General features: G+C 39.7%; 43 protein-coding genes and 3 pseudogenes. 35 read left to right on the top strand and 11 right to left on the bottom strand.

Translation table 11 applies throughout. The features are described 5' to 3' along the window. From SCALIN_RS13435 to cobM, 6 genes and pseudogenes are all read left to right on the top strand, one after another. The coding region (locus SCALIN_RS13435; protein WP_162532314.1) for a precorrin-8X methylmutase at nt 1-291 on the top strand (291 nt) is incomplete at its 5' end. Next, nucleotides 288-1,565 carry a precorrin-6y C5,15-methyltransferase (decarboxylating) subunit CbiE gene (gene cbiE / locus SCALIN_RS13430; RefSeq protein ID WP_096894981.1) on the top strand — a complete coding sequence of 426 codons (1,278 nt, stop codon included), beginning with the start codon at nt 288-290 and terminating at the stop codon, nt 1,563-1,565. The genes SCALIN_RS13435 and cbiE, both read left to right, overlap by 4 nt. After that, nucleotides 1,566-2,321 (top strand): precorrin-2 C(20)-methyltransferase, encoded by a 756-nt coding sequence (gene cobI / locus SCALIN_RS13425; RefSeq protein WP_203415497.1) that lies wholly within the window; start codon nt 1,566-1,568, stop codon nt 2,319-2,321. Then, nucleotides 2,302-3,465, top strand: coding sequence for a cobalt-precorrin 5A hydrolase (locus tag SCALIN_RS13420; protein ID WP_096894980.1), 1,164 nt, complete (start codon nt 2,302-2,304; stop codon nt 3,463-3,465). Before cobI ends, SCALIN_RS13420 begins: the two co-directional genes overlap by 20 nt. A gap of 7 nt (nt 3,466-3,472) precedes the next feature. Then, nucleotides 3,473-4,306: a precorrin-3B C(17)-methyltransferase gene (cobJ, locus tag SCALIN_RS13415; protein ID WP_230406619.1), complete on the top strand. Its 834-nt coding sequence runs from the start codon at nt 3,473-3,475 to the stop codon at nt 4,304-4,306. Beyond that, nucleotides 4,303-5,053, top strand: a pseudogene (gene cobM, locus SCALIN_RS13410) (precorrin-4 C(11)-methyltransferase). The gene cobJ and the pseudogene cobM overlap by 4 nt, the downstream one beginning before the upstream one ends. A 70-nt stretch (nt 5,054-5,123) precedes the next feature. Here the strand turns inward: cobM and SCALIN_RS13405 are convergent. The 4 genes from SCALIN_RS13405 to SCALIN_RS13390 form a co-directional block, all read right to left on the bottom strand. Further along, the gene (locus SCALIN_RS13405) at nt 5,124-5,654 is read right to left on the bottom strand and encodes a hypothetical protein (RefSeq protein WP_096894978.1); all 531 of its coding nucleotides are present in this window, start codon (nt 5,652-5,654) and stop codon (nt 5,124-5,126) included. 90 nt (nt 5,655-5,744) lie between these two features. Next, complete coding sequence (locus tag SCALIN_RS23410; RefSeq protein ID WP_096894977.1) at nt 5,745-6,092, bottom strand: energy-coupling factor ABC transporter permease; 348 nt, start codon at nt 6,090-6,092, stop codon at nt 5,745-5,747. Then, a complete protein-coding gene (locus SCALIN_RS23405; RefSeq protein WP_096894976.1) occupies nt 5,996-6,577 on the bottom strand; it encodes an energy-coupling factor ABC transporter permease in 582 nt (193 codons plus the stop codon). Before SCALIN_RS23405 ends, SCALIN_RS23410 begins: the two co-directional genes overlap by 97 nt. Nucleotides 6,578-6,756: 179 nt before the next feature. Further along, nucleotides 6,757-7,602 (bottom strand): sensor histidine kinase, encoded by an 846-nt coding sequence (locus SCALIN_RS13390; protein WP_133111906.1) that lies wholly within the window; start codon nt 7,600-7,602, stop codon nt 6,757-6,759. A gap of 889 nt (nt 7,603-8,491) precedes the next feature. Between SCALIN_RS13390 and SCALIN_RS13385 the strand changes: the two genes are divergently transcribed. The 6 genes and pseudogenes from SCALIN_RS13385 (at nt 8,492) to SCALIN_RS13355 (ending at nt 11,044) form a co-directional block, all read left to right on the top strand. Next, entirely contained in the window at nt 8,492-8,785 is a 294-nt protein-coding gene (locus SCALIN_RS13385; protein WP_096894974.1) for a type II toxin-antitoxin system RelE/ParE family toxin, read from the top strand. 32 nt (nt 8,786-8,817) lie between these two features. Then, on the top strand, nt 8,818-9,117 hold the full coding sequence (locus tag SCALIN_RS13380; protein ID WP_096894973.1) for a HigA family addiction module antitoxin: 300 nt from the start codon (nt 8,818-8,820) through the stop codon (nt 9,115-9,117). 153 nt (nt 9,118-9,270) lie between these two features. Continuing rightward, on the top strand, nt 9,271-9,708 hold the full coding sequence (locus SCALIN_RS13375) for a transposase (RefSeq protein WP_203415499.1): 438 nt from the start codon (nt 9,271-9,273) through the stop codon (nt 9,706-9,708). A 34-nt stretch (nt 9,709-9,742) separates the two neighbouring features. Further along, a complete protein-coding gene (locus SCALIN_RS13370) occupies nt 9,743-10,036 on the top strand; it encodes a type II toxin-antitoxin system RelE/ParE family toxin (RefSeq protein ID WP_096894971.1) in 294 nt (97 codons plus the stop codon). A 481-nt stretch (nt 10,037-10,517) separates the two neighbouring features. Beyond that, nucleotides 10,518-10,787 (top strand): annotated as a pseudogene (locus tag SCALIN_RS13360) (DUF4160 domain-containing protein). A gap of 14 nt (nt 10,788-10,801) precedes the next feature. Further along, nucleotides 10,802-11,044, top strand: a complete 243-nt coding sequence (locus SCALIN_RS13355; RefSeq protein WP_096894983.1) for a DUF2442 domain-containing protein — start codon at nt 10,802-10,804, stop codon at nt 11,042-11,044. Nucleotides 11,045-11,820: 776 nt separating this feature from the next. Here the strand turns inward: SCALIN_RS13355 and SCALIN_RS13350 are convergent. After that, nucleotides 11,821-15,144 (bottom strand): TM0106 family RecB-like putative nuclease, encoded by a 3,324-nt coding sequence (locus SCALIN_RS13350; RefSeq protein WP_162532313.1) that lies wholly within the window; start codon nt 15,142-15,144, stop codon nt 11,821-11,823. Nucleotides 15,145-15,672: 528 nt separating this feature from the next. Here SCALIN_RS13350 and SCALIN_RS13345 point away from each other — a divergent pair. The 14 genes and pseudogenes from SCALIN_RS13345 (at nt 15,673) to SCALIN_RS13290 (ending at nt 28,086) form a co-directional block, all read left to right on the top strand. Beyond that, the gene (locus SCALIN_RS13345; protein WP_096894968.1) at nt 15,673-17,469 is read left to right on the top strand and encodes a GmrSD restriction endonuclease domain-containing protein; all 1,797 of its coding nucleotides are present in this window, start codon (nt 15,673-15,675) and stop codon (nt 17,467-17,469) included. Between the two features lie 30 nt (nt 17,470-17,499). Continuing rightward, a complete protein-coding gene (locus SCALIN_RS22275) occupies nt 17,500-17,637 on the top strand; it encodes a hypothetical protein (RefSeq protein WP_162532309.1) in 138 nt (45 codons plus the stop codon). Nucleotides 17,638-17,689: 52 nt separating this feature from the next. Beyond that, on the top strand, nt 17,690-18,652 hold the full coding sequence (locus SCALIN_RS13340) for an REP-associated tyrosine transposase (protein WP_096894967.1): 963 nt from the start codon (nt 17,690-17,692) through the stop codon (nt 18,650-18,652). A gap of 86 nt (nt 18,653-18,738) precedes the next feature. After that, entirely contained in the window at nt 18,739-19,056 is a 318-nt protein-coding gene (locus tag SCALIN_RS13335) for an N-6 DNA methylase (RefSeq protein WP_230406620.1), read from the top strand. Next, entirely contained in the window at nt 19,053-20,252 is a 1,200-nt protein-coding gene (locus tag SCALIN_RS13330; RefSeq protein WP_096894965.1) for a PDDEXK nuclease domain-containing protein, read from the top strand. The genes SCALIN_RS13335 and SCALIN_RS13330 overlap by 4 nt, the downstream gene beginning before the upstream one ends. Continuing rightward, a complete protein-coding gene (locus SCALIN_RS13325; RefSeq protein WP_096894964.1) occupies nt 20,249-21,511 on the top strand; it encodes a restriction endonuclease subunit S in 1,263 nt (420 codons plus the stop codon). Before SCALIN_RS13330 ends, SCALIN_RS13325 begins: the two co-directional genes overlap by 4 nt. 24 nt (nt 21,512-21,535) lie before the next feature. Next, entirely contained in the window at nt 21,536-21,874 is a 339-nt protein-coding gene (locus tag SCALIN_RS13320; protein ID WP_096894963.1) for a restriction endonuclease subunit S, read from the top strand. Between the two features lie 71 nt (nt 21,875-21,945). Next, entirely contained in the window at nt 21,946-22,122 is a 177-nt protein-coding gene (locus tag SCALIN_RS21730; RefSeq protein ID WP_133111904.1) for a DUF3800 domain-containing protein, read from the top strand. Nucleotides 22,123-22,124: 2 nt separating this feature from the next. Next, a pseudogene (locus SCALIN_RS13315) lies at nt 22,125-23,591 on the top strand (ATP-binding protein). Nucleotides 23,592-23,778: 187 nt separating this feature from the next. After that, nucleotides 23,779-25,437: an RNA-binding domain-containing protein gene (locus SCALIN_RS13310; RefSeq protein WP_096894982.1), complete on the top strand. Its 1,659-nt coding sequence runs from the start codon at nt 23,779-23,781 to the stop codon at nt 25,435-25,437. A gap of 252 nt (nt 25,438-25,689) precedes the next feature. Beyond that, nucleotides 25,690-26,961, top strand: a complete 1,272-nt coding sequence (locus SCALIN_RS13305; RefSeq protein WP_096894962.1) for a hypothetical protein — start codon at nt 25,690-25,692, stop codon at nt 26,959-26,961. A gap of 426 nt (nt 26,962-27,387) precedes the next feature. After that, complete coding sequence (locus tag SCALIN_RS13300) at nt 27,388-27,657, top strand: hypothetical protein (RefSeq protein WP_096894961.1); 270 nt, start codon at nt 27,388-27,390, stop codon at nt 27,655-27,657. Next, nucleotides 27,650-27,859 (top strand): type II toxin-antitoxin system HicB family antitoxin, encoded by a 210-nt coding sequence (locus SCALIN_RS13295; protein ID WP_096894960.1) that lies wholly within the window; start codon nt 27,650-27,652, stop codon nt 27,857-27,859. The genes SCALIN_RS13300 and SCALIN_RS13295 overlap by 8 nt, the downstream gene beginning before the upstream one ends. Before the next feature lie 2 nt (nt 27,860-27,861). Beyond that, nucleotides 27,862-28,086 (top strand): type II toxin-antitoxin system HicA family toxin, encoded by a 225-nt coding sequence (locus tag SCALIN_RS13290; protein ID WP_096894959.1) that lies wholly within the window; start codon nt 27,862-27,864, stop codon nt 28,084-28,086. 426 nt (nt 28,087-28,512) lie between these two features. Here SCALIN_RS13290 and SCALIN_RS13285 read toward each other — a convergent pair whose 3' ends face one another. Then, nucleotides 28,513-28,779, bottom strand: coding sequence for a DUF2442 domain-containing protein (locus SCALIN_RS13285; protein WP_096894958.1), 267 nt, complete (start codon nt 28,777-28,779; stop codon nt 28,513-28,515). After that, on the bottom strand, nt 28,760-29,005 hold the full coding sequence (locus tag SCALIN_RS13280; RefSeq protein ID WP_096894957.1) for a DUF4160 domain-containing protein: 246 nt from the start codon (nt 29,003-29,005) through the stop codon (nt 28,760-28,762). The genes SCALIN_RS13285 and SCALIN_RS13280 overlap by 20 nt, the downstream gene beginning before the upstream one ends. Before the next feature lie 728 nt (nt 29,006-29,733). On the opposite strand from SCALIN_RS13280, the gene SCALIN_RS13275 reads away from it, so the two are divergent. The 5 genes from SCALIN_RS13275 to SCALIN_RS13255 all read left to right on the top strand — a co-directional run bounded on the left by SCALIN_RS13275 (nt 29,734) and on the right by SCALIN_RS13255 (nt 43,742). Continuing rightward, entirely contained in the window at nt 29,734-29,964 is a 231-nt protein-coding gene (locus SCALIN_RS13275; RefSeq protein WP_096894956.1) for a hypothetical protein, read from the top strand. Between the two features lie 586 nt (nt 29,965-30,550). After that, nucleotides 30,551-36,289, top strand: coding sequence for a SpvB/TcaC N-terminal domain-containing protein (locus tag SCALIN_RS13270; protein ID WP_096894955.1), 5,739 nt, complete (start codon nt 30,551-30,553; stop codon nt 36,287-36,289). A gap of 20 nt (nt 36,290-36,309) precedes the next feature. Then, entirely contained in the window at nt 36,310-37,587 is a 1,278-nt protein-coding gene (locus SCALIN_RS13265) for an RHS repeat domain-containing protein (protein ID WP_096894954.1), read from the top strand. A 178-nt stretch (nt 37,588-37,765) separates the two neighbouring features. Continuing rightward, entirely contained in the window at nt 37,766-38,452 is a 687-nt protein-coding gene (locus SCALIN_RS13260; RefSeq protein WP_096894953.1) for a hypothetical protein, read from the top strand. Further along, entirely contained in the window at nt 38,370-43,742 is a 5,373-nt protein-coding gene (locus SCALIN_RS13255; protein WP_162532312.1) for a Tc toxin subunit A-related protein, read from the top strand. Before SCALIN_RS13260 ends, SCALIN_RS13255 begins: the two co-directional genes overlap by 83 nt. Nucleotides 43,743-43,904: 162 nt before the next feature. Here SCALIN_RS13255 and SCALIN_RS13250 read toward each other — a convergent pair whose 3' ends face one another. Both SCALIN_RS13250 and SCALIN_RS22270 read right to left on the bottom strand, forming a co-directional pair. Continuing rightward, on the bottom strand, nt 43,905-44,477 hold the full coding sequence (locus SCALIN_RS13250) for a hypothetical protein (RefSeq protein WP_096894951.1): 573 nt from the start codon (nt 44,475-44,477) through the stop codon (nt 43,905-43,907). 107 nt (nt 44,478-44,584) lie between these two features. After that, a complete protein-coding gene (locus SCALIN_RS22270) occupies nt 44,585-44,740 on the bottom strand; it encodes a hypothetical protein (protein ID WP_162532311.1) in 156 nt (51 codons plus the stop codon). A gap of 666 nt (nt 44,741-45,406) precedes the next feature. Here SCALIN_RS22270 and SCALIN_RS13245 point away from each other — a divergent pair. Continuing rightward, entirely contained in the window at nt 45,407-46,933 is a 1,527-nt protein-coding gene (locus SCALIN_RS13245) for a transposase (RefSeq protein WP_162532310.1), read from the top strand. 246 nt (nt 46,934-47,179) lie between these two features. On the opposite strand, the gene SCALIN_RS13240 is transcribed toward SCALIN_RS13245, so the two are convergent. Together SCALIN_RS13240 and SCALIN_RS13235 are read right to left on the bottom strand one after the other, a co-directional pair. Further along, entirely contained in the window at nt 47,180-48,163 is a 984-nt protein-coding gene (locus SCALIN_RS13240) for an IS66 family transposase (RefSeq protein WP_096894949.1), read from the bottom strand. A gap of 69 nt (nt 48,164-48,232) precedes the next feature. Next, nucleotides 48,233-48,904, bottom strand: a complete 672-nt coding sequence (locus SCALIN_RS13235; protein ID WP_096894948.1) for a DNA adenine methylase — start codon at nt 48,902-48,904, stop codon at nt 48,233-48,235. Nucleotides 48,905-49,653: 749 nt separating this feature from the next. Between SCALIN_RS13235 and SCALIN_RS13225 the strand changes: the two genes are divergently transcribed. From SCALIN_RS13225 to SCALIN_RS13215, 3 genes are all read left to right on the top strand, one after another. Continuing rightward, nucleotides 49,654-50,415: a PEP-CTERM sorting domain-containing protein gene (locus tag SCALIN_RS13225; RefSeq protein ID WP_096894946.1), complete on the top strand. Its 762-nt coding sequence runs from the start codon at nt 49,654-49,656 to the stop codon at nt 50,413-50,415. 142 nt (nt 50,416-50,557) lie between these two features. Then, nucleotides 50,558-50,827: a hypothetical protein gene (locus SCALIN_RS13220; RefSeq protein ID WP_096894945.1), complete on the top strand. Its 270-nt coding sequence runs from the start codon at nt 50,558-50,560 to the stop codon at nt 50,825-50,827. Between the two features lie 39 nt (nt 50,828-50,866). Next, nucleotides 50,867-51,433: vWA domain-containing protein (locus tag SCALIN_RS13215; protein WP_133111902.1), on the top strand; the 567-nt coding region annotated here is incomplete at its 3' end.

The raw sequence follows: 51,433 nt of genomic DNA, 5'->3' as shown, positions 1-51,433 counted from the left end.
CAAAAAGCGATGCGTTTAGGAAAGCTTGATGGATCAGTGGTTGCCATTGGTAATGCACCTACGGCACTTATTGAAATTGTAAGATTGATCAAAGAAGAAGGTGTAAAACCGGCATTGATCATCGGCGTTCCTGTCGGATTTGTTAAGGCAGTTGAATCTAAAGAGCAAGTATTGTCTCAGGATGTCCCTTATATTGTCAGTCAGGGACGTAAGGGAGGGTCGACTATTGTCGTCTCTATAATCCACGCACTTCTTTTGTTATCACGCAAAAAGAAAGAAACTTGTTCATGAACCCACTAGTAAAGAAAAATCAACCGGTATTGAAGCATACCAAAACGGTCACGGTTATCGGCATGAGTGATGACGGGTGCTTGAGTTTAACATCAAAAGCAATGCATGCGATCAGCAAGGGACAGGTCCTTGCCGGAGGTGCACGACATCTTGAATTCTTTGCCGAATTTGAAGGTCTGAAAATACCGTTTCAAGGTAAGCTCTCTGATGTAATAGATCGGTTAGAGGAACTTTCTTATGAAAATAATATTGTCGTCCTGGCATCTGGAGATCCCATGTTTTATGGAATCGGCGGATTGATTGTTAAAAGATTTGGCTTGGATCACGTTGATGTAATTACTCATCCCAGTTCCATCCAGATAGCCTTTTCCCGCATTGGTATCACCTGGAATGACGCTATGATGATCAGCCTGCATGAACGTTCCAGGACAGGGTTTATAACGAAAATACAGACATCATCAAAGGTAGGGATTTTAACGGATCCGGAACGATCGCCTCAAGAAATAGCGAGACACATGATTGCCTATAACGAAACCGGCTGGCAAGCCTGGGTTTGTGAGAATTTAGGTGGTGTGGATGAACGGATCCGTTGTTTTACGATTGAGGAATTATCTCGGGTGGAAAATACCGCTCCACTTAACGTTTTAATTCTACTTCGGAAAGATGAAGACAAGTCACTACCTCCCACGATTGCAAATCTACACGAAGATGCATTTGCAAAACGAATACCGCACAAAGGGCTGATTACCAAACGCGAAATACGCACACTATCCATTGTCTCTCTAGGCTTGAATAGAAAATCTATCGTCTGGGATATCGGTACGGCATCTGGTTCGGTGGCTATTGAGGCAGCTAAAATCGCTTATGATGGACACGTCTATGCTGTTGATGTTGACACTGAGTGTGTTAAAATTGCCAGAGAGAATGCAGTCAACCATAAAGTAGACAATATTGATATTGTCGAAGGATTGGCACCTGCTGCTATTATGGACTGGACAGTGCCAGATGCTGTTTTTATCGGAGGCAGCAAGGGAAACATGAAAGAAATTCTGGATGTAAGTTTAGAGAAATTAACACCGAATGGTAAATGCGTTGTTACTGCAATTGCTATAGAAACCGTACAAGAGACATACCAATACTTTAAAGATCGTGAATGGAATGCTGAGATGATTGTCGTAAATATTGCAAGAAGCATACCGCTGGCACAATACCACCGTTATGAAGCCTTAAGTCCGATTCATATATTTACCGTTACTAAAGTTGAGAGGAACTGAATGATGCGTGGGATTTTATATGGTGTTGGTCTTGGACCTGGAGCTGCGGATTTAATGACGTTGAGGGCATTAGATTGTTTAAGAAAAGTAGACTGCATTATTCTTCCACGAAAGGATGAAAAAAGTTTGTCTGTCTCATGGCACATCGCCAGGGAAACAGTTGGTCCGATACCGGGACAAGAAAGGCTATCTCTCAATTTCCCAATGTCCCGTGATCCGAAGGTCACATCTCACGCATGGAATATCGCTATCAAAGAAATCAAAGATAGGATTTTTGCGGGAAAAAGTGTTGCCTTTATATCATTAGGAGATCCATTTATTTACAGCTCGTTTATTTACCTTTATGAACACGCACAAAAATCATGGCCAGAAATTGAGATCAAGGTAATCCCCGGAGTTTCATCCATTACAGCGGCACCTATTGCAGCCGGCATCCCTATTGCTGATGGACAGGAAAGAATAGCTATAATACCTGCGGTTTATAACAAGGATGATTTACGCACGATCATCCGCATGTTTGATACCATACTATTGATGAAGGCTTCTTCCGTAATGTCAGAGATTATCGAGATCCTTGAATCCGAGGGACTCCTGGACAAATCTGTTTATGTGGCCAGTGCTACCATGGACAAGGAACAGATTGTTACAGATATTCGCGACATAAAGGGTAAACGCGGAATGTATTTTTCCATGGTTGTGATTGCTAAAAAAAATCATAGTGGAGTACTATTTGGAAATGGCGAGAAAAAAGAATAAAGCAAACCGCAAATCCTGGGCGATTTATGTTATTACTAAACACGGTGTTGCGATTGCCCGTAAGCTGCGAGACCAACTGGATGATGCTGACATCTATGTGACGCATAAGTTTGAAAATCAACTACAGATGGATCGCGTTTATCTTTTAAGTATGCCCATGGGAGAAACAATTCACGCTACATTTAATCAATATAATGCACATATTCATATCATGAGTATTGGCGTTGTAGTGCGTATGATTGCACCTTTATTAAGAAACAAAAAAAATGATCCTGCAATTATTTGCGTGGATGATAAAGCACAATTTACCATACCTGTTCTATCAGGCCATGTCGGTCGTGGGAATGAATTTGCAAATAAGATATCACAAATTCTAGAAAATACACCTGTTATTACCACTGCATCCGATGTGGGCCAGACATTTACTGTGGACATTCTCGGCCGCGAGTTGGGTTGGATATTAGATGACACGGACCGAAATGTGACCAGAGCATGTGCGGCAGTTGTCAACCAGGAGAATGTTTTATTTGTTCAAGAGACAGGAGAGAAAAATTTCTGGCCGGATGAAAAAAAATTACCCAGTGGAGTTGAATATGCAACAAGCTTAGACGGTATTTCCGTTGGGGATTTTTCTGTTTTCCTGATAGCTACCGATCGGGACATAAAAAGGCTCTTTCCGGATATTTATGAACATGCGGTTATTTACCGCCCTAAAAGCTTGGTCCTCGGTATGGGATGCGATCGGGATACACCGTTGGAGATAGTAGAACACGGTATTAGGAAGGTGTTGGAAGAGAATCATCTGGAGTTTAGATGTATTAAGGGATTTTCGACAATCGATATCAAAGCTGACGAAGAAGCCTTTTTGCGGTTAAAAGAAAAATATGCATGGGACTTTACTTCTTACCGTGCGGATGAATTGGATGCTGTTAAAAACATCCCCACGCCGTCAGTTACTGTAAAAAATTATGTGGGCACACACGGAGTAGCTGAACCAAGTGCAATGTTATCGGCCGGTACCAATGAGTTAATTGTACCAAAGCAGATTTATAAAGAAGAAGGCTGCAAAAAAAATGTAACAATCGCAATCGCACGGATACCTTTTCCTTTAAGGATATCTCGTGAGATACAGACGGTTGTATAGGGGAAAAATGATGAAAAGAAAAAAAGGACAATTATTTCTTGTCGGCATCGGACCGGGGCATGAGGACATTATGACACCTGCCGCGTTGGATGCTATCAAACAATCTGACCTGGTGATCGGTTATAAGACGTATATCAAGCTGGTTAAAAATCTGCTTGAAGGTAAAGAGGTTATCAGTGCAGATATGACTGAAGAAATAGACAGAGCCAGAAAAGCGATTGAACTGGCTAAACAGGGACAATCCGTTACACTTATCTCTTCCGGTGATGTAGGTGTCTACGGTATGTCAGGGCTCGTATTTGAAATTCTTAAAGAAACAGGGTGGAAGAATGGAGACGCTCCTGATATCCATTTGGTTCCGGGTATTACCGCTATGAACGCGTGCGCGTCGCTCGTTGGAGCACCGCTGACACACGATTACTGCTGTATTTCTCTCTCAGACTTATTGACACCCTGGGAAGTAATCGAAAAACGTATAAATGCGGCAGCTATGGCAGACTTTGTTATTGGACTTTATAATCCTAAAAGCAAACACCGTACAGAGCAAATCACGAAGGTACAGAAAATTATCAGTGAATACCGAACCCCCCATACACCGGTCGCCCTTGTCAAGAATGCTTACCGGAAAAAAGAACATATAGTGATCACCGATTTAGCACATTTTCTTGAGGAAGAGGTTGGGATGTTAACCACCGTGATAATCGGGAACAGTCACACATTTATATTTGAAAATTATATGGTTACCCCGCGCGGGTATACCAATAAATATCAATGGGACGGCCAGATTATTAAAGGACAAACAAGGGCCCGTTCATTGGTTGTTGATGAGGTAACGTCATGAAAGTATATATTATAGGTGCTGGCCCGGGAGACCCTAAACTAATTACCGTGCGTGGTGCGGAACTTATTGAACAATGTCCGGTTGTGTTGTATACCGGCTCTTTAGTCTCCAAAGCCGTAATTGCGCGTGCCGATAAAAACGCCCTGGTTCTGGATTCAGCGTCCATGGATTTAAATGAAATTATGGACGTTTTTATAAAAGCAAAGGCTGATAACCATGATGTGGCACGCGTCCACACAGGAGACCCGTCTATATTCGGTTCGACGGCAGAACAAATGCGCCGTATGCGGAAAGAGAACATTGATTATGAAATAATTCCGGGGGTATCATCATTTGTGGCCAGTGCAGCTGCTTTGGGTATGGAGTTAACTTTACCGGAATTATCACAAACTGTCATTATCTCCCGATGTGAAGGCCGTACTCCCGTGCCGGATAAAGAGAAATTAAGCATGCTGGCAAAACATCAATCTACACTGGTTTTATTCTTAAGTGCAGCCCTTGATACATAAGGTCGTTGATGAGTTATCTCCGCATTATGGGAAGGACTGTCCGGTGGCAGTTGTGCAGCGAGCCACATGGCCGAACCAATTGATTGTACGCGGAACGTTAGATGATATTGCCGATAAGATAAAACAAGCAAAAATAAAATCAACGGCCATTATTATCGTGGGTCGTGTATTAACATCCACAGATTTTGCTGATTCCAAGCTTTACTCCCCAGAATTCTCACACGGTTTTAGAAGCTAAGAGGCTGTCTTATTAACTGCTTGTACAATTATGACTTAGTATCGTGGTGAGATATAATATTCAGATTTATTTAAACCTTGAATACAAGGCGCTGTATTCTTGTGCTGTCACCGCGTTTCAAATCTATTGTAAATTCAGAACCTACTCCACGGAACTCATAGACTAATTTCCCACCTCCGTTTTCAGAGTGAGTACAATGCAAAACCTTCCCTGATACGGTACCATCGTCTTGCTTAGCAGCAACGACTCTCAGAGGCAAACAGCAGGCAGCCTGAAAGATCATTTTGTTGTCTAACGCGTAAAGACGTGTATAATGGGGTTTTCTCAAACCTCCCTGTCTCGTACTTCCAGCTTTAGAAGATTTTCCCGGCATAGTATCAATCATATATTTTTCATTTGCTTCAATTTTATCTTCACCCCTCACAGGTACCCCAAAGTCTATTTGATTCAGTATCTTTTCGGCATCTTCGTTGTCCTGTTTCATGGACTCATCTGACGGAGTTATTGTTACTCTACTTCTATGGCTCTCAACCTTTAGGGCTTCTGTGTTTACTAAAGGCAGCTTTTCATAAGACAAATTCACGTCAATTATTTGCTGCATGGGCACATTTCCATTTTATATTAATCTATTTAACAATTTAAATATTTTTTTTAATCCACTTACCATTTATTAATAAAACGAATTTAAGAATTATTGTGTCTTAACAACCCTCAGGTTATATAAAATACTCGGACGAACTTTATATACATAGGTTAGAGCAAATCCAACCACAATACCTTCAGCGATACATAATGATCCCTGAGAAGTAGCCATAAACACAATGAAAATCTCCAGCATTGCCTTCGCACTGTGCATTATAGCAACAGAAAATGTCTCCCCCTCTTTAAATACCAGGAGTCCTAATCCTATAGAAGTCTCCATATAAGTACATATATCAGAAATTACTCCGGCCAGGAAACCACACCAGAACAGCTTAAACCCCATCCTCTGCGCCAGTCTGAATGCAAAATACCCTGAAAATGAACCGAGTACACCCATTGAAAAGATATTAACACCCAGAGTCTAAGTCCTCCATGCGCTAGAAAAAGTGCCTGTATGAAAAGAGCAATGCCTGCGATAACAACACTCACAAAAGGCCCTAATAAAATCGCACTCATTCCCGTTCGCGCCGGATGCGCAGTTGCCATCCCGTTCAAACCTACCACCGGAATTGGAAAACATGAAAAAACGAATACGGCGACCCCAACTAATCCTACTAATGGCAGGAAGCCCGGTACTTCTTTTTTCATACCACAGCCTGTATCTTGAAGGAAAATTTCGACTAAATCTTCTTTAAGTCTGGAGATTTTTCCTTCTGCTGTCCGAACGACCAGCGTCTTCACGGTAAGCGTACCACCTTCCGGCATGGAACGTACTGCATTTGACGCTAGATTGGTAAAGACCTGTTTAAACTGGAGACAATCAAGCATTATATCAGGTAATTCCCTGTCAAATTCGGTTACGAGTTTTATGTGTTCCGGCAATGGGAACTCTGAGAAATATTCCCCTATGAATTTATTGATATTGGTCTTGTTCTGTTCAGGTTTCTTTGCTTTTGACAGGCGAGTGATACCAGTGATGATATCATTAGCATGGATAATTTGACTATCGATAAGCTTAAGGTGCTTCTTTGTCTTTTCATCCGAATTCTTTAATGTTTCATTTAAAAAAAGGATGAGTTCTTAATCGTTGTCAGCGGTTGCCTGATGTCGTGGGCAATGGAGCCTGATATCCGGCCTATAACGGCAAAGCTCTCTTTCCTTATAAGTTTTATATTTGCCTCTTCAATTTCTGTCGTGCGGTCTTTGACTTCTGAGTTAAGCACGCTTACCACGCCTGTATGATATTGTTTTGATATCCTCATCAAAAAGGCTACTGTACATAAAAGCAATATGAAAGTAGAAATTTGACTATACAGAAGTATTCGAAGGTGAGAAGCTTGATTAACAAACTCCGTGGATGTACGGTTCTCCAGTTCCTCAAGAAACATATTTATATGTCGCATAATCTCTATTTTAGCTTGGTGGTATCTTTCTCCAAATAAGATTCTTATCGCCACTTGTTGTCCAGAAGTATTTGGAAGTTCTTCAGACTCATCTGTAGTTATTCTATTTATAGCATTCATGGCAGTCTGCTCAAGTTCCACTAATTGATCAGAATTCTTTTGAGCTTCAGCTAGTAGTGGAAATTCTCTCGCAGTAAAGCCTGCTTCCTTCATCAATCCCTTCAAAGGTACCGCTTTCCCTGACGGGTAGGGAGGTTTTCCATTCTCTACAGATAAGAAATCCCAATAGATCATATTATAATGAATAGGTCTTGGTTTTTCCCCATCACGAATGGCGAGCACATCCCAAAATTGCTGCTCAAATTTTTTGTTACCCGTAGCGGCATAAGTACGAACTAGACGGGTTAGGTCATCTGAACTCTGGCGCAATTGATCTGCCAACAAATTAGACTGGAATCTGATCTCTCCTAAAGCAACTAACTTCTGCTGAGCTATGTATAACAAAACAAATATACTGACTGATATTCCGATTAACACTAGAAGAGCATATAATCAGAAATAAATCAGCTTTGTATTTTTATTCTTTTTCTCAAAGCTCCCCGTGGTTTGTTCCATAATTGATTATATTAATCTAAAAATGGGTGTAATGATCGATTATAGACATATCAGTCGATTAGACAAGGAGTTTTTGGGGTTAAATTATCACCTGATTATGCTTGATATATGAATGAAGTTTAATGGGAATGATATAAACTTTGCAACTGTCAAGTAATTGTCAAGTAAACAAATCAAAACAGACCAAAACAGGGAGAAAATCAAACTCCCCATTCTGGCCTTAAACCTAAGTAAACCAAAACAGTTATAACTAAACCGTAAAACTTTACCTCTTCTTTCGCTTGCTCGACAAGCAAGGGGTCACTGGTTCGAGTCCAGTATCGCCCATATTATCATACAAGGACTAATGGCAAGTGGTAGATGGTGAAATCCGAGAAGTTGTGACCATTTTGTGACTAAATTATTGAGGGGTATTGGTAATCAAATTACCGTGCCCCTTTTTTTATGAATAATTCTTTTACTACCCAAAACCACATTTTACCTGCATCCATGTGTAGCCTGATGTTTAAGTCTCATTATTTTTTACTTAGTGCCTACTTTATCTTTTGTGAATATTCTACTCAAAACTTCAGGCTAGGAATATTCTATAGATAACTTGAGGAAGACGATTTGTGATTGATAATTTTATATTTAAAAACACATAAGTTCTGATTAAAGAGTTAAATAGGAAGTTGTGTCAAGTGGTGAGCTTGTCCGCCAGTTTTTAGGTTGAATGCGACACTCATTTCCAAAATATTTTGATATTGAAATAGCATGAATACCGTGCTATTGTGTACCTGTGATTAAGTCATTCAAAGGCCAGGGAACGGAAGATATATTCAACGGTAAGAACACAAAAAGCGCCAGAAAGATATGTACACGAGCTTTATGGCATATTGCATCAAGAAAATTTGATCAACTTGATTCCATCAAATCCCTGAAAGAACTCCGCATTCCTCCTGGAAATAGTTTTGAGACTCTTACCGGAAACAGGAAAGGGCAGTATAGTATAAGAATAAATGATCAGTATCGTATATGTTTTGAATGGAATGAATCCGAGCCGGAGAAAGTAGAAATCACTGACTATCATTGATATAAGATAAACATTTATAAGTGGAGATAAAAATGATTCGTGTACCAACACATCGTGAACCGACACATCCCGGAGAGATGCTTCTCGAAGAATTTCTAATCCCTATGGATATTACTCAGAGGGAGTTATCAAAAGAGATTCATGTTCCATACCAGAGAATAAACGAAATTGTTAATAAACGGCGGGGAGTAACTCCCAGTACAGCCCTGCGGCTCTCAAAGTTCTTTGGAGTTTCAGAGGACTTCTGGATGAACCTACAGCTTCGTTGGGATTTGTATAAAGCGAAGCGTTTAGAGATCAATGAATTAAAAACAATCAGACAATTCTGCTGAAAACAGATAAGTTTTGATTAAAGAGTTATATGGGAAAATTTGTCAAGTGGCGAGCCTATCCGCCAATCCTTTAGGAGGGCTTGCCAGCCAGTTTTTTAGGTGAGATGCGACACTCATTGCCTTTTGCATTCACAACATTTTTATTAATAATGAATCTTCGACAATTCATTTTTTCTTGATACATTTAAAAAAGTAATTGAGAAATATAATTTCCTTTGCCATGCATATTACCTTATGAATAATCATTACCATCTACTTATTGAAACTCCAGATGGTAATCTCTCAAAAGGAATGAGACAGTTAAACGGTGTTTACACACAAAGATATAATAGACGAAACAAAAAGACCGGTCATGTATTTCAGGGGAGATATAAAGCCATATTAATACAGAAGGAGAATCATCTTCTAGAAGTTTGTCGATATATTGTTTTGAACCCTGTGAGAGCAAGAGCAGTAAAGTTTCCTAAAGAATGGAAATGGAGTAGTTATAAAGCTACAGCCGGGTTTGAAAGGCCACACAACTGCCTTACAACAGACTGTATCTTAGGACAATTTTGGAGAAAAAAAGAGGGATGCGAAAAAAGAGTATAGGGGTTTTGTACGATCGGGAATAGGAGAGAAAACGTTGTGGGAGAAATTAAAAGGCCAGGGAACGGAAGATATATTCAACGGTAAGAACACAAAAAGTGCCAGAAAGATATGTACACGAGCTTTATGGCATATTGCATCAAGAAAATTTGAGCAACTTGATTCCATCAAATCTCTGAAAGAACTCCGCATTCCTCCTGGAAATAGTTTTGAGACTCTTACCGGAAACAGGAAAGGGCAGTATAGTATAAGAATAAATGATCAGTATCGTATATGTTTTGAATGGAATGAATCCGAGCCGGAGAAAGTAGAAATCACTGACTATCATTGATATAAGATAAACATTTATAAGTGGAGATAAAAATGATTCGTGTACCAACACATCGGGTGTTTAACATGCACATGCAACTAAACCAACAAAAATTAAAATATGCTTAAACGGAATACTTTTAATCTTTTCACCTTCACCTATTATCATTGAACGGTACATTCCAAAGACCTTTTGATCTTGTTTTATTCTTTTTGTTTTAAAACATTCATCACCAGAATAAAACTTATAGGTAAAACTCTTCCCAATAGAACCCTTATAGATCTTTATGAAAAACTCAAAAATGAAGAAGATAGAATTCAATCTTTAGGAAGTTAGCTTGACGGCAGAAAGAATAAATGATTTGAAGGAAAGTTTTTATATCCAATGAAATGTCCGGTTTTAGACAACCAGTAGTTTTTCATGTTATTTGTTAGCTTATCAATCATTTACTATTAAATTATGATGGATGTAGAATAGACGAAGCAATGGAATAAGGAGTGAAATGCCTGTAATATCAATGTTTTATGGAATTGTGGTCGCAATTTACTACGAAGATACAGGGCGGCATAATAAGCCACATATTCATGTTCGTTATCAAGGGAAAAAAGCTTCCATTTCTATCGAAGACGGAGCTGTGCTTGCTGGAAAATTTCCACCAAAACAACTACGAATGGTTTTGGCATAGATTGATATACATCAAGATGAACTTATGGCTGACTGGGAATTAGCGGTGGCTGGAGAAGAACCTTTTCGCATTGCCCCTTTACCGTAATTATGGAGGATTATATGGAAATGTTATTGGATGTTATCAGCGTTGAACCACAAAAGGATAATACGTTACTGCTTGTTTTTGAAAATCATGAAAAACGATTGTTTGATATGAATCCATATCTAGAAAAAAAACCGTTTATAAAGCTTAAACATACACCATTATTTATGAAAGCAACAGTTGCATACGGTACAGTTGTATGGCCGGGGAACATTGATATAGCACCCGAAACACTTTGGGATTTTTCAAAACATGTTTAACGAGAGCAATGGAGTAGACAGCAAAACAAACAGAAGAATATAACCTTTCAATCCTTACTGTCAAGTAATTGTAAAGTAAGCAAATCAAAACAGGCCAAAATAGGGAGTAAATAAGACTCCCCATTCTGGCCTTAAACCTAAGTAAACCAAACCAGTTAGAACTAAACCGAAAAACTCTACCTATTCTTTTCCTTGCTCGACAAGCAAGGGGTCACTGGTTCGAGTCCAGTATCGCCCATATTATCATACAAGGACTTAGGGCAACTGGTTAATATTGTGAAAATGAAATTGTGACATTTAATAAGAAAAGATATGACAATGTGACTACTTTTTTCAGATGTGAGGAATTATTTTCAATATTGAAAATAATAAACAAATAGCCTCTCTCCTCATTTAGAGCGTGGAGTTTCCTTCGAAAAAACAAGAACAGGGATCAGTGTATGAAGTATGACCTTTTAAATGCCATTCAGAAAAAGGGTATTTTTAATAAATTTCATAACTGCCTGATTTAGTGCCTGTTGTGTCGCTATCACATTAACTGACAATGGTTTATAAATTTATTCGTTTCATGTTGGTTCCTGTGGAGTTCTGCCTGTTACGCTGGAGTTGACTGCAACATGACTGCAGTGAATTATTACATTTTGGTTACTCACACGATCTTGTAAACCCTTACCGCACATAGCAGTGGTAAAAAGCGCCCAAAACTACTCGTATTGTAACCTATTAACGCTATAAAGTATTCAATGCCACGTACACAAGGTAAACATCCTGAAAGCCTAATTGCATATATCCTGTAGCCTGCAATACATGTTGAGACGTTCCATGTTGCTGACGGATGAACAGTCTGTTTCAACAAGCCGTGGATCTCCAACAACAATGGCAAGTGACTGCGCCCTCGAAATCGCTACATTTAACCTGTTCATATCAAGTACGAACGCCATGCCGCGGCTGCCGAATTCACCCGGGCTTGCACACATGGATATGATCACGATAGGCGCCTCCTGTCCCTGGAACTTGTCAACGGATGCGGCCCTGACTCCTTCAGGCAGTGAATGGATAAGCTTGCGTACCTGTAAATTATAAGGAGTTACAAATAGAATATCACGGCCTATAGTCACTTGTCTGCAGGTATTACCGTTTTTATCTGTTATATCTCTGCCTGTCAATTCGTCTACAATTTTTCTGATAACCTCAGCCTCTTCATCACTACCCTGTACGTTACCTTCATGCTTAACAGGAACAAAAAGAATTCCAGCTTCAACAGTAACAATACTACCACCATCCTCAGGAAGTCTTACAATCCTATTCTTTGTGTGCGGTTCCGGCAGAAGCCTGCCTTCATAGAACGTATCTGATATAAATTCACAGATATCAGGGTGCATCCGCCATGTGGTTTCCAGAAAGATTCCCTGTTCCGGAGGAATGGTTGCATGTCCTTTGAGATAATATTCCAGGACAGACTGCCCGCTTTCACCGGGGTGTGTTCCCTGAATCGGCTGTCCTAATTGCATCTGGTCGCCCAGCAAAATAAGATTTTTTGTTGATCGTGCCATACCGATAAGTTTTGCAACAGATACTTGCCCTGCTTCATCTATAAATAAATAGTCAAGACTCTCTACCATATCTTCACGTGCAAAAAACCAGGCAGACCCACCGATCAACCCACCTCTATAAGCTGCAGCGGCAGTACTTGAAGTGCTAATGTATTTAATACCAGTAAATTCACTGAAAAACGAATAATCCTCTTCTCCGCCTACTTTGATGCCCGAAGCAGTACCCTTTGTCTCTTTGCAAACGGCTCTCATCAAATTCATGATTGCTTTATGACTGTTTGAAGTAATGCCGATTTGCTTACCTTCAGACAGAAGTTGGACAATAACGTGAGCAGAAGTATATGTCTTTCCTGTTCCGGGAGGACCCTGTATACACAGACAACTGCTGTCCATATCTCTTGCTGATCGAATTGCTGCTTTGATATTGTTCTCTCCAGCACGGACAAGGAACCCCTTATGCCCTGATTTTAATCGTGGATGCCTGCGATATAAAAAGTCATTTAAAGCCGCCGGAAGATGCCCTGTTTCATGATAATCGTTTATCACCGCATAAATAGAATCATCGATAACACCGGTACTGACAAAATTGTATGGAATAAGCGACATGCGTTCAGGAAGGCATTCCAGTTGGTTCTTTTTTAGTGTCCTCTGGCCGATCTTGATAGTTATTTCACCTTCAGGATTGAAATCTGATATTTTGGTAGTGATACCAATATCCGGTACAATCTTTACCGTCGATCCTTCGGTTATCTTTGTTTCCTGGTCCGGGTCAAATTTATAGTGAAATGCCAAGAACGGTTTCTCCTGTGTATAGTGGCCGACTTGCTCAAGGCCGGCCAGGCAATCCATATCATCTGACAACTCATGCTCTGCCTTTTCAAGGCGTTCAAACATCTCCCACCACATCGGTTTGTCACAGCGCCTGTGAAACTCAAGGGTCCATGCCAGAAGTTCCTGTATTCTCCATAGCTCTGAGTCTTTTTCACGTTCAGTCGGTTCGTCTGGTATTTCGGCTAAAAGTAAATCAGCAAGTTGCTGACGTAAAACTACAGCATCACTGACGGAGGGTCGTTCGTCCTCTTCCTTATGCTCATTCCGTGCGGTTCCTGTCCAGGAGATACCGCTCTCTGCCTGCCGCTCTCTCAGCCAGTTTGCCAGGAGCCAGGTTGAGCGGCAGTCGTCCTCGTTGTAATCTCGTATTTTCTTCAATAAATCAGATTCCTTCCAGTTTTTAGACTGGCCGCTTTCAATCCACGCATCGTAATAAACAATTGATGCCCCTGCATCAGTGACTTCTCCTTCACGGGATTCCATGTAAAGGTGTTCAAGGTTCTTTATTGAATAGCGAGGCTCACCAACACGCACACCGTGACGGACAACCTCGTAAAGGTCTACGAAGACACCGTCTCTCAGCAGGTCGTCAACGTGCTGTTCCCTGGTTCCGTATTTTCCCATCAGTCGTTTTAATGCTGTTTTTTCATATGCGGCATAGTGGTAAACATGCATGGTCGGATCTGCCTGCCGGCGTTCTACAACCCAATCAATAAATGCCTCAAATCCTGCCTTCTCTTCCGGTTCATTATGTGCCCACCAATCTCGAAACTCCGGTTTCCCATTCTCTATATAAACCGCCCCGAACAGATATTCCAGCAAGTCGTCCCCGAGCGGATACCCCTCCATATCGAAAAAGACGTCCATTGAAGACCCTGGCGGTAATGCGGCCAGGCCAGGGGAATGATTATCCGGTGGAGGCTGCAGCACCTTATAGTCTGGGCGCTTCTGGTTTGTTGAACTTACCTGCAAATCAGCCTGCTCCTTCAGACGGATAAAGACATCGTCATTAATTCCCTTAATATGTTTGGCCTTAGAGGTAGACAGTTTCTCCATCGTATCAATCCCTGCAGCATTAAGCTTTACTATTTGCTTTTTAGATATATTTGCAACACGGGAGAGGTGATCCATATCCTCAAGAATTTTTTTTGCATGTGATGACCAGACTCCATGGTCTGCTGCAGGGTCAGGTTGTGGGGGGGTCTCAGGAGAGAAACTATCCATGAACGTGAAGAATGCAGACTTTATTCGTTTATAGTAATAGAAAACATCATTTGTTCGAAAACAGCTCTCCTCACCATTCCCGAGTACTATTCCAATAATTTCAGACCGCTGCCCTGTCATTTCCTCCAGCATATCAGCGTAGCAGCACAGTTGGACCATGAAATAGGGTTTTACATGCCGAGACAGCTTAGTGTCTATGATGGTGTATGTGTTGTTCTCTGCGCTTTCCAGTCGAAGAAAGTCCGCATTCCCGGCCATACCGGCACCTTCCAGTCGGGCCTGGAAGATGATCTGGCGGCCTTCATTTATAGCCTTCAGAGTCTGCTGTAGTTTATTGCCGGAAGAGATTTCACAAATATCGAACTCTGCTTCACGTAACTTCTCAAGATATGCTTTCTCATGCAAATCGCCTTTATTCTGGAGAACCTTCAGTTGCGGGTCTTCTTCGTCAGGCTGCACAGAATCAGGTTCTTCAAATAATTTGCGTTGCATCCAGCACGCAAACGGTGAATTCACAAATTGGACTATGTCAGAGGGTGAAAAAATGAGCTTATTGTTGTTGTAATGCATTTTGTAAAGAATCGTGTATTTTACGAAAAATGACTCTCTTATTATTTTTGAAATCTATTGGTAGACTTGATATCTATACAGGGTGGATTTTAGCAATATAGGAGGCAGAATGCATCTGAATAAAACATCTTGTTTAATCTTAAGAGGAAACGGGATGAAATTTCTCATTAGTCATTTATCAATCTTCTGGTTTTTTTTCTCTATGCATAGAGCTTCTTCTTATCAGATAGGTTTCTGACGGGTGTAGTAAACAATATTTTATATTGCAAAACAAACCCACTCACTTATAATATTCACTCAGTAAAGCAGTTACAAATAATTTTTCTCACATTCTAATTATCATCAACAATATATTTTTCTTGTCTATACAAGAAAAAGTTTCACATGCCGTTATGATTAACAATATTCCTTATTTTTGTAATCTTTCATTTGTAGAAAAGAGGGAATTAGATGTCAATTCAACAATACTCTGTTAACCAGCATCCGATTCAAACATTATTTACATGGATTACGTCTGGTGAAATTGCAATTCCTGAAATCCAGCGTCCATTTGTATGGGATGCAACAAAAGTCAGAGATTTGATAGATTCTTTGTATGAGGGTTATCCGATAGGCTACTTAATTGCCTGGCGAAATCCCACGGTAAAATTAAAAGACGGGACTTCGTCAGAAGGTAAGAGAGTATTAATTGACGGTCAACAAAGAGTAACTGCGCTTATGGCATCATTGCTAGGCGAAAGAGTTATTAACAAAGACTATAACAGAGTCAATATTACTATTGCCTTTAATCCTAAAGAGAAGAAATTTGAGGTTACCAATCCCGCCATAAAGAAAGATAAAACATGGATCGGGAATATAGCAGATATCCTTTCACCAGATGTCAAGATTCTCAAACTTGTAGATACTTATTGTGAAGCAAATGTTGGAAGTGATAAGGACAAAATTTACGAAAGTATTGAGTTGTTACGAGGTATTGTTAATAACCATATTGGACTTATTGAATTAAATTCAGATTTAGATATTGAAACTGTCACAGAAATATTTATTAGGATAAACTCTCAAGGTGCAGTTCTCAGTCAGGCAGACTTTGCCATGTCTAAAATTGCAGCTAATGAAACATACAATGGTAATAAAATACGGAAATGCATTGACTATTTTTGTCATTTGGCTATTGCACCAGAGTTCTATCAGCAACTTGCTGATATAGATAAAGAGTTCTCTTCAACTGAATATTTCAAAAAGATGGCATGGTTAAAAACAGAGAATGACGATTTATATGATCCCTCATATACTGATATGTTACGTGTAGCATTTACTTCTGAGTTTAAGCGTGGCCGCCTTCAGGATTTAGTTGCATTGCTTTCAGGTAGAAACTTTGAGACTAGGGTATATGAAGAAAGAATTGCAGAACAATCGTTTAAACAACTTGAAGAAGGTCTTTTTAAATTTATGAATGAAACAGACTTTAAACGGTTTGTCATGATTCTGAGATCTGCTGGTTTCGTTGACTCAACTATGATTCGATCTCAAAATGCTATAAATTTTGCTTACATAGTATATTTGGTTCAAAGGGCAAATAAGGTAGAGCCAAGTAAAATCGAATCTTGTGTTCGTAAGTGGTTGGTAATGTCAATACTGACAGGTCGTTATTCTTCATCTCCAGAATCATCATTTGACTTTGACATGAAGCAGATTGGAGAAATTGGTGTTTCAAAATATCTGGAAAATATAGAAGCCGCTGAATTATCTGATGCTTTCTGGGGAGCAGGTTTGCCCCAACAGATGAATACCTCAGTTGCGAGTAGTCCTTATTTTAAGGTTTATCTAGCTTCTCAGGTACATGATAATGATAAGGGTTTCTTGTCAAAAGAAATAACCGTTCGAGACCTGATTACTCATCGAGGTGATGTACATCATCTATTCCCTAAGAACTATCTCAAAAAGAATGGTCTTGTACGAGGCAGATATAACCAAATAGCAAACTATGTCATGATGCAAAGTGAAATAAATATTGCAATAGGAGACAAAGCGCCTGCTGAATATTTCTCAAAACTCATAGAACACTGCAATAATGGCTCAACAGCCTTTGGTGCAATAACAGATATAGATGAAATGAAAGAAAATTTCAAGACTCACTGTGTACCAGATGAGATGCAAAACAAAACTATAGAACACTATGATGAGTTCCTGCAAGAGAGAAGGAGATTGATGGCATTAAAGACCAAGAATTACTATTGGAAACTGTAAAAAAGCGGTATCTAACCCCAAAAACTTGCTATGAATAAGAAAGATTTATCTGAAAGAGATATCTGCACTAAATATATCACACCAGCTATTGAAAAAGCTGGATGGGATATTCAATTACAAGTTCGTGAAGAAGTTTCTCTGACCAAAGGTAGAATCATTGTTAGGTAAGGGGGTCAAGTCTGCTATTGACTTAACTACTATACAATGATATATTTCTCCTATGTCAAGGCCACTAAGAATACAATACCCGGGAGCCTGGTATCATATTATGAACAGAGGAAGGAGAAGAGAAGATATATTCTCAACTGATCAAGACTATATTGCTTTTATAGAGGTTTTAAAGGAGGCTGTGTCTTTATGGAATATTAATATAACCGCGTATTGTTTAATGCCCAACCACTATCATCTTTTACTTCATACACCTGAAGGAAATCTTTCACGATCTATGAGACATATAAACGGTATTTATACACAGAGATACAATCGTAAAAACAGGCATGACGGTCAGCTTTTCAGAGGGCGATATAAGTCTATACTATTAGATAGCGACAGTTATCTTACCGTACTGGTAAGGTACATTCACCGGAATCCATTACGGGCTGGAATGGTTGATAGATTAGAGGATTATGCATGGAGCAGCCACAATGGATATCTTTCAAAATCATCAAAATGGAATTGGTTAAACAAGGAGGCTTTTTTTGGATTACTGACTGATGTTAAATCGAAACGATTGGCAGAATATAGAGAATTTATAAGAGAAGAAGATTCAGATGATATTGTTGGTGTTTTTTCAAAGAAGAAAATGCCTATTATACTTGGAGCTGAAAAATTTATAGAATGGGCAAAAGAGAAATATACTGGTTGTTCGATTCAGGAAGAAATTCCTGAAACAAAGGTATTAGTTCCCAGCAGGAAAAAAATCAAAGATTCAGTTTGCAAGGTATATAATGTTGACATTGGATCGTTATATGGTATCCATCGAGGGGTAACCAATGAAGCAAGGAATGTGGCAATTTATTTAACAAGGTTGCTTAGACGTGATTCTTTGAAGGAAATAGGGAAAGAGTTTAAAGTTTCTAGTTATAGTAGCGTAAGTAGTATAATTGAGAAGACGAAGGTTGATGTGGTGAGAAGTAAAAAATTAAAAAAACAAGTTAATAAAGCTAGAAAAATATTAAGCTAAGTCATCGGCAGACTTGACCCCTTTGTCCGTACACCGGCATAAAAACCAACCTGCTCTTCTTTACCAAAGGCGAGCCAACCAGAAACATCTGGTATTACGAACATCCCTATCCGGAAGGCGTTAAGTCCTACAACAAGGGTAAGCCAATGCGGATAGAAGAATTTGAACCCGAAAAGAGGTGGTGGAAAAAGCGTAAAGAGAGTGAATATGCCTGGAAGGTATCGGTAAAAGATGTTATTGCCAATAACTATAACCTTGATATTAAAAACCCCCATATTGTTGATGAAAACCATGGCGACCCGAAAGATATTCTGAAAGAGTACCATGAGATAGAGAAAAAAATTGAAAAGGTTCGAAACACCCTGAAAAAAGAGCTTATGGATGCGCTTGGGGAAACCAAATGAAGGCAAAGAAAAGTGTTCTTTTCAAATCTGAATACACCTCTATACTGAGTGAATTGCGTACGCTCATCGAAAATTCACGCAATATTGCGGCGCGAACAATTAACGCCGTCTTAACAGCTACAAACTGGGAAATCGGGCGGAAAATTGTCCTGTTTGAACAAAAAGGCCGCAAGCGTGCAGGCTATGGTGAGCAATTGCTTATTTCGCTGTCTGCCGACCTTTCTGTACTGGGAAGAGGATACAGCGTAGACAATCTTCAACGGATGCGGCAGTTTTTTCTAACCTATCCGCTCAACATAAAATACGCGACAGCGTCGCGTAAATCTACAGGCAAGACAAAATATGCGACAGTGTCGCGTAAATCCTGCCCGACAGACCGGGATACCGAAACATATCTAACTGAGATATCAGGACATTTCTCCCTTTCCTGGTCACATTATGTGCAGCTTCTCACTCTTGATACAAATGAAGCGCGTACATTTTATCACAAGGAAGCTATGCGGGGTGGATGGTCGGTGCGTGATCTTAAACGGCAAATCGACTCGCAATTTTATAAACGGATACTTCTGTCTAAAAACAGAGCCGGACTTCTTAAAAAAACAACAAACAGTGACGAACCGGTATCACCGGAAGCCATGATAAAAGATCCATATATTCTTGAATTTCTAAATTTAAGGGACGAATACTCGGAACAGAATCTCGAAGAAACACTCATACATCATCTTGAAGCATTTCTGCTTGAACTTGGTAATGATTTCGCCTTTGTCGCACGCCAGAAAAGGCTGCGTATTGATGATGAATGGTTCAGGGTTGACCTTGTTTTCTACCACAGGCAACTACGGTGTCTTGTGCTTATAGATCTTAAGTTAGGACGTTTCACACATGCCGACGCCGGACAGATGCACCTCTATTGTAATTACACAAAGGAACACTGGACTAATACCGATGAAAATCCACCGGTTGGGCTGATATTATGCGCACAAAAGCGTCATGCCCTTGCCAGGTATGCACTTGATGGGTTGCCCAACAAGATAATGGTAAGTGAATACAAACTGCACCTGCCAAACGAGAAATTGCTTGCGCTGGAATTAGAGAAGGCACAAGATGAAATCATGGGACAGGGTCATCTAACAATGCCGGTAGAGGTTCCCAAAGAGCCAGTGAAAACAAAAAGAAACAGAGGTAAAACGAAATGAATTTACTGTTCTACCATTTTGATAAACTGGCGGAGGCACCGGGTGGGGTTAAGAAACTGCGCGACCTGATTCTTCAACTCGCCGTTCAGGGAAAACTTGTGCCACAAGACTCGAAGGATGAACCTGCCAGTGCCTTGCTTGAGAAGATTCAGAGAGAAAAAGAGAATTTAGTAAAGGATGGTTTAGTCAACAAACAACAACCATTAAAGATTAAAAATATTGAAGAATATAAAAGCAGAATACCTACCGGTTGGGTGCAATGTAAGTTAGGAAACATTATATTCCTAAACTATGGTAAGGCTGTAGAAAAAAGTAAAATCGGAGGGAAAATACCCGCCTATGGTGCAAACGGAATATTAAAATATGTACAAGAGCCTTATGTTTCACAAAAGAGTATTATTGTTGGAAGAAAGGGTTCCGCTGGAGCATTAAATATTGTTGAAAAACCATTCTGGCCCACAGATGTAACATATTACGTGTTGGAAATGGAAAATTTAAATTTTAGATATTTATACTACCTTCTTCTTAGCTTGAATTTGACTAGTCTTTCTTTTGGAATAAAGCCAGGACTGAACAGAAACAATGTCTATGAATTATCCATTTCTGTCCCACCCCTTGCAGAACAAAAGCGCATCGTAGAAAAAGTCGATTCCTTAATGACATTATGTGATGACCTTGAAAAGCAACAGCAGGAAAAAGCAGAGAAGAAGGTCTTGCTCAATAAATCTTCTCTTAATGCACTCAGCACTTCTGCCACCAAACACGATTTTAATAAGAATTGGAATCATATTGAAAAGAACTTTGACCTGCTTTACAGCACCTCGAAAAACATTGACGAGTTAAAACAGACCATTCTTCAACTTGCCGTTCAGGGCAAACTTGTACCACAAGACCCGAAGGATGAACCAGCGAGTGCCTTGCTTGAGAAGATACGGGCTGAGAAGGAACGGTTGATTGAAGAGGGGAAGATTAAGAGACAGAAGCCGCTGGAGCAGATTAAGGAGAGCGAGATTCCGTTTGATGTGCCGGATGGGTGGGAGTGGACGATCGTAGGAAGAATTTGTGATTTATATACAGGTGCTACACCTAGTAGAAGTAGAAAAGATTATTTTGGTGGAAAAATAAAGTGGTTGGTATCAGGAGACATCCATAAAGGAGAAATATTTGATTGTGACGGTAGAATTACAGAAAAAGGACTTGATGCCAGCAATTGCAAAATTCTTCCAATAAACTCAGTCATGATTGCATTAAATGGTTAGGGAAAAACAAGAGCAACCGTTGCTTTGTTGCGTGTTGAAGCGGCATGTAATCAATCTTTGGTTGCTATGAAGCCTGTAATTGATTCTGTTTGCTTACCTGAATACTTGTTTTGGAATTTAAGAGGAAGGTATTATAGGATACGCGATATCACTGGGCAAAACCAAAGGCGTGGGTTAAATATGAAAATTGTGTCAAGTTTAGTTTTTTCACTCCCCCCACTTGCTGAACAAAAGCGCATCGTCGCTAAAGTCGATTCCTTAATGGCATTAAGTGATGATTTGAACCGGAATATCGAAAGCAAAATGGAATGTTCAAGTAAATTACTGGATGCAGTATTGAATTTTATATCAAAGGGTAGATAGAGGAAATTGAAATATCTTTGGGTAAGTAACTTTAAAAATCTAAGTTATGAAAAGAGAGGGGCAGATGATTGATGAATTTTGATATTTACTGTGATGAAAGTCGTCTGGATCTTCTTTCGTCGGAGAATCCAGCATCTAAATTTATGGTAATTGGCAGCCTTTGGTTGAAAACTGACAGCCGGGTTGCATACAAAGGTGATATTCATGATTTACGCAATAAACACCTGATTGGCGGGGAGTTTAAATAAGTATGAATCCAGATAGATATTTAGAATATTATTGCAGTATTGTTCAAGAGTTGCGCAGGCTACCTACAGAAACAGAATGGGTTGAATTCAAACATAACAAAGTAAATGCTGAGGAGATCGGACAGTATCTCTCAGCGCTTTCTAACTCGGCAGCTTTGGTTGGAAAAATCAAGGCATATTTGATCTGGGGAATTGAAGATTGAAGTCATGAAATTATTGGCACCTCATTTAAACCAAGGGAATCTAAGGTTGGCGATGAGGAGGTTGAAAACTGGTTGTTACGGCATCTATCTCCAAAGATTAAGTTCAATTTTTGTGAACTTATTATGGAAGACAAACCGGTTGTCTTAATGGAAATCGATGCGGCATTCAGACATCCTGTTCAATTCAAGAATATAGAATATGTACGAATTGGATCGTACTTGAAAAAGTTGAAAGACTTTCCTGAAAAAGAGCGTGAGTTGTGGCGTATTTTTGATGAAACACCGTTTGAACGGGGTATCGCCCAGGAGAATCTTCTGGCGGAAGATGTTTTGCTATTGATTGATTACCCTGCATATTTTTCTCTTCTCAACTTACCGTTACCGGATTCACGTGATGGAATTATAAGGGCATTAGAATCAGAAGAGATACTTTTGCTAGGAGTTAGTGGCATGTGGAATATAACAAATCTTGGCGTAATATTATTTGCCAGGGATATTTCTAAATTCTCATCTTTAAAACGAAAGGCTATCAGGGTCATTCAATATAAAGGTGAGAACAGGATAGAAACCATTCGTGAACAGGCAGGGGGCAAAGGTTACGCGTGCGGATTTAAAGGATTAATAGATTTTCTCAATACCATTTTGCCTTCAAACGAAGTTATAGGAAAGGCCCTGAGAAAAGATGTTCCGATGTTTCCTGATATTGCCATTCGGGAGTTGGTTGCAAACGCATTGCCCCATCAGGATTTTTATCTTACAGGCACGGCTCCCATGATAGAAATATTCTCAAATCGGGTAGAAATTACAAATCCTGGCAGACCATTGGTAAAGACAGACCGTTTCCTTGACAGTCCTCCAAAATCACGCAATGAAGCATTGGCTTCCTTCATGCGAAGGATTGGTGTGTGTGAAGAGCGGGGAAGCGGGGTGGATAAGGTTATATTTGAAACTGAATTTTATCAATTACCCGCACCTTTGTTTGAGGAAACGGATGAACATACACGATCGGTCTTGTTTGCGCGTAAGGATTTTGAAGACATGGGAAAAGAAGATAGAGTGCGTGCCTGTTATCAGCATGCATGTTTACAATATGTTCAGCGAAAGCATATGACTAATAAGAGCTTACGTGATAGGTTCGGGCTTGAAGAGTCTAAATCGGCACAGGTTACACGAGTTATAAATGCGACTTTGGAGGGTAAGTTGGTTAAAAAAATAGGAGTATCTGAAGCACGAAAAGATGCAAAGTATATTCCCTATTGGAGTTAGGAGTTTATTTTCGCCTATTTTCGTCTACTGCCTTAACAACGATGGGTAATAAGTTGAAAATGACCGATACCTCAGAAAAGGGCAGGTGCACCTTTGACGAACAGACAGGTGGGCAAAAGGCTCTGTTTGAAGAGGCTGAGGATGAATGAGTGAAACCGTAACAGGAAAGATAAAGGTAGTATTACAGATGACGGAAGAAGAATTGAAAATTATATTGCAGGAATTTTGCAGACTGCCTGCGGAAACGGAGGTCTTTGAATTTAAAGAGGCCAGGATTAGTTATGACTCTAATAAGCTGGGCAAATATTTTTCTGCTCTTTCAAATGAGGCAAACCTCAAAGGCAAATCTCACGCATGGCTTATTTTCGGGATTAAGGATAAGGGAAGAACAATAGTTGGCAGCCAGTTCCGCCATAACCGTAAAGATCTTGACAACCTTAAAGGAGAGTTAGCCAATAAAACCACCAATCGTATTTCTTTTATTGAAATCTATGAACTGCATCTACCCGAAGGCCGTATAGTTATGTTTCACATACCTGCTGCTCCAAAAGGTATACCCGTTGCCTTTGATGGACACTACTATGGAAGGGAAGGAGAAAAACTATCGCCGTTGACTCTGGAAGAAATTGAACGTATTCGGGCACAAGTTGCTTTGGAGGATTGGAGCGCTGCTACGGTGCCGGATACCGCAATTGACGACCTTGACTCTGAGGCTATCGCAAAGGCTCGTGAAAACTACAAGAACAAGTTTCCCCACCAAGCGCATGATATTGATTGTTGGGATGATATCACTTTTTTAAATAAAGCCAAAGTAATAATAAAGGGTAAAATTACCCGTACAGCAATAATCCTGTTAGGCAAACCGGAATCGGAACATTTTGTTAGCCCGGCAGAGGCAAAGATACGCTGGCTCTTGAAAGATGCCAAAGGAAATAACAGGGACTATCACATTGAGAGTTGTCCTTTACTGTTGGCTGTTGATAAGATATATGCAAAAATCCGCAATCTGAAATACCGCTATATCAAAGACGGCACTTTATTCCCTGATGAGGTTGACCAATACGAACCGTTTGTAATTCGTGAAGCTATAAACAATTGCATTGCACATCAGGATTACACAAAAGGTGGCCGCATTAATGTTGTTGAAATGGATGATCAATTGATATTTACTAATCTCGGCAGCTTCATTCCCGGCTCAGTGGAGAAAGTAGTTAAGGAAGATGCGCCAGAAGAACATTACCGCAATAGGTTTCTTGCAACCGCAATGTTTAATTTAAAAATGGTTGACACCGCAGGCGGTGGCATAAGGAAAATGTTTAATTATCAGCGTGAAAGATTTTTTCCAATGCCGGAATATGACTTGTCAGAAGATAAAGTAAAAGTGACAGTAATCGGCAAGGTACTCGATATGGACTTTGCGCGTGTACTCGCAAGAAATCCGAGTTTGTCTCTTGAGCAAATTATCATGTTAGATAAGGTGCAAAAGCAGAAACCACTTCCTGATGAAGAGATCAAATATCTGAAAGGATTTGGTTTAATAGAGGGAAGAAAACCCAATTACGTTATCTCCGCCAAAATTACTGCATCGCTGTCCAATGATGAATTAAAGGCTCATTATATTAAGCAGAGAGGTCTTGATGATGAACACTACAAAAACCTTATCGTTGAATATCTAAAAAAGTTTGGAGAATCACCAAGAAAAAACATTGAGAAGTTCCTTCAGGATAAATTGCCGGACATATTAACTGAATCCCAGAAGAAAAACAAAGTTACTAACTTGCTCTCTGCATTAAGAATCAAGGGGATAATACGTAACAACGGGTATTCTAAATGGTCTCCTGTTTAAAAGAGTTTTAAAAGAGTTTTAAAAGAGCCTTCCGGGTTAGTCTTGAAATTCCAAGTAGTTACGATAGGATGGAAATTTTAAAATCAAAATTGGAATATTTAATAACAGAATTACCTGAGAAAATAGATTGAGAAGATGTTATGTACCATATATACATAATTCAGAAAATTGAGACTGGCGAGATGTATGTAGGTTGGGACAGGAAAAAGAAACGTTACAACGTTATTTACCATAATAAATAAGGCTTACTTAATGAAACAGATTCCAAGGCGAAAAGATATAAAGAATAAAGAACCTCTTGCAGAATTGCTCAACTTTGCAGAAAAAGATGACCTTGTAAAGCTTGTTCTCGGATTAGCAGCAAGGGACAATTCCATAAGAAGAGAGTGTTTGGATACACTGAAAGAAACGGTTAAGGTGAGCAATGTACTAAAGGAAGGCGCAGCGTCTTCTGCCTTGCTTTCACTCTGGCGTGAGTTAGAGCCCGAGCTTGCGGAACTTGACGAATATGGTGGCGGTGATCATGGTCAGGAAGATGATGTTAGCGAATATTTGAGTGAACTATGTGATAAACTAGACGAAACAACATTATCCAAGAATGATAGGGATGAGCTGTTGGAGGAAGTTCTACGCTATATACAAAGTGGGAATGCCGGAATGGATGACTTTTTATACGATGTTGCTTATGCGACATGCAAGAATGACGATGATTTGCGAGATTTAGCTGAACGATTTGAAGCGCTTAAAAGTAGCTGGCCCACTGATCATGCCAGACGTATCTATAGAAGGATAGGCGACCATAAGAAATTTTTAGCATTAAGAGCGCTTACAATGAAATACGGAATGGATTATTATGATCTTGCTACATTTTATTGGGAAACAGGCGAAAAAGATAAGGCGTTAGATATTGCAATAAAAGGAATGAAGTCTGGCGAAGGAAGGATGGATGAACTAAGGTTGTTCCTGGCAGAACGGGCAAAAGAGTCTGGCGATCGTAATGCTTACCTGGATTACCTTTTCTTACAGAAAACCGATCGTTTGGCACTTTCTTCATATAAGGAATTCAAAAAGGAGTGTTCTGACAAAGAGTGGAAAGAATATGAACCTCGTATTGTCGATCTTTTGGAAAAATCAGACAATGTTCAATCTTTAAAGATTTATATGCATCGTAAAGAATATGAAAAAGCTATACAATGTTTTATAAAGATCAGCAACCACAGTTATTACCGTTATATGGATTCTGATATATTACAAATAGCCTCAAGATTAGAGAACCGATATCCTGAAGAGATATTAACGTTTCATAAGTCATCAACAGGAAATCTTAACTCTTCAACTTCCAGAAAGGATTACAGATTCAAAGCAGAGGCGGTAAAAAGGGTACGGCACATATTGGTTGACGTAATGAAGAAACCCGCTGATTGGAGAAAATATGTTTTACCAATAAAGATGAATAATATGGGCAGGCCGGCATTTCAAGAAGAATTCGCAAAGGTTATTCCAGAATGGAAAGAGCTGAAATAAGGCCGCCTGTTCGATACGACCTTTTCAACTTTATGCTTTTTTGTCCTTGATGTGTTTTGAGTGATTAAGTCGATCAATATAGAAACTGTGTTGTAATGATAAATTAAGGAAAGGAGTAAAGCATGGAAAATATTAAGAATTAAATGACAAAAATTATTCAGGAACAGCCGGATGACAGCTCTTAAAAAAATATAATATTTCGATTTTATTTTATCACGCCAACTTGCATACTCGGCGACTTCGTGGCAGGAAAAAGTTCAGTTACAACTTTCCCAATATCACTTTCAGTTATTATTCCTTGTACTCAGTGTCTGATTGCTTTTTCTCAAATGCTTTGGAAACCCTCCTTTCACTTTCAGTGAAGAATACTAAAGTAAAATATATTGTAGAGCGAGGAGGTTTGTCGAATTTGAGGCAAGATTCATCATGGGGGATGAGTTGATCAGTGAATACGAAGAAAAGAAGTGTAATAAAAAAACTGGCTTACACGATGTAAGTGTGTACAATAATGACCATAAACTTATATGCGAATTAGCTGAAAAACAGGAAATATTTATTGACATAGAAAAGTATTTATCCAAAGATATCATAAAGTTAACTTTGAAATTTCTATGGATAAATTTAAAGCGAAAGCGAATCCTTTACTTATCTGAATATAGCAAATTATTTCCGGAGAAGGAGAAGTTATATGCATAACTACACAGCTGTAATAGAAAAATGCAATGATACAGGTTTATATGTAGGGTATGTTCCCGGGTTTCCTGGTGCCCATTCACAAGGCGAAACACTTGAAGAGATCAACAAGAATCTTTACGAAGTAATTGAAATGATTCTTGAGGATGGAGAACCAGAATTTGAAAGTAAATTTGTTGGAATACAAAACATATCAGTGGCATAGCAATGGGAAATATACCTGTTTTAAAACCATCAGAGGAAATCGCAATTCTTAAGAATCTTGGATTTACTGAAGTTCGACAAAAAGGTTCACATAGACAGTTTCGTCACCAAGATGGCAGGGGAACAACAGTACCTTTTCATGCCGGCAGAGATATTTCCCCTATACTACTGAGGAAAGTGGCAAAAGATATAGGCCTTTCAATTGAAGATTTTTTAAAAGAACGTTAACGGATAGTTGCAGTCTAGTGGCAGAAAGCCTGCAATCCTGGCCTTTCCGGCCTTACTTAATATTGCCGAAGGGAAGAAAATGTATGGAATATGATCAGACATTGAAAGCAGAATATGATGTGTAATAGGGTAGGGATAGCGCCTATTTTAGATGTAAACGAGGCCACCTCGCCACTTGACATATTCACAAATTTTAAAAACTATAATTTTTCAATTTTTTCAAGCGTGATGTAATAGATCACAACCCTGTGTCCTGTATACCACTCAAAGCGTTAAATAAGAGCTAAAATGGGTCTACGGGTAAGGTGCAAGAAGTGAGCAGGGACAAACTAACCTGTTGACAAATCAAAGAGGGTAGAGAGGATTAATAACGTGTGTAAATTAGAGTAGTGATGGAGGTTTATGAATGTTTGGCCAACACGTTTTTTAAATCTTATTTTTGTAATATGTCAGGTCTTTATAACCTAACAATAGTCCCGGAACGCTAATATCCTCATCAATCTCTTCCCAGTGGAGTCCTGTCCCACCACCACTCATTTCATATTTGCATCTTTGTTCTGGCGTTGCATTAAGTAAACGAGGAAAATATACAAGTGGAATTGATAGTTGCCTTCCATCAATGAGACTAACCCACATATTTTCATTATCAAACCATACCTTTTTTGCAGAAGCTTCAAATGTTAAAGTGCTCATTCCATTTTTCCTTAATCATATTTTTGTTTTCTTCTATCTTACTTTTAAACTCATTCAATTCTTTACTGTTAAATCCGTAGTTACTGGCTAAAGATATAATAGGTTCAATCCAGAATTTTGCTCTGTTTGGTCCTTTGCGAACATGAATATGAATTGCCTCAAGTGGAACTCCTTCATTTGAGAAAAAATGAAACCTGCATCCTTTCCATTCGAATACTTTAGGCATTAATTCATTCTATCTGCTTATGTAAAATTTCAAATATCTTAAATAGTATAATTTTCTAACTTTCAAAATCATAGATTAATAAGGAACTGAAATCAATAAAAATATTAAAGGTAACTATGGGTCAAAAGCTAACTAAGGGTCACTTCTTTATCATTGATAGTTTCGCTTCTGTACTGCTACCTTTTTCTTTTTCAACAGCATTTATTATCTCATCCCAGGGCACATATTTCTGTAACCTTCCTAAAGTCGTGATACCTGAACATCATCAATAACAGCCACAGGAGTTCGAATATTGTGTTTGTTCATATTATGAAAAATTTATTCATAAAATCAAATCGAAAGATCATGCCAACTCTACAAGTGCAGCAAATAAGATTCAGAAAGAGATTGGCAGGCTCAGGAAACAGAAAGAGCAACTGAAGGCTGAACTTCAGAGGGAAAGGCAGCTTATCGAGACAGGATGAATCGAAGGAAGGAGCATGGTGTCGCGTCTTGTGTAAGAAAAAACTGGCTTACATGATGTAGGTGTGTACAATAATGGTCGTAAACTTATATGCGAATTAGCTGAAAAACAGGAAATGTTTATTGATACAGAAAAATATTTATCCAAAGATCGATCCAAAGATATCATAAAGTTAACTTTTGAATTTCCTATGCACAAATTTAAAGTGGAAGCGAATGCTTTACTTATCTGAATACAGCAAATTATTTCCGGAGGAGGAGAAGTCATGTCAAATCAACGCCATAAAGACGATTCGAAACCTTTTGAGAAACTTACCTGCGAAGAGCAGGCACATTCTATTAATGCAACAATCATTAATTTGCATAACAAAATTAAACGCCATGTTAAAGACTCCCCTGATCCGATAAAGACTCTGGAAAAATGTATCGAGCAAATCAGCGGGCTTCATCAACAACTTATAAAGGAGGAGGAGACATATGGGACGCCTAAACAATAACCCCCAAAGGGAGGGATAAAGAATAATAATGACATGGATAGTAATCGGACTGCTTATCGTGATAGCAATCGTGCAAAGTATATTAACGAATAAAAAGTGAAACTCTTTAACTCAATTCAGGTATAAGTAAAATTCTTACCAAACTTCCCACTGTAGTAGAAATGTAGTAGAATCCATCGTAATCTTTCGTTAATTCTACCATCCTCTGTACCAATCTATCCTGATCGCCGAAATTTCATCACATTACCTTTGCGTTGATCACGGCTGGTTCAATACTTTGCATGCCCGACGCGGTGATACCCGTGTTGAAAATGTTTCCTGCACACGTATTACAACACATCTACCTTTATTTACAGATATGGAATGCTCCGATAATAATATGCATTTATTATGACTAAGCGTATGAAGCAGCTACAAATGTTTCGGAAAGAAGTTGGACAATTATCGTTTTAAGTGGTAGTGTAATAGATGTAATCAATGCATGAAATATAGAGTAAAAGGTGGCAAGAATAGTTGAAATTTATTTTGTTTTAAGCAGGTAAAATATGTGATTATTTAAAATTCATCAACTTATTAGGTTGCGATCATGGCAGTAGAAAATAACCAGGCACCCACGCTCTCTCTTCCCAAAGGTGGCGGTGCCGTAAATGGAATTGGTGAAACCTTTCAGCCAGATTTGTTTACAGGAACTGGCAATTTTTCTATTCCGATTTCAGTCTCTCCCGGCAGAAATGGCTTTGGCCCCCAACTGAATCTTGAATATAGTTCTGGCAATGGAAATAGTCCTTTTGGATTAGGATGGAAGCTTTCTCTAGCGCGTGTCACACGAAAGTCTCAAAAAGGTTTACCACGCTATAACTCGCAAGATACATTTATTATTTCTGGCACAGAAGATCTTGTACCGCATCTGAAAAAAATTTCCCAAAATCCTGATAATTGGCAGTTAATCACGTTTGATCGATCGCCCTATTCAGTCACTTGTTATCGTCCGCGCACCGAAGGCGATTTTGCACGCATTGAACAATGGACGCATACGAATGGGGACATGCATTGGCGGGCTATCTCTAAGAATAATGTGACCAGTGTTTACGGCTTTCGGTCAGCAGCGCGTATTGCTGATCCCCAGGATTCACATCGTGTGTATGAATGGCTGCTGGAAGAAACCTTTGACGAAAAAGGCAATCATATTCGCTATGAATATGCGCGTGAAGCCACTCATGAAGCACAACTGTACCTTCGTCGTATCTTTTATGGCAATAGTCGTCAAGCTGTTGGTCAAAAACGAAGGGGAATTAATCATCAGAATGCCGTACAAGAGACAGATCGCCATTATTTATTCGAAGTTCTATTTGACTATTTTGATTTAACGCCAGCTTCAAATGATCCTTATATAAGTCCTGCTTCAAATCAAGACATCATAAACCTTGCAGATGATAGACCTGATCCTTTTTCCAATTTTCGTCCCAGCTTTGAATTAAAAATGTCTAAACGCTGTCGACGCGTTTTAATGTTTCATCATTTTACAGAATTAGGTGGACCGACATTAGTGAAGTCTACGGATTTTGAATATGAAACGAATTCAGACAATTTATTTTCCTTTTTGAAAAACGTTCATTTAACTGGTTACACCAAAAGCGGCAGCACCTATCTGTCTAAACAATATCCACCTATCGCCTTAACTTATTCCAAATTTGAGCCAGAGCAAAAACATTATCAAAATGTAAGTGCCCCGGGTGATGAGATGCCGGCACTATCTTTTCAAGATCCAGATCAAATGTGGTTAGACCTTTCCGGAAATGCATTTCCAGATGCATTACACACCTCAGCCAATCTTTATCAAGTATGGAAAAACCACGGTCAAGCTGTTTTAGATCGTCCTCGACCCATGGTTAATCAGCCCACGGGTGTTGTGATGTCACAATCCCATGTCAAAGCTGGTGATCATGATGGCGATAGTGTCAGTGATTTGGTGGTGACGGCACCTTTGAAAGGTGTCTATGAGACCGACAGAGAAAATGGTTGGAAAGATTTCAGGCTATTTGAATCCTTCCCAAGTGTTGAACTTGATGATGAACATCTTCGCTTTGTAGATTTAACCGGCGATGGTCTGCCTGATATGATTGTGAGTCTTGATCATCATTTTCTTTGGTATCAGAATCTGGGTGAAAAAGGCTATGGAGAACCCAGGCATATAGAGCGGATTTATGACTTAGATTCATTTCCAGATCTGCAATTCCAAAATTCCACAGAGAAAATTGAATTTGCAGACATGACAGGTGACGGCCTAAGCGATTTGGTTTATGTGCATGATGGACGCATTGATTATTGGCCCAATCAAGGTTATGGTAGTTTTGGGGAAAAAGTGACCATGAAAAATGCACCTCAAATTGGATTTGGTTTTGATCCAAACCGTCTTTTTCTGGTGGATTTAGATGGATCTGGTTGCGCAGATATTGTTTATGTGGCTTATGATCATATTCGATTCTGGTTTAATCGATCTGGAAATTCCTGGAGTCATGCATCAGATATTCATGGTACACCGCCTGTGACAAATATGGACCATATTCAATTTGTAGATTTATTCGGCTCTGGCACATCTACCTTGGTCTGGAGTTATAATGCAAGCCGTTATCCGGGTAAGAATATTAAGGTACTTGATTTTTGTGCAGGTGGAAAACCTTATCTGCTAACAGGCATGAGCAATAATCTGGGTGCTGAAACGCAGGTTTATTATGCCCCATCCACAAAATATTATCTTGAAGATGAAAAAAATGGAAGGCCATGGGTAACCAAACTTCCCATAGCGATTCATTGTGTGGACCGCGTCGAAGTCATAGATCATATCAGTCAGTCAAAATTGGTAACACAATACAAATATCATCACGGTTATTATGATACACGTGAAAAAGAGTTTCGCGGATTTGGCTGTGTTGAACAATTAGACGCAGAAACATTTGATCTATCAGATCCTTTTCGCGTTCCACCTGTTTTGACTAAAACCTGGTTTCATACGGGTACTTATTTCGATGGAGAGGAATTGCAAAATCAGTTCCGAAAAGAATTTTATCAAGGTGATGCAACTGCATTTCCTTTGCCTGATTTTGATGTGGATGTTGGCCAGAAACCTAAAGAAGCTTATCGGGCCTTGCGTGGTTCCATGATTCGTACTGAAGTGTATGCCTTGGACGGCACAAATAAAGAAAAGCATCCATATTCTGTGGACGAGATAACCTATCATGTCAAAATGCTGCAACCAGCATTGACAGATAGTGGGCATGCCGCTTTTTTGCCGCTTCGTCAACATAGTGTGAATTATCATTACGAACGCAATCCTGATGACCCGCGTATTGGCCATCAAATATCACTTGATGTTGATGATTTTGGAAATGTGACCAAGTCTTGCGTGATTGGTTATCCGCGGCGCAATCCAGCCTTTTTAGAACAGGGGAAAACATTAATCACCTTTGTAGAATCTGATTATGCGAATGTGCCAGAGCATAAGCTTTATTATATGGTGGCTGTTCCCTATGGTGCGCGTACTTATGAACTCACTGAAGTGCCCAGAGCGGTTGGTCAGCTTTATTCGCAAGCAGATATTCTCAATGCTTTTGGGAATGCCACAAACATTCCATATGAAAAGAAAGCAATGGCGGGTGTGCTTGAGAAGCGAATTGTAGAAGGAAATCGCATTCTATATTACAAAAATGATTTGTCAGGGCCTTTAAATCTGGGTCAGGTGGAATCCCTACTGCTCAAATATGAAACCTATACTATGGCCTTTACTCCACAACTCATTCAAGATGTTTTTGGAGACAGTGCCACGAATAACGTGATGCATAATGAGGGCGGATATCAATTAATGGATGGCTTTTGGTGGACACCTTCAGGCAAAAACATACCCAATGCTGCACATATGTTTCAAGTGGAACAATATGTTGATCCTTTTCAAAAAACACATGCAACCCGATATGACCAGTATGACTTATTAATGGAAGAAACCATTGATCCATCAGGCAATAGCACGAAATCAAAAAATGATTATCGTGTTCTTCAAACCTGGGAAATGACAGGACCAAATGGCAATCGCACCCAGGTTGCTTTTGATCGTCTGGGCTTAGTTGCAGCAACTGCAGTGATGGGAAAAACGACTGAAAGTGTGGGGGATTCCTTAGCAACCTTGATAAAAGATCTGAGCCAGACTGCCATAGATGTTTTTTTTGCAGACCCAGCTGCAAATTCATCCGGACTTCTGAAAAAAGCAACACGTCGTCATATTTATGACATTCACCGCTTTATTCGCACAGGCGAGCCAAATGTGGTCAGTACGTTAACGCGTGACACACATGATTCTGATTCCAGTGGTTCACTGCATATACAAAACAGTCTTATTTTTATTGATGGATTTGGACGCAATATTCAAAGAAAAGCTTTCGCTGAAAATACCAATTGGCGTGTCACGGGTTGGCAAGTCTTTAATCACAAGGGAAATCCAGTCAAGCAATATGAACCTTTTTTCTCAACCGTTCCGACCTATCAGGATGCGTCAACTGCTATTCAGGGCAAAGCAGCCACACTTTTTTATGATCCACTTGATCGAGTTGTGCTCACCTTACATTCAAATCACAGCTACGAAAAAAATGTGATTGGCACCTGGAAACAAGAAAACTGGGATTTAAATGATACGGTCTTAATGCATGATCCGAAAACAGATGTGCATGTAGGTGCTTTTTTTGCGCGACTTTCCAATGCAGACTATTTGCCGACCTGGTACAAGTCCCGTGATCAGGGCCAAATGGGTACTGAGGAGAAAATAGCTGCTGAAAAAACAGCAAAGCATGCGAATACGCCTATGATTTCTCATTTGGATACATTAGGGCGTGAATTTTTAAAAATCGCAGATAATGGAAGTGCCGGCAAATATGAAACCAGAATTGAAATTGATATTGAAGGCAATGACCATGCGATTAAAGATCCGAGAAATATTGAAGTTTTCAAACATCGCTTCAATATGTTGTCACGCAAGATTTCCATTGAGAGTCGAGATGCAGGCAAGCGTTTGATTTTGCCGAATGTTCAAAATCAAACCATTTATGCTGAAGATGAAGAAGGCAATAAAAGCAAAACGGTTTATGACGCCGCGGGTCGTCTGATTGAAAACTGGGTTTCAAAAGGATCTGGCGCAGCACGCTTAGCTGAAAAAACAATTTATGGGGACTCGCTTGGCCCCAATGCCGCTCAATTCAATCATCGTGGAAAAATTTATCAAACCTTTGATGGGGCAGGATTATTCGAAGGAACGGAATATGATTTTAAAGGAAATATGAGAAAGTCTAAAAGACAACTTTTAAAAGCGCACCAGGGAGATATTGATTGGAATGTGTCAACTGCAGGATCTTTGCTGAGCAATGATGTATTTGAGATGGAAACAACTTATGATGCCAACAATCGTGTCAAATCAACGAAAAGTCCGGATCAGAGCACTTATTTCCCGACTTATAATGAAGCCGGTCTGATTGATTCAGTTCAAGTGGCCTTGCGCGGCGAAAGCAATCCGGCTAATTGGATCTCATTTGTCACAAATATTGACTACAATGCCAGGGAACAACGTGAGAAGATCGAATATGGAAATGGTGCATTTACGGATTATGAATATGATGCGCATACATTTCGATTAACCCGATTAACAACCAAAAAAGGGAATAAAACCTTTCAAAAATTGAATTACACGTATGATCCCAGCGGCAATGTCATGCATCTTGAAGATAAATCACAGCGCGCGATTTATTTTAATAATCAAGTTGTCACACCGTCTACGGATTATGAATATGATGCCATTTATCGCTTAATCCTCGCAGAGGGAAGAGAACATGGCGGTCAAGGTGCTGATTTACAGCGTGATCAAAATGATTTTCCAATTCAAGCGCTTTCACATACCAATGACTTAAAAGCACTCAGACTATATAAAGAAACTTATGCTTATGATGAAGCAGGAAATTTCATTCAAATGGCGCATCAAACCATTGGTTCTGCCACAGGAAATTGGACACGTCATTATGATCGCGCTACAACAAGCAATCGATTGATGGGTACAAGTTTACCGTCTGATGCAGCGAATCAATACTCAACCAAATATAAATATGATGATAATGGAAATATTAAAAAATTTCCACATCTTGGCACTGTGACCTGGGATTTTAAAAATCAGATGACTTCTGCAGACCTGGGCGGTGGCGGTCATGTTTATTATCAATATGATCAAGCAGGAAAACGCGTGCGTAAAGTGATAGAAAATGCATCTGGGCAAAAAGTCAAAGAACGCATTTAGAACGTGAAACTGTGCATGTGATGGATGGGACAAAAGCCATTGCTCTGGTGGAAACCAAAATCAAACAAAATTCAAATACAATTTCAAGTCCTGTGAGTTTGATCCGTTATCAATTTGCGGATCATCTGGGTTCATCGCGTGTAGAGCTTGATCAAAATGGCACGAAAATCAGTTATGAAGAATATTATCCGTTTGGCGGTACCACCTATCATTCTTTTAAAAATGGAACTGGCTTTGTCCCCAAACGCTACCGGTATTCAGGCAAAGAAAGAGATGATGAAAGTGGATTCTATTATTATGGAAAACGTTATTATGTGCCGTGGCTGGGACGTTGGTTGAGTCCAGATCCGGGACTGAATCAAGATGGACTTAATCTCTATCAATTTATTGGCAATAATCCTTTGAACCAAATTGATCCGGATGGCCAATTTGCCTATGCCACTAGTGCAGCAAAAGCAAATGTGGTCAAAGATGCATTGCAACGCGATGTGGTAAAAAGACAGGGCGAGATGTTTATTGAACCGCATTTCGATTATGTTAAGGTACCTGGTCGACTATGGGGTGAAAATACTGAAAAAAAATTAGTGGGTTATCGAATTCGGATTCGCTTAAGCGATGTTCCCTTTGAATCAAATGGAGAAAATGGAAGTCGAACGGCTGCTGAATTCCTCGATTTATCGCTCAATGATCCACGTACACGCATTGTGGTTTTTCCAGAAAGTGAAGCGTGGAAACCGCGCGCTGAGGATTGGGATGATAAAATGAATCCAATCAAATGGACGACCGATATTTGTGCCTCTGGTTGCGGTGAAGTCTTACCTGGACATTCCACCATACCGCCAGCCGTTATTGTGGAACCGGACCCAAAACGGTTTAAAGAATTTCCACTGCCGGAAGTGCCTTGGGATGCAGAGCGGCAGGAATATGGATTGCCGAAGGACGGTGATGAGGGGAAAGTTGAAAATGTTCAAGGCCTCGTATTTTTGCATGAAATTGTGGGTCATGCCTATGGGATGTCATTAGATTCGGAAATGGAATTACGTGAGCAAGATTTTGCCATCTTAGTGGAAGATACCGCGCGCCAGGAATTAGGATTGCTACAGAGAAGACCTGAAAAACCCAAGGGCTATAATAACGGTGTAGGACTTGAAGATTTAAGAAAGCATTCGCGGGATGTGAAACTAGAAAAAGATTTGCACAAACGATTTCCAGTGGGACGTTCACAAATTGAGAAGAAATATCGGCCTGATCTTTATGGGCAACCCACTGATTACACGAAGTTAAAGAAAAAGGAATAGAAAGCTGAAAAGTTTATCATATTTATTTCAGCTACGCAGCTGAACGAGAACCATTTCATTGAATAACGAAAGGTAACCTTGTCGTCATTGCGAGCGGAGCGAAGTAATCTGAGAGATTGCCGCCTCGCTACGCTCGCAATGACGCAAGCAGTACACCGAAACATGAAAGGCGAATATAATGGATTTATGGAAATTATTTGAAAAGCAGCTCAGAAAAGAAGCAGAAGCAGCTGATGATTTTATTCGAGCGATTAAGACAATGTATGGCCGCACTGAGCTTTCTGACTTCAGTCAGCTGAAAGCTTCAGATCTAAGAGATTCGCTTGAACATGTGCATGGTACAAAGCGTCGATCCAAGCCTATTCATATGAAGATCAAGGATGCAGGCCATATTTTGCGTTGTGCCAAAGAAGTGATGAAACACAGCGGAACGATTGAGAAATCATCGCTACGTCCCAAAAAACCAAAAGTACCTCAAATCATTCAAGATTTAGCTAAAATTGGGCTCCCCAGGACGCTGGCGGCCAAATTAAAGCGAAGTAAAATAAATACCTTTTCTGACATTCGCCATATTGCGAGTGCTCAGAAATTAGCTAAGAAATTAAATATCACAAATGCCCAAGCCAAAACACTTTCTAATCATGCTCATCTTGACTTAGTGTCCAACGATCCGGTGGCCCGTAAAAAATTAATTCAAAAAGGCTATATTTCAATGGAAAAACTGGCTAGAACGCCTATCAGCCGTCTAAAATCAGCCTTGCCAGATGTCAAATTGAAAGAGATTGAAAAGATCAAGGCAAAAGCCCGGCGCGCGCGCGCATATTCACCAGACCTATGCCATGGTTGCTTCTCAAAAGGCAAATGAATTTGCAGGATATGGCTCGGGAAATTCACATATCACGCCAGATATTGATATCAAAGATATTGAAGATATTGTCAAGAAACCTAAGACTTGTAAGCCTTGTGGTTCAGAGTGTGATACCGCGCTGAGCCCCGCCGCTTATTTGTTAGATTTATTTGATTTTTTGCGGGATACCTTTACCAAAGAGACGCATGAATGGAGTTTGGCTGATTTAGATAAACGTTTTTTTCAGAATTGGAAAAATTTATCCTTGGATTGTTCGTCCATGGAGCAATCAATCCGGCAAGTGGAATTAGCCAATGAAGTATTAGAGAAATTTGTGAAGAAATATCGCGCGGGATGGAATCGTAAACGCGTTTATCAAGAAATGCGTACTTTACCCGGCTCAGGGGAGCCCACGGTCAATCGTGGCATTCTCTTTCAAACTTTCGACGCTTATCTGATTGAGATCGCAACTAGTCGCGATGAAATTAGCCAGGCTTTAAATGCGGGAGGAGATCGTTTGGCTGAATTAAAAGAACGGGTCCCTTTAACCAACGCACAACTCAATAGCCTTAACTTGCAAGATAATGATATTGGTATTGATGAGTTGGAAGCCCTACCCGCCATGGTTCGTCAAGTCACGCTGCATGGAATTGATAAAAATCAAGCGCCCGAAGACTTTGAAGCAGCAGAATCAAAAGCAGCGTCGATGAATTCACGTGTGGCAGAAGTCTATTTAACCCAAATTCGAGACAATCTTATTCGACTGGCTTTGTCTGCCTATACCGGGAATCAATTGAGAGAAAAAACAGCCAAAGGCTTAGGCGAATATCTGCATATTGATTTAACGGCAAGTGCCTGTTGTCAGACAACGCGTGTGGCACAGTCCATTGTGACACTGCAATCACTCATGCAAGCCTATCAATTAGGTAAAGAAACCAAATATTTTCAAAGTTGGGATGTAGCGTGGATTCATGAGCGTTGGCAATGGATGAAGAGTTATGGTACCTGGCATGCCGCCCAAATGATTTATCTATATCCTGAGAATTATATGTTGCAAGGCATGCGCAGCACGCGCACGCCGCAATATCAAACCTTTATAGAAGATTTGCAAAGTGAGGATGCTTCGCACGGAAAAGTTCGTGAGGGAGTTTGGAACTATGCCAAAGCCATCAGAGGTCAGCTTGGGGCGATGAGCTATGGTTTGGAATACCACAATAATACGTCACCTCTTTTTGTGGTGGGTGATCATATTATTTTCGTTATGAAAACCTATAAGTTTGGGATGTTTTTTCAGCGTTTTACATTTGATCAGCAATCAGGAGGATGGGAAAATGTTTTAAATTTGCCATCGCATTTATTTGCGACCGCTGCCAGTTTTAACAATCGACTCTATCTTTTTTTCCATGCCGATTCGGGACCTGGTCAGGAATTTCAAAGCCTTTTTGACTATACGTGGTATGACCCTCATCATGAAACACCTGATGTATTGCCCAGTCGACTGACCAAAGCTCAGACACGCGTTGGCTATCATGACCCGAATGCAACGCTGCATAATTTTCAAGCCATCTCAGGTGAGAATCATATGAATTTGTATATCCAAACCAGGAAACCTGATGAGCAATGGAAGCCAAATTTACTTACGGGAAGCCGCTATCATGAGTTCTGGGCAACGAGTTTGTACGGTATTCGTGATGGTATGACAGCTTTGGATCCTGAACTGGAATTTTCGAAATTAAGAGCCATTGGTCGCATGAACAATCGCGAATATTTGTGGGCGGAAGCCAATCTGAAACTATGGATTATTGAATTAGAAAATGCAGACCGCAAACTTTGGGATGATAGGCGATATATCACCATGCGCGCATGGTTTGTGCGTGATTTTAATTCGTATCCCTATTATGCAGGCACCGTTGAAGGGAATCGCTTAATTTTGTATTTTCAAGATAACAATACAAAACGAATTTCACATTTTCGGCCCAGTCAGGGAATATTTAACTGGCGTACCTTGAATGTCAGCATGAAAAGCGCTTTTGGCATGGTAGCACAGGGTGACCAGGTGATTTTGAGCGGGCGAGAAGAAACGGGTGCGAAAGAAATGAAATTGCTTTCATTCTTATTTGACGGCACTTCCGTTGATATTCAAGCATCGACACGCATTTTAATGGACGAGGAACTTTGGGCCAAAATAGAGACTCTGGTCCCAGAGCCTCGCTCTGAGAGTGCTCTATTGGGTTATAGAGCGGGGCAGCTTGATTTTTTCAATCAATTACCCGTGAATAGTTATGGCCGCCTCCTATTTGATGAGTGGTTTTTCTTTATTCCACTGGCCATTGCCCATGAGCTCAGTTATCGCGGTTTTTTTGAAGAAGCCTTGCGCTGGTTTCATTTAATCTTTAATCCTTTTCAAGCTGAAGACAGTGACAAGCTTATTTATGCCGGGTTTAATCAACAAACAGGTAATGCGGTGAGTCTGCGAGATTCTGACTCCTGGCTGCGTAATCCATTTAATCCGCATGCGGTGGCGGGCATTCGACCGGGCGCTTATTTTAGACATGTGTTGATCACTTATCTTGAAAATGTTTTGGATTGGGCAGATCAACTTTTCGGTCAAGATACGATGGAAACCATTAATCAGGCCCGTGGTCTCTATCAATTAGTATTCGATTTATTGGGTTATGATGCGGCCAGGGCCGATCAATGTGCACTTAAATTTGAAGCCGTTGAACAAGCCCTGGTCAGAAAATATGATAAAAAATGGGTAGTGCGTCTGACCGAGGCCATGGATCCTCTCTATGAAGTTCCAAAGGAAGAAGAAATTCCCGTGGCGCTTGGCAGAATCGAGGATTGGATGTATCGCTCGGATACACCCGAAAAATTCTTATCCAAAATTAATAAAATTGTGGCCAGGACGCTTTCAGATCATGGGCGCAGACGGCATGATGATTCAAAACACAGCTTTTCCTATATTGCAAATGAACGCGAAGCGAACCGAGAAATTTATTTGGGAATTGAGCGTAACATTTTTGCGCGAAATGGCTATCGCACGGAAAATGATTTTTTTCCTGAAGTCAAAGATTGGGAAGTGAAGAAAGAAAATGACATGGTGGTTGAATGGATTCCTGAAATGGTAACTTATAAGTTTTGTATTCCGCCTAATTCCATGCTGGTATTATTGCGCTATCGCGCGGAATCAAATTTGGATAAAATTCGAACTTGCCGGAATTTTGCAGGAATGAAGCGCACGCTTCCGACTTATGGCACAATACTCAGCCCAGAACTTGCTTTGGCGCAAGTAGCTGGTGGCGGTGATTTGGAATTAATTCCGGACGAAGCGCCTCCGATTTATCGCTATAGCTATGTGATTGAGCGTGCGAAATATTTCATTACCGTGGCACAGCAAATGGACAGCAAACTACTCACGGCACTGGAAAAAGAGGATGCAGAGGCTTATGGTTTACTGAAAGCTGAGCAGCATCAGAAAACAGCCAATGCCAATATTAAATTGCAGGAATTGCGCGTACGAGAAGCAGAGAGTACAACCGAACTTGCAGATTTGCAACGTGAAAAAGCAGAAGTTTCTATCGATTATTTTTTGGGACTGATTCAAGGGGGCTTAAATGAATTTGAAATTGCCTCATTATATCTCATGGGACTTGCCGCGGAATTGCATGTAGCCGCTGCCGCAGCAGCCATTGTATCCACCAATGCCGGCGGAACCTATTCTGCTGGAGCTGCGGCAGCCAGTACAGCGGCGTCTGCATCTGCGCAATTTGCAGCCTATGAACGGCGTCGTGCAGAATGGTCGCATCAGGGTGCATTAGCGCGCAAGGACAGGGCTATTGCCATTCAGCAAAGAAGAATTGGTCTGGATCGCGAGCGCATTGTGAACAAAGAGCTTAACATTGCACGTATGAATCAGCGCTTTGCCGATGATGTGGTTAAATTTTTATCGACTAAATTTACGAACAAAGAACTTTACCGTTGGATGGCAAGAAGTATTCGGCGTATTTATCGTGAGCATTTGAATTATGCCTTAAGCATTGCGCATTTGGCGCAGCAAGTACTTTCATTTGAAAGGCAGGAAGCCGTGAACATTATTGGACATCAATATTGGGATACGGAAAAGAAGGGTTTGCTCGCCGCTGACAATTTATTATTGGATATTAATAAACTAGATCAGCATAAATTCCGGACAGAAACCAGAAAACGCGAGCTGGTTAAGCAAATTTCATTAGCGGCCATTGACCCTGTCGCCTTTCAACATTTGCGTGAGCGAGGAGTCATGGATTTCACAACCTTAATGGCCTGGTTTGATCGTGATTTTCCGGGTCATTATATGCGCATGATCAAAAATGTGAGTTTGAGTTTTATTGCTCTGATTCCGCCGCGAGAGGGAATTCATGCCACACTGCGCAATTCAGGGATTTCAAAAATTATGGTTGGGCCGCCCTTTGCGGATCTCAAGACTGTAATTCGCGCACCGGAGGCCATTAGTGTGACCATTACCAATGATGGTACGGGCCTTTTTGAAGTCGATTTAAAAGATAATATGTTATTGCCATTTGAAACGAGTGGGGTTGAATCGCAATGGACACTGGAGTTACCGAAGGGTGCCAATCGGTTTGATTTTGATACTCTGGTTGATGTAGTGATGACAATTAATTACACATCCCTGGAGCATCCTCAGTATCGTGAACAGACATTAAGAGCCATGGGGGAAATCAAAACGGAGGTGGCTACCCAGCGGCAATACAGTGAGGTGGAAATTGAAAGCCAATCCTTTTTTAGCGTGCATAATAGATTTCCAGATGATTGGTATCATTTTCACAATCCTGTTTTTCTGGCAGATCAAAGCCAATATGGTTTTGCGCCTGGTAATACCATTCCGCCTTATCATATGAAGTTGGAATTGTTGCCTGTCCTGTTGCCTCCCAATGAAAAGGACCATAAACTTCAGCGAGTGATCATTGCCTCACGTGGGGAGCAGCCAGGGAAATTACCACTTGAAATCAGTTTTAAACCACGCGGCACTAATACGACTTATAAAGTCAAAGCAGATTTGGATAGTGGGCTTCTGAGGATCAATAAAAACACACAAACCGTTTCAGGCACGAATTTCCCAATTGATTCCAAAACGCCTTTTGGCACATGGCAGATTCGCATTCGAACCGAGGAAAATTCATCCACTTACAATGCTGCATTTGCTGGTGCCACAACAGTCGAAAATCAAAAGAAAATCACATTGCGTTGGTTAAAAGATTTAATGTTGGTGATTCAATATTCAGCTAAGACTGAGTATCCATTGTAAGCTTGTTGCGTGTAACTTTCGTCAAGGTTTATAATGTTTAAGATATCCTGAGACACATTATCATGATCATTGATTATGGTGGAGTGATGAACGAGTGCCACCTTACAATTATGGCGACACTCGTTTATATGAATACAATAATTTAAGATTATTTACTCTTCTTTATTTAGCCTCTCTTGCTTCTCGTTTTGCTGCCCATTCAGCCCTTTTTCTATCGCGCTCTGCTTCCCATTTAGCCATTCTTGCTTTTTGTTCAGCATTGAGGTGTTCTTTCCTCGCGTCTTTCTTCGCCGCTTTCTCCTCGTCTGTCAAGCTGTCCCATTTTTCTTTTAATTCCTGCCTTACCCCTTTTCTCGCGTCTTTCTTCGCCGCTTTGTCTTCGTCTGACAAGCTTTCCCATTTTTCTTTTAATTCCTGTTTTACCTCTTTTCTTGCTTCTTTCTTCGCCGCTTTGTCTTCGTCTGACAAGCTTTCCCATTTTTCTTTTAATTCCTGCCTTACCTCTTTTCTCGCTTCTTTCTTCGCTGCTTTTTCTTCGTCCGTCAAGCTTTCCCATTTTTCTTTTAATTCCTGCCTTGCCTCTTTTCTCGCTTCTCTCTTCTCGGCTTTTTCTTCTTCTGTTAACTTGTTCCAGCCAGGTAGTTTAGATTCTGCTTCTTGAGAAAAACCTAGTGGACTAACAAAAAACAAACTAACAATTAAGACAAAAACCCAACAACTCATAAGCTTATACATAATAGCCACCTCCTTCAAAAATGTTTGAAAATTTAATGACTCTACTCACCCTACTATAGCTATTAATACCAATGCTATCAACTATTTTGATCTTTGAAAAAAAGGGGTCAAATCTCCTCTTGACAGCATGTCGTTCTTAATATTACATAATTACATATTAATTCATTGATTATTTTAACTTTTCCTTCACCAAGAATCATCCTTTTTTCCTTAATTTCTAAAGTAGACACCTTATCAGTCTTTACAAACGTCCCTTTAATCATTAAAATAATCTATGGCTGGAGCGAGCTACTACGCTTATGCTAGCGTGAGTTTATTAGGAAAGTGAGGCTATATCTCTGTAAAAACTGTGCATTATTAGAGTTAAGTATGATATTAAGTAAATGTTCGGTGAACCCATACCCCAAAACACTCTTTTAACACCGATTTTCACAGTCTCTGAAATAATCATAATAATCCCCAAAATTTTTCTGTTTCCAACTCTGTATATTTTCTACCCCTTTGCTTATTTTTTTGCATGTTGATTTTAGTGTAACACTGTGTGGCCTTTGTAAAACAGGACTTTCGCCCTATTGCAATAAATCTTTATTCGGCCTTCGCCTCTTTTTTTTTATCTCCGACCACCAGACGTATTTTGTAAAAATTAGGGTTGTAATTTGATGAATAAATATATATACTGATTATTATAAATATGATAGAATTTATTCTTTTCGGCAATAGCATACACCAAATAGCCTGTATTTAAGCTATTGTAGCAGTACGGACAGTTGTCTATTGCTATTATTTACAGTATTTATTAATCATAATTGGGCCCTAATGAAAGAATGCCTTGACCTTGTAGAATATTTTAAAAACCCTCCTTTCACAACGACAGAAACAGTACGATGCCATACGTGCTATTGTCCTTGAAAAGCAATCAGTTGAAATGGTTGCAAAAAAAATATCATTACAAACGCAGCACGATCTACGCTTTGCTAAGAGATGCAAAAGCGAGAAAAATAGAACTTTTTCCGGTTGTGCAAAAAGGACCACAGCACAAACGAACTCCCTCTGACGTGCAGAAAAAAATCATTGCCTATAGAAAACAAAGGCTTTCAACCCCTGATATTCAATTCCGTTTAACACAAGATGGCATTGATTTGTCAGTAAGCACAGTAGAGCGTATTTTAAAACAAGCCGGCTTTGGCAAGTTAAAGCGTAGAACGAACAAGGAGCTCGGAAAGACTCGTGATGGAAAGATCATAGCGGAACGCACGCAAGAGTTAAATTTTACTGAGCTTGAGAAATTCCATGTTGACTGTCCCAGTGTGGGGGTATTCTTTTTTATCCCCTATATTTTAGAATCCGGCATACTGGATTTAATAAAAGAGTGTAAACTACCCGAATCAAGCGATATTGGAGCAACTCAAGCCTGTTTATCAATGTTACTTCTCAAATTAATAGGCGGCAAACGGCTCAGCCATATTGGCTCTTATGATAAAGAACCGGGGTTAGGGGTTTTTGCCGGGTTAAACATCCTCCCGAAACCTACGTATATGTGTACCTACTCTTGTCGTTGTTCTGAACAACAGTTAATGGACTTACAACAAAAAGTCGTATCGCTTTTTCATAAAAAGTATCCTGCCTTTTATGGAAACGGGTTCATTAATCTGGATTTTCACTCAATCCCACATCATGGAGATGAATCAGAAATGGAAAAGGTTTGGTGCGGAGCGAAAGGCAAAACGATGAAAGGGGCTAATACAATTTTTGCTTCTGATGGTATTAGCAATGCCATTGTGTATACGAGGGCAGATGTATTACGCAGGGAAGAGGCCAATGAGATTAATAAATTTGTAGAGTACTGGAAAAGCATAAAAGAGAATGTTGCGGAAACACTGGTTTTCGATTGTAAATTTACAACATATAGGATACTCGATGATCTGACACAGAGGAAGGTGAAGTTTGTAACCCTGCGGAAACGTTATGCCAGATTGATAAAAGAAACCAGGGAGTTGCCCAGAGGGGTTTGGAAAAAGATTTACGTGCCTATTCCAAAGCGAAAATATAAAAGAGTATCAGTTTATGAGAGCCAGCTCAGGTTAAAGGATTGCAAAAGCTCATTTCGTCAAATAATAGTAAAAGATCATGGCCGCAGCGAGCCTACTTTTATTGTGACAAACAATACGGAATTGCCCCTTCAAAGTATTTTGGAGGTGTATGCGAAACGTTGGAGGATAGAAAACAAGCTTGCAGAGTTAGTGGCGTTTTTCAATCTTAACGCCCTCTCTTCACCACTGATGATTCGGATACATTTTGATATTTTATGGTCAATGATAGCAGATACATTCTATCACAGGTTAGCAAATGATTTACGAAGATTTGAAAATAATCTTGCACCTACAATCTTTAAGAAATTTATTGATGTGCCCGGCAGGGTAGTCTATGATGGCAAATTGATGTGCCCGGCAGGGTAGTCTATGATGGCAATAAGTTTTTGATCAAAATAAGAAAAAGAAGTCACACTCCTGTGCTGCTTGGGGTAGAAAAATTACAATCGCCTTTTCACGTGCCATGGCTTAATGGAAAAACTATAGAAATTATTTGGACTGCTTGATTAGGGGAATATTGTGATTATTTCAGAGCCTGTGAAAATCGGTGTTTAATGGAGGAAATATTTACAGAATGATTAGTGCCTAATAATACGCTCTATCCATTTGCGTCTAAGTATGAAGGTAAATATGTGATGGTTCATCCCTGTTTTGTTTCTTATCATAAATATCTCTATTGATTTTGGGAAGTGGTATTGGGACTTTTGCCCCACGGGAAGGCACAAGTAAAAAAACAACAGTAGTTGCCGATTGATATATCCAAAGATACCATTTATGATTTTTCTTCTCTGGCATATTAACAAATACCATCCAACGGGTCTCATCGCAATGCCAATGGGTCTCTGTTTTGTTTTTATTAATAATTTCATCTTCAATGGGTTTTAGCAAACCGGAAATAAATTGAAACCCTCCGGTAATGGACCCCTGTGAGACAAATAATTGGAACTTCTCCAACTCCTCTCTCAATCTATTAGTTGGCGTCTGCCAACGATATTTATCCAAAAACACTTTTATCCAAAAAGATATTGCGTAGCCACCTCCCGATATAAGCTTATCCGGCCCTTTTGCTGTAATAATACCAGGGTTGCAGTTACAACTGCATGTAGGAGTGTATCTTCTTCTTTTATGTACTTTACGATAAATTAGAACTTCATATTCCACCTCTTCGGAATCTTCTGTACCGGGAAATTCATTGAAGGAAAGTCCGCATTTTTTACAATACTTTTCATCTTCAGCTAAATCATATTCTTTTTCTACAACCGGTAAGCCTTTGTGGCTTCGCCTGCCATGTCCTTTTGTTCCTTTCCTTTGCCCTCGCTTGCCTTTTTTATCACCCTTCTCGGGACCGTTTTTATTTCCTTTTTCTCCCTTTCTGCCGAAAAGCTGTTTCTCTCTTAAAGCCAACTTGGCTTTAAGGATTTCATTTTCTTTGATTAATTCTGCATTTTTCTTTTTACTCCTTTCAAACTGGGCTTTCCAGTAAGATTTTTCATTTGAAAGGATATTGAATTCCCTTTGGGACTGACACATATGCCAATCACCGCCTGCATGCGGATGCGAGAGAGCGGGTTGAGATACAGTATTTATTTCTAACATTGAATATTTGTTATTAAAAAAAGGCAGCACTTTAAGAAACGTTACATCACCTTAAAAGTAAAATAATAATTATTCGTTTTGTTCCCTGGTGGCATGTATGGCTGAGAGTAAAGCCTGACGTTCCAAAACAGGCATTGATTTAAGTTTGGCAACCCATCGGTTCGACTTCTTCCTTATTCGTTCACGTTCTCGAAAGCCGTTGCCCAAATGACGATAGTCGTGTAGTTCTACCGGTGGAGGATAGTTCATCCATACCCATTCAGTCGCTACCCCATGATGGCAACCTGCTTTATAAGAATGACTATGCCACTCCGTTAAAGATACTGTATATAATTTTGATTCGTAACCGGATATCATTACCATGCATGGCAGGGATTTTATCACTTCTAAAAGTTTGATGTGTTGTTCCAGGGTGTATTCATATTTATATATCCGAGCATATGTCTTTCTTGTCTCTCGAAGATACGGAGGGTCACAATATACCAATTCCTTACCTGTGAACTCATAGCTTCTTAGAAAATTAATTGCATCATCATGGATCAGTTCAAAATCTATTGCTTTCTTATCATTCCACATTTGTATTACTTCAGAGTCAATCTCTATGCCAATATTACGCTTTGCTGGATACTTATGACGCATTACTGCTCCACCACCTAAATGCGCTTCTATGTATATTTCATGGGGAGGCATTAGATTAATAAGCTTATGATATACTCCACCTTTTCCGCCTGGGTAGTTCATACATGCAGTATCACCGAAAAAGAGGTGAATGTCAAGATGATTTTTTGCATATATAAAAAAAATTAATTAGATTGGGCTTATTTGAAGGGGCAGGGAAATATCTTATGAAGCTAAAAATGATGGGCTTACCGAATATCTACAGTGCAAGGTGATAAAATCCTTAAAGTTGTGACCATTTTGTGACCAATTCTTTAAGGGGTGTGGTAATCAAATTACCATGCTCCTTTTTTGTTCTCTTCCATACTCACGCTACATATAAAATACCACTTGATTAGTGTTTTATTATTGACATTTAGAAAAATAAATGTTTTACTCCCGCATTACCTTTTAGCAAAAGAAGTAATTACCCATATTTTAATGTTAAAGGAGTATTTTTTAATGAGAAAAGACACTTTTACCATTACAGATCCGCATTTATTCCCTGATTTTCAATAATACAAATGTTCAATTTTTATGAGTATAGAAAAAGCACTAATAGTCATATGATAAGTATCCTTTTGGAAATGGGTAACCTATAATAGTTGGAGTGCGCAATGATTGGGGTTATAGGCTTATTTCTTCAAATATTAGAAAGGGGGCAGGGGATATCGCATCAGGTGGAGATGAAGGTGACGTAAAATGGACTAAGATTTGTAGTTTCATAAGTATTAATTATCCAGCCTACACCACAGGCGGCTTGGGTGAACGGCGTAATGGGAGCGTAATTTTAGAGTCCTCAGCAATTACTCGGGGAAGAAAGGGTCTATATTATGAAACAAACTAAAATATTTGAATCGTTTTCTGTAATTAAATCATTCAGTGTGAGCGTAATATTTATTTTGCTAGTAAAGACACTGATGATGTCTCAGGCTTATGCTAGTCCGGTAGGCTATACAAATTTTACCGACTGGAACAACGCAATTGGGCTTGCTAACGTAACGCAGGAAGACTTTTCATCCTCACCTGTTGGCAACTTTTCAGCCGGCCTGACTGATATTGGCTCATTCAATATATTTGTGGACAGGGAAGACCCGGGGCCAACCATCGATCCAGTATTTTTAACAGGTATCAGTAACATATTCGATTTTAGCAACGGGACAAATGCATTCATAGGAAATTTGGCAATACAACCATTTTTCATTGGTGTATATGAACTCAGGTTTGAATTCGATACACCGATTGTCGGATTCGCAGGCACGTGGGAATCGCCGGTTGGTGATGACCAATTAGATATAATTGTCAATGGAGAAACCGTACAATTCGATGACTCTTTTCTACCGCCCGATGAGATCGGTTTCTTCGGTATCGTTGACTCTATGGCATCCTTTACGACTATTGGATTTAGCCTCAGGGATACACTGCCAGGAACAAACGGAGAAATATTCGGACTAGACAACGTGTTCATCGCTTCCACTGCAGACCCTGTACCAGAACCCACAACCATTGCATTATTAGGGATTGGTCTGGCAGGACTCTCAGGTGCAGAAGTAAGACGTAGATGGAAAAGAAGACAGTTGATAAAGAAACAGTGACAAAATAATTGGATACTTTACCGACATTCAAGTTAGTTTATGCGTCTGCTCTATAAGAATAGACAGGACCAAGCTATCCATCGGTAGTCACAAAGGTGCAATCAATATTAAATCAAATGGAGGAGATAAAACTATTACCTTATTGGCGGAAAGAGGAGAAGACGCTATAACCATTAATAATCCTTCAGCGAATACCTCACTTGAGATTGGAAGTGAAGTTACTATAAGTTGGAATGCGTCTATGGGCATATTTGATTTTGTTAACATTTATCTTCTTTCGAATGGTTGTGTAGTTGAAAATATTGCAGATTATTACCAATTTAGAAATGATGATGTAAGTCCTGGTGAATTTAAATGGAAGCTAACAAAAGACCTTCTTCCGGGTGGTCAGGAATATACTATTAAAGTTTAAGATGCTCAGAATAGTGAACTCTCTGATGAAGTATCACCAGTGGCGATTGAATATCAATTTGATAAGATCGTATTTAAGAATATTTATAGAGCACACCAGACTCCCAGCAATGTTCAATATATTTTTTCTCTACGAGATCAATATAATCATGCCATAATTATTAATCCACAGGAGCTTGATTTGAACTCCTTGAAAATATGGGAAAATGGAAAAGAGATTGACTATTCAGAAAGCCGTGCTTTTCTTTCTTCTCAGGATGATTTTCAACTGCAAGTTATGCTGGTCTTAGATTTCTCTTCGTCAATGAAAAAGAACCATCATGGTATTGAAACTATGATTGTGGGGGTAAAATCCCTGATAGATAGTCTCAAGGAAACTCATCAAATAGGTGCAATAGAGTTTCACAGACCTGATGCTCAACCATCAATTCTACAGTCATTTGTGACTAGCAAAAATGTGGCGAAAGACGCAATTACTAATTTTGCATCAGAGGAAATATATAGCGATTTCTCAAATTGCTGGGATGCCGTTTATATGGGTTTAGAGCAGTATCCTTCTAAACATAATCCAAGAGTTTTTCGATCTTTACTGTTTTTGTCTGATGGG

Source organism: Candidatus Scalindua japonica (genome assembly GCF_002443295.1).
Taxonomy (GTDB): domain Bacteria; phylum Planctomycetota; class Brocadiia; order Brocadiales; family Scalinduaceae; genus Scalindua; species Scalindua japonica.
Note: the sequence above shows the minus strand (reverse complement) of the source record. Positions and strands in the feature narration are given on the sequence as shown.

Bases quoted from the DNA above. Each gene is read 5' to 3' on its own strand.
- SCALIN_RS13340 (WP_096894967.1), top strand. From the start codon at position 17,690: ATGTCAAGGCCACTAAGAATACAATACCCGGGAGCCTGGTATCATATT.
- SCALIN_RS13345 (WP_096894968.1), top strand. From the start codon at position 15,673: ATGTCAATTCAACAATACTCTGTTAACCAGCATCCGATTCAAACATTA.
- SCALIN_RS21730 (WP_133111904.1), top strand. From the start codon at position 21,946: ATGAATTTTGATATTTACTGTGATGAAAGTCGTCTGGATCTTCTTTCG.
- SCALIN_RS13250 (WP_096894951.1), bottom strand. From the start codon at position 44,477: ATGTATAAGCTTATGAGTTGTTGGGTTTTTGTCTTAATTGTTAGTTTG.
- SCALIN_RS23410 (WP_096894977.1), bottom strand. From the start codon at position 6,092: ATGGGTGTACTCGGTTCATTTTCAGGGTATTTTGCATTCAGACTGGCG.
- SCALIN_RS13350 (WP_162532313.1), bottom strand. From the start codon at position 15,144: ATGCAACGCAAATTATTTGAAGAACCTGATTCTGTGCAGCCTGACGAA.
- SCALIN_RS13270 (WP_096894955.1), top strand. From the start codon at position 30,551: ATGGCAGTAGAAAATAACCAGGCACCCACGCTCTCTCTTCCCAAAGGT.
- SCALIN_RS13305 (WP_096894962.1), top strand. From the start codon at position 25,690: ATGAAACAGATTCCAAGGCGAAAAGATATAAAGAATAAAGAACCTCTT.
- SCALIN_RS13225 (WP_096894946.1), top strand. From the start codon at position 49,654: ATGAAACAAACTAAAATATTTGAATCGTTTTCTGTAATTAAATCATTC.
- SCALIN_RS13300 (WP_096894961.1), top strand. From the start codon at position 27,388: ATGGGGGATGAGTTGATCAGTGAATACGAAGAAAAGAAGTGTAATAAA.
- SCALIN_RS13240 (WP_096894949.1), bottom strand. From the start codon at position 48,163: ATGTTAGAAATAAATACTGTATCTCAACCCGCTCTCTCGCATCCGCAT.
- SCALIN_RS13355 (WP_096894983.1), top strand. From the start codon at position 10,802: ATGGAAATGTTATTGGATGTTATCAGCGTTGAACCACAAAAGGATAAT.
- SCALIN_RS13380 (WP_096894973.1), top strand. From the start codon at position 8,818: ATGATTCGTGTACCAACACATCGTGAACCGACACATCCCGGAGAGATG.
- SCALIN_RS13420 (WP_096894980.1), top strand. From the start codon at position 2,302: ATGGCGAGAAAAAAGAATAAAGCAAACCGCAAATCCTGGGCGATTTAT.
- SCALIN_RS13295 (WP_096894960.1), top strand. From the start codon at position 27,650: ATGCATAACTACACAGCTGTAATAGAAAAATGCAATGATACAGGTTTA.
- cbiE (WP_096894981.1), top strand. From the start codon at position 288: ATGAACCCACTAGTAAAGAAAAATCAACCGGTATTGAAGCATACCAAA.
- SCALIN_RS13290 (WP_096894959.1), top strand. From the start codon at position 27,862: ATGGGAAATATACCTGTTTTAAAACCATCAGAGGAAATCGCAATTCTT.
- cobI (WP_203415497.1), top strand. From the start codon at position 1,566: ATGATGCGTGGGATTTTATATGGTGTTGGTCTTGGACCTGGAGCTGCG.
- SCALIN_RS13325 (WP_096894964.1), top strand. From the start codon at position 20,249: ATGAATTTACTGTTCTACCATTTTGATAAACTGGCGGAGGCACCGGGT.
- SCALIN_RS13330 (WP_096894965.1), top strand. From the start codon at position 19,053: ATGAAGGCAAAGAAAAGTGTTCTTTTCAAATCTGAATACACCTCTATA.
- SCALIN_RS13265 (WP_096894954.1), top strand. From the start codon at position 36,310: ATGGATGGGACAAAAGCCATTGCTCTGGTGGAAACCAAAATCAAACAA.
- SCALIN_RS22275 (WP_162532309.1), top strand. From the start codon at position 17,500: ATGAATAAGAAAGATTTATCTGAAAGAGATATCTGCACTAAATATATC.
- SCALIN_RS13285 (WP_096894958.1), bottom strand. From the start codon at position 28,779: ATGAGCACTTTAACATTTGAAGCTTCTGCAAAAAAGGTATGGTTTGAT.
- cobJ (WP_230406619.1), top strand. From the start codon at position 3,473: ATGATGAAAAGAAAAAAAGGACAATTATTTCTTGTCGGCATCGGACCG.
- SCALIN_RS13235 (WP_096894948.1), bottom strand. From the start codon at position 48,904: ATGAACTACCCAGGCGGAAAAGGTGGAGTATATCATAAGCTTATTAAT.
- SCALIN_RS13280 (WP_096894957.1), bottom strand. From the start codon at position 29,005: ATGCCTAAAGTATTCGAATGGAAAGGATGCAGGTTTCATTTTTTCTCA.
- SCALIN_RS13310 (WP_096894982.1), top strand. From the start codon at position 23,779: ATGACGGAAGAAGAATTGAAAATTATATTGCAGGAATTTTGCAGACTG.
- SCALIN_RS13405 (WP_096894978.1), bottom strand. From the start codon at position 5,654: ATGCAGCAAATAATTGACGTGAATTTGTCTTATGAAAAGCTGCCTTTA.
- SCALIN_RS22270 (WP_162532311.1), bottom strand. From the start codon at position 44,740: ATGATTAAAGGGACGTTTGTAAAGACTGATAAGGTGTCTACTTTAGAA.
- SCALIN_RS13275 (WP_096894956.1), top strand. From the start codon at position 29,734: ATGTCAAATCAACGCCATAAAGACGATTCGAAACCTTTTGAGAAACTT.
- SCALIN_RS13260 (WP_096894953.1), top strand. From the start codon at position 37,766: ATGGATTTATGGAAATTATTTGAAAAGCAGCTCAGAAAAGAAGCAGAA.